General features: G+C 59.0%; 59 protein-coding genes and 1 other RNA gene (2 of these 60 running past the window's edge). 30 read left to right on the top strand and 30 right to left on the bottom strand.

The window, feature by feature from the left end:
- From ACR0J8_RS01455 to ACR0J8_RS01420, 8 genes are all read right to left on the bottom strand, one after another.
- Positions 1-653: the 5' portion of a nitroreductase gene (locus ACR0J8_RS01455; RefSeq protein ID WP_480525616.1), read on the bottom strand. The gene continues 16 nt to the left of window position 1, outside the view; the window shows 653 of its 669 coding nt (coding positions 1-653); its start codon is at positions 651-653; its stop codon lies beyond the left edge, outside the window.
- Between the two features lie 82 nt (positions 654-735).
- Positions 736-1,860, bottom strand: coding sequence for a TFIIB-type zinc finger domain-containing protein (locus ACR0J8_RS01450; RefSeq protein ID WP_480525618.1), 1,125 nt, complete (start codon positions 1,858-1,860; stop codon positions 736-738).
- Positions 1,861-1,916: 56 nt separating this feature from the next.
- Complete coding sequence (locus ACR0J8_RS01445) at positions 1,917-2,342, bottom strand: hypothetical protein (protein ID WP_480525620.1); 426 nt, start codon at positions 2,340-2,342, stop codon at positions 1,917-1,919.
- A 4-nt stretch (positions 2,343-2,346) separates the two neighbouring features.
- Positions 2,347-3,495: an SPFH domain-containing protein gene (locus ACR0J8_RS01440; RefSeq protein ID WP_480525622.1), complete on the bottom strand. Its 1,149-nt coding sequence runs from the start codon at positions 3,493-3,495 to the stop codon at positions 2,347-2,349.
- A 22-nt stretch (positions 3,496-3,517) separates the two neighbouring features.
- Complete coding sequence (locus ACR0J8_RS01435; RefSeq protein WP_480525623.1) at positions 3,518-4,513, bottom strand: DUF2927 domain-containing protein; 996 nt, start codon at positions 4,511-4,513, stop codon at positions 3,518-3,520.
- Positions 4,488-5,678, bottom strand: coding sequence for a toxic anion resistance protein (locus tag ACR0J8_RS01430; protein ID WP_480525625.1), 1,191 nt, complete (start codon positions 5,676-5,678; stop codon positions 4,488-4,490). The genes ACR0J8_RS01435 and ACR0J8_RS01430 overlap by 26 nt, the downstream gene beginning before the upstream one ends.
- Positions 5,679-5,708: 30 nt before the next feature.
- A complete protein-coding gene (locus ACR0J8_RS01425) occupies positions 5,709-6,623 on the bottom strand; it encodes a 5-bromo-4-chloroindolyl phosphate hydrolysis family protein (RefSeq protein WP_480525627.1) in 915 nt (304 codons plus the stop codon).
- Between the two features lie 177 nt (positions 6,624-6,800).
- On the bottom strand, positions 6,801-7,616 hold the full coding sequence (locus ACR0J8_RS01420; RefSeq protein ID WP_480888753.1) for a pseudouridine synthase: 816 nt from the start codon (positions 7,614-7,616) through the stop codon (positions 6,801-6,803).
- Positions 7,617-7,678: 62 nt separating this feature from the next.
- Here ACR0J8_RS01420 and ACR0J8_RS01415 point away from each other — a divergent pair, with 62 nt between their 5' ends.
- Positions 7,679-8,137 carry a nucleoside deaminase gene (locus ACR0J8_RS01415; protein ID WP_480525631.1) on the top strand — a complete coding sequence of 153 codons (459 nt, stop codon included), beginning with the start codon at positions 7,679-7,681 and terminating at the stop codon, positions 8,135-8,137.
- A 27-nt stretch (positions 8,138-8,164) separates the two neighbouring features.
- Here the strand turns inward: ACR0J8_RS01415 and ACR0J8_RS01410 are convergent, their stop codons facing one another.
- On the bottom strand, positions 8,165-9,094 hold the full coding sequence (locus ACR0J8_RS01410; protein ID WP_480888804.1) for an adenylate/guanylate cyclase domain-containing protein: 930 nt from the start codon (positions 9,092-9,094) through the stop codon (positions 8,165-8,167).
- 49 nt (positions 9,095-9,143) lie between these two features.
- Positions 9,144-9,836 carry a metal-dependent hydrolase gene (locus ACR0J8_RS01405; protein WP_480525634.1) on the bottom strand — a complete coding sequence of 231 codons (693 nt, stop codon included), beginning with the start codon at positions 9,834-9,836 and terminating at the stop codon, positions 9,144-9,146.
- Between the two features lie 57 nt (positions 9,837-9,893).
- On the opposite strand from ACR0J8_RS01405, the gene ACR0J8_RS01400 reads away from it, so the two are divergent.
- Complete coding sequence (locus tag ACR0J8_RS01400; RefSeq protein WP_480525636.1) at positions 9,894-10,547, top strand: ceramidase domain-containing protein; 654 nt, start codon at positions 9,894-9,896, stop codon at positions 10,545-10,547.
- Here ACR0J8_RS01400 and ACR0J8_RS01395 read toward each other — a convergent pair.
- Together ACR0J8_RS01395 and ACR0J8_RS01390 are read right to left on the bottom strand one after the other, a co-directional pair.
- Positions 10,538-11,110 carry a DUF4202 domain-containing protein gene (locus ACR0J8_RS01395; protein ID WP_480525638.1) on the bottom strand — a complete coding sequence of 191 codons (573 nt, stop codon included), beginning with the start codon at positions 11,108-11,110 and terminating at the stop codon, positions 10,538-10,540. The two genes, ACR0J8_RS01400 and ACR0J8_RS01395, sit on opposite strands and share 10 nt — an antisense overlap.
- Positions 11,111-11,261: 151 nt before the next feature.
- The gene (locus tag ACR0J8_RS01390; RefSeq protein ID WP_480525640.1) at positions 11,262-11,420 is read right to left on the bottom strand and encodes a hypothetical protein; all 159 of its coding nucleotides are present in this window, start codon (positions 11,418-11,420) and stop codon (positions 11,262-11,264) included.
- A gap of 233 nt (positions 11,421-11,653) precedes the next feature.
- Here ACR0J8_RS01390 and gatC point away from each other — a divergent pair, with 233 nt between their 5' ends.
- The 5 genes from gatC to rnpB all read left to right on the top strand — a co-directional run bounded on the left by gatC (position 11,654) and on the right by rnpB (position 15,355).
- The gene (gene gatC / locus ACR0J8_RS01385; protein WP_170325838.1) at positions 11,654-11,941 is read left to right on the top strand and encodes an Asp-tRNA(Asn)/Glu-tRNA(Gln) amidotransferase subunit GatC; all 288 of its coding nucleotides are present in this window, start codon (positions 11,654-11,656) and stop codon (positions 11,939-11,941) included.
- A 3-nt stretch (positions 11,942-11,944) separates the two neighbouring features.
- A complete protein-coding gene (gene gatA / locus ACR0J8_RS01380) occupies positions 11,945-13,432 on the top strand; it encodes an Asp-tRNA(Asn)/Glu-tRNA(Gln) amidotransferase subunit GatA (RefSeq protein ID WP_170609860.1) in 1,488 nt (495 codons plus the stop codon).
- A 38-nt stretch (positions 13,433-13,470) separates the two neighbouring features.
- Positions 13,471-14,172, top strand: coding sequence for a hypothetical protein (locus tag ACR0J8_RS01375; protein WP_170816665.1), 702 nt, complete (start codon positions 13,471-13,473; stop codon positions 14,170-14,172).
- Positions 14,123-14,824 carry an N-acetylmuramoyl-L-alanine amidase gene (locus ACR0J8_RS01370; protein WP_480525642.1) on the top strand — a complete coding sequence of 234 codons (702 nt, stop codon included), beginning with the start codon at positions 14,123-14,125 and terminating at the stop codon, positions 14,822-14,824. Before ACR0J8_RS01375 ends, ACR0J8_RS01370 begins: the two co-directional genes overlap by 50 nt.
- Before the next feature lie 139 nt (positions 14,825-14,963).
- An RNA gene (rnpB, locus tag ACR0J8_RS01365) (RNase P RNA component class A) lies at positions 14,964-15,355 on the top strand.
- Positions 15,356-15,361: 6 nt separating this feature from the next.
- Here the strand turns inward: rnpB and ACR0J8_RS01360 are convergent.
- From ACR0J8_RS01360 to ACR0J8_RS01350, 3 genes are all read right to left on the bottom strand, one after another.
- Positions 15,362-15,694 (bottom strand): GYD domain-containing protein, encoded by a 333-nt coding sequence (locus tag ACR0J8_RS01360; RefSeq protein ID WP_170609866.1) that lies wholly within the window; start codon positions 15,692-15,694, stop codon positions 15,362-15,364.
- 65 nt (positions 15,695-15,759) lie between these two features.
- Positions 15,760-16,602 carry a DUF2182 domain-containing protein gene (locus tag ACR0J8_RS01355; RefSeq protein WP_480525644.1) on the bottom strand — a complete coding sequence of 281 codons (843 nt, stop codon included), beginning with the start codon at positions 16,600-16,602 and terminating at the stop codon, positions 15,760-15,762.
- A gap of 12 nt (positions 16,603-16,614) precedes the next feature.
- Positions 16,615-17,250, bottom strand: coding sequence for a DUF1326 domain-containing protein (locus ACR0J8_RS01350; protein WP_170609870.1), 636 nt, complete (start codon positions 17,248-17,250; stop codon positions 16,615-16,617).
- A gap of 348 nt (positions 17,251-17,598) precedes the next feature.
- On the opposite strand from ACR0J8_RS01350, the gene ACR0J8_RS01345 reads away from it, so the two are divergent.
- The 3 genes from ACR0J8_RS01345 to ACR0J8_RS01335 all read left to right on the top strand — a co-directional run bounded on the left by ACR0J8_RS01345 (position 17,599) and on the right by ACR0J8_RS01335 (position 19,320).
- Positions 17,599-18,303: a DUF533 domain-containing protein gene (locus tag ACR0J8_RS01345; RefSeq protein WP_321252040.1), complete on the top strand. Its 705-nt coding sequence runs from the start codon at positions 17,599-17,601 to the stop codon at positions 18,301-18,303.
- A 128-nt stretch (positions 18,304-18,431) separates the two neighbouring features.
- Complete coding sequence (gene rpmG, locus ACR0J8_RS01340) at positions 18,432-18,599, top strand: 50S ribosomal protein L33 (protein ID WP_010441901.1); 168 nt, start codon at positions 18,432-18,434, stop codon at positions 18,597-18,599.
- Positions 18,600-18,813: 214 nt separating this feature from the next.
- Entirely contained in the window at positions 18,814-19,320 is a 507-nt protein-coding gene (locus ACR0J8_RS01335) for a hypothetical protein (protein ID WP_480525646.1), read from the top strand.
- Positions 19,321-19,373: 53 nt separating this feature from the next.
- Here ACR0J8_RS01335 and ACR0J8_RS01330 read toward each other — a convergent pair whose 3' ends face one another.
- From ACR0J8_RS01330 to ACR0J8_RS01320, 3 genes are all read right to left on the bottom strand, one after another.
- Positions 19,374-19,856: an N-acetyltransferase family protein gene (locus ACR0J8_RS01330; protein WP_480525648.1), complete on the bottom strand. Its 483-nt coding sequence runs from the start codon at positions 19,854-19,856 to the stop codon at positions 19,374-19,376.
- A 69-nt stretch (positions 19,857-19,925) separates the two neighbouring features.
- Complete coding sequence (locus ACR0J8_RS01325) at positions 19,926-20,702, bottom strand: Bax inhibitor-1/YccA family protein (RefSeq protein WP_480525650.1); 777 nt, start codon at positions 20,700-20,702, stop codon at positions 19,926-19,928.
- Positions 20,703-20,874: 172 nt separating this feature from the next.
- Entirely contained in the window at positions 20,875-21,093 is a 219-nt protein-coding gene (locus ACR0J8_RS01320; RefSeq protein ID WP_480525652.1) for a DUF1127 domain-containing protein, read from the bottom strand.
- A gap of 126 nt (positions 21,094-21,219) precedes the next feature.
- Between ACR0J8_RS01320 and ACR0J8_RS01315 the strand changes: the two genes are divergently transcribed.
- Positions 21,220-22,101: a LysR family transcriptional regulator gene (locus ACR0J8_RS01315; protein WP_170609881.1), complete on the top strand. Its 882-nt coding sequence runs from the start codon at positions 21,220-21,222 to the stop codon at positions 22,099-22,101.
- Positions 22,102-22,107: 6 nt separating this feature from the next.
- Here ACR0J8_RS01315 and ACR0J8_RS01310 read toward each other — a convergent pair whose 3' ends face one another.
- Entirely contained in the window at positions 22,108-23,064 is a 957-nt protein-coding gene (locus ACR0J8_RS01310; protein WP_480525654.1) for an NADPH:quinone oxidoreductase family protein, read from the bottom strand.
- 345 nt (positions 23,065-23,409) lie between these two features.
- Here ACR0J8_RS01310 and ACR0J8_RS01305 point away from each other — a divergent pair, with 345 nt between their 5' ends.
- From ACR0J8_RS01305 to ACR0J8_RS01295, 3 genes are all read left to right on the top strand, one after another.
- Positions 23,410-23,781, top strand: a complete 372-nt coding sequence (locus tag ACR0J8_RS01305) for a helix-turn-helix domain-containing protein (RefSeq protein WP_170609884.1) — start codon at positions 23,410-23,412, stop codon at positions 23,779-23,781.
- Between the two features lie 44 nt (positions 23,782-23,825).
- Positions 23,826-24,617: a histidinol-phosphatase gene (hisN, locus tag ACR0J8_RS01300; RefSeq protein WP_480525656.1), complete on the top strand. Its 792-nt coding sequence runs from the start codon at positions 23,826-23,828 to the stop codon at positions 24,615-24,617.
- Positions 24,618-24,733: 116 nt separating this feature from the next.
- Positions 24,734-26,068 (top strand): 8-oxoguanine deaminase, encoded by a 1,335-nt coding sequence (locus ACR0J8_RS01295; protein ID WP_480888748.1) that lies wholly within the window; start codon positions 24,734-24,736, stop codon positions 26,066-26,068.
- Positions 26,069-26,133: 65 nt separating this feature from the next.
- Here ACR0J8_RS01295 and guaD read toward each other — a convergent pair whose 3' ends face one another.
- On the bottom strand, positions 26,134-27,423 hold the full coding sequence (gene guaD / locus ACR0J8_RS01290; RefSeq protein ID WP_480888747.1) for a guanine deaminase: 1,290 nt from the start codon (positions 27,421-27,423) through the stop codon (positions 26,134-26,136).
- A gap of 138 nt (positions 27,424-27,561) precedes the next feature.
- Here guaD and mgtE point away from each other — a divergent pair, with 138 nt between their 5' ends.
- Together mgtE and ACR0J8_RS01280 are read left to right on the top strand one after the other, a co-directional pair.
- Positions 27,562-28,956, top strand: coding sequence for a magnesium transporter (gene mgtE / locus ACR0J8_RS01285; RefSeq protein WP_480525663.1), 1,395 nt, complete (start codon positions 27,562-27,564; stop codon positions 28,954-28,956).
- Positions 28,953-29,525, top strand: a complete 573-nt coding sequence (locus ACR0J8_RS01280) for a 5-formyltetrahydrofolate cyclo-ligase (protein ID WP_480525665.1) — start codon at positions 28,953-28,955, stop codon at positions 29,523-29,525. The genes mgtE and ACR0J8_RS01280 overlap by 4 nt, the downstream gene beginning before the upstream one ends.
- Positions 29,526-29,528: 3 nt before the next feature.
- Here ACR0J8_RS01280 and ACR0J8_RS01275 read toward each other — a convergent pair whose 3' ends face one another.
- Positions 29,529-29,762, bottom strand: coding sequence for a putative hemolysin (locus tag ACR0J8_RS01275; RefSeq protein WP_480525667.1), 234 nt, complete (start codon positions 29,760-29,762; stop codon positions 29,529-29,531).
- A gap of 88 nt (positions 29,763-29,850) precedes the next feature.
- On the opposite strand from ACR0J8_RS01275, the gene ACR0J8_RS01270 reads away from it, so the two are divergent.
- The 3 genes from ACR0J8_RS01270 (at position 29,851) to ACR0J8_RS01260 (ending at position 33,377) form a co-directional block, all read left to right on the top strand.
- Positions 29,851-30,672: a TIGR00282 family metallophosphoesterase gene (locus ACR0J8_RS01270; RefSeq protein ID WP_480525669.1), complete on the top strand. Its 822-nt coding sequence runs from the start codon at positions 29,851-29,853 to the stop codon at positions 30,670-30,672.
- A gap of 82 nt (positions 30,673-30,754) precedes the next feature.
- Positions 30,755-32,533, top strand: coding sequence for an SLC13 family permease (locus tag ACR0J8_RS01265; protein ID WP_170609899.1), 1,779 nt, complete (start codon positions 30,755-30,757; stop codon positions 32,531-32,533).
- 97 nt (positions 32,534-32,630) lie between these two features.
- A complete protein-coding gene (locus ACR0J8_RS01260) occupies positions 32,631-33,377 on the top strand; it encodes a YbaY family lipoprotein (protein WP_480888745.1) in 747 nt (248 codons plus the stop codon).
- Positions 33,378-33,381: 4 nt separating this feature from the next.
- On the opposite strand, the gene ACR0J8_RS01255 is transcribed toward ACR0J8_RS01260, so the two are convergent.
- The 4 genes from ACR0J8_RS01255 to ACR0J8_RS01240 form a co-directional block, all read right to left on the bottom strand.
- A complete protein-coding gene (locus ACR0J8_RS01255) occupies positions 33,382-35,043 on the bottom strand; it encodes an FAD-binding dehydrogenase (RefSeq protein WP_480525671.1) in 1,662 nt (553 codons plus the stop codon).
- Between the two features lie 11 nt (positions 35,044-35,054).
- Positions 35,055-35,912 (bottom strand): bile acid:sodium symporter family protein, encoded by an 858-nt coding sequence (locus tag ACR0J8_RS01250; RefSeq protein ID WP_480888743.1) that lies wholly within the window; start codon positions 35,910-35,912, stop codon positions 35,055-35,057.
- Positions 35,913-35,984: 72 nt separating this feature from the next.
- Positions 35,985-36,719, bottom strand: a complete 735-nt coding sequence (locus tag ACR0J8_RS01245) for a glutamine amidotransferase (RefSeq protein WP_480525675.1) — start codon at positions 36,717-36,719, stop codon at positions 35,985-35,987.
- Between the two features lie 16 nt (positions 36,720-36,735).
- Positions 36,736-38,508 carry an SLC13 family permease gene (locus ACR0J8_RS01240; protein WP_480525677.1) on the bottom strand — a complete coding sequence of 591 codons (1,773 nt, stop codon included), beginning with the start codon at positions 38,506-38,508 and terminating at the stop codon, positions 36,736-36,738.
- Positions 38,509-38,618: 110 nt separating this feature from the next.
- On the opposite strand from ACR0J8_RS01240, the gene ACR0J8_RS01235 reads away from it, so the two are divergent.
- Positions 38,619-39,359 (top strand): YebC/PmpR family DNA-binding transcriptional regulator, encoded by a 741-nt coding sequence (locus ACR0J8_RS01235; RefSeq protein WP_170609910.1) that lies wholly within the window; start codon positions 38,619-38,621, stop codon positions 39,357-39,359.
- Between the two features lie 72 nt (positions 39,360-39,431).
- On the opposite strand, the gene ACR0J8_RS01230 is transcribed toward ACR0J8_RS01235, so the two are convergent.
- Together ACR0J8_RS01230 and ACR0J8_RS01225 are read right to left on the bottom strand one after the other, a co-directional pair.
- The gene (locus ACR0J8_RS01230) at positions 39,432-40,121 is read right to left on the bottom strand and encodes a nitroreductase family protein (RefSeq protein ID WP_480525679.1); all 690 of its coding nucleotides are present in this window, start codon (positions 40,119-40,121) and stop codon (positions 39,432-39,434) included.
- Between the two features lie 37 nt (positions 40,122-40,158).
- Positions 40,159-41,043: a LysR family transcriptional regulator ArgP gene (locus ACR0J8_RS01225; RefSeq protein WP_480525681.1), complete on the bottom strand. Its 885-nt coding sequence runs from the start codon at positions 41,041-41,043 to the stop codon at positions 40,159-40,161.
- Between the two features lie 85 nt (positions 41,044-41,128).
- Between ACR0J8_RS01225 and ACR0J8_RS01220 the strand changes: the two genes are divergently transcribed.
- From ACR0J8_RS01220 to ACR0J8_RS01190, 7 genes are all read left to right on the top strand, one after another.
- Complete coding sequence (locus ACR0J8_RS01220; RefSeq protein WP_480525683.1) at positions 41,129-41,728, top strand: LysE/ArgO family amino acid transporter; 600 nt, start codon at positions 41,129-41,131, stop codon at positions 41,726-41,728.
- Between the two features lie 40 nt (positions 41,729-41,768).
- Complete coding sequence (locus ACR0J8_RS01215) at positions 41,769-42,677, top strand: DMT family transporter (RefSeq protein ID WP_170682002.1); 909 nt, start codon at positions 41,769-41,771, stop codon at positions 42,675-42,677.
- Between the two features lie 86 nt (positions 42,678-42,763).
- Positions 42,764-43,336 (top strand): choline-binding transcriptional repressor BetI, encoded by a 573-nt coding sequence (gene betI, locus ACR0J8_RS01210; protein ID WP_480888740.1) that lies wholly within the window; start codon positions 42,764-42,766, stop codon positions 43,334-43,336.
- A complete protein-coding gene (gene betC, locus ACR0J8_RS01205; RefSeq protein ID WP_480525687.1) occupies positions 43,333-44,841 on the top strand; it encodes a choline-sulfatase in 1,509 nt (502 codons plus the stop codon). The genes betI and betC overlap by 4 nt, the downstream gene beginning before the upstream one ends.
- Before the next feature lie 89 nt (positions 44,842-44,930).
- Positions 44,931-46,589, top strand: a complete 1,659-nt coding sequence (gene betA, locus ACR0J8_RS01200) for a choline dehydrogenase (RefSeq protein ID WP_480888738.1) — start codon at positions 44,931-44,933, stop codon at positions 46,587-46,589.
- Between the two features lie 84 nt (positions 46,590-46,673).
- The gene (locus ACR0J8_RS01195; protein ID WP_480888737.1) at positions 46,674-47,294 is read left to right on the top strand and encodes a thermonuclease family protein; all 621 of its coding nucleotides are present in this window, start codon (positions 46,674-46,676) and stop codon (positions 47,292-47,294) included.
- A gap of 99 nt (positions 47,295-47,393) precedes the next feature.
- Positions 47,394-47,633 carry a YdcH family protein gene (locus tag ACR0J8_RS01190; RefSeq protein WP_321252104.1) on the top strand — a complete coding sequence of 80 codons (240 nt, stop codon included), beginning with the start codon at positions 47,394-47,396 and terminating at the stop codon, positions 47,631-47,633.
- A gap of 85 nt (positions 47,634-47,718) precedes the next feature.
- Here the strand turns inward: ACR0J8_RS01190 and ACR0J8_RS01185 are convergent, their stop codons facing one another.
- Positions 47,719-49,119, bottom strand: coding sequence for a helix-turn-helix domain-containing protein (locus ACR0J8_RS01185; RefSeq protein WP_480888735.1), 1,401 nt, complete (start codon positions 49,117-49,119; stop codon positions 47,719-47,721).
- Positions 49,120-49,184: 65 nt separating this feature from the next.
- On the bottom strand, positions 49,185-50,390 hold the full coding sequence (locus ACR0J8_RS01180; protein WP_480525695.1) for a multidrug effflux MFS transporter: 1,206 nt from the start codon (positions 50,388-50,390) through the stop codon (positions 49,185-49,187).
- Between the two features lie 182 nt (positions 50,391-50,572).
- Here ACR0J8_RS01180 and ACR0J8_RS01175 point away from each other — a divergent pair, with 182 nt between their 5' ends.
- The 3 genes from ACR0J8_RS01175 to ACR0J8_RS01165 all read left to right on the top strand — a co-directional run bounded on the left by ACR0J8_RS01175 (position 50,573) and on the right by ACR0J8_RS01165 (position 53,185).
- Positions 50,573-52,105, top strand: a complete 1,533-nt coding sequence (locus tag ACR0J8_RS01175) for an acyl-CoA carboxylase subunit beta (RefSeq protein ID WP_170609933.1) — start codon at positions 50,573-50,575, stop codon at positions 52,103-52,105.
- A 221-nt stretch (positions 52,106-52,326) separates the two neighbouring features.
- Positions 52,327-52,695, top strand: a complete 369-nt coding sequence (locus ACR0J8_RS01170; RefSeq protein WP_480525696.1) for a DUF6497 family protein — start codon at positions 52,327-52,329, stop codon at positions 52,693-52,695.
- A 136-nt stretch (positions 52,696-52,831) separates the two neighbouring features.
- On the top strand, positions 52,832-53,185 hold the full coding sequence (locus ACR0J8_RS01165) for a hypothetical protein (RefSeq protein ID WP_170609935.1): 354 nt from the start codon (positions 52,832-52,834) through the stop codon (positions 53,183-53,185).
- Between the two features lie 74 nt (positions 53,186-53,259).
- On the opposite strand, the gene ACR0J8_RS01160 is transcribed toward ACR0J8_RS01165, so the two are convergent.
- Positions 53,260-54,190, bottom strand: partial view of a DcaP family trimeric outer membrane transporter gene (locus tag ACR0J8_RS01160; protein ID WP_480888732.1) — the 3' portion only. Its footprint extends 221 nt past the window's final position; the window shows 931 of its 1,152 coding nt (coding positions 222-1,152); its start codon lies beyond the right edge, outside the window — the gene reads right to left on this strand; it ends in the stop codon at positions 53,260-53,262.

Genomic DNA, 54,190 nt, shown 5'->3' with positions numbered 1-54,190 from the left:
ACGATTTCATCCACGCCTGCGCGGTTTGTTCGGAAACCGTTTGCAGGGTGGTCCCTGTCCGGGTACCCGAAAGATATCGCACACAGGATCAGGCGATCATCCGGGATCTGAAAAAACCGGTGCAGAAACGGGCTGTAAGCGGCCAGCGCCGCCTGCGGAATAGTGGCCACGCCCAGAGCCTGCGCCGCCAGCGTAAACGCCGTGACAAATCCACCACAATCCATCGCACCGTAAGGGCCTAGCTCGGCCGGGCTGGAAATAATGGCGCAATGGGGCGCACCGAAAAGGGCAAAATTCTCGCTCATTTGCCGCGCCGACGCCGCGCGGTCGCCGCGCTCGATACCGACCGATTCGTACAATGCCCATCCACAGGCACGGCGGCGTTCCTGATAGGTACCTGAATATAAGCTGGGAAAGGGCAGATCCGGGGCAGGGGTGCCGGTCGCGGCTTCATGCATCATGGCCTGCCGGAAGCGCTCGGTTTCCGCGCCGCTGGTGATAACGACCTGCCAGGGCTGTGCATTACACCAACTTGGCACACGGGACGCGCTGGTCAGGATTTTCCGGATATCACCCCGCGGTACCGGATCTGACAAAAAGGCGCGGCAGGAGTGTCGATCCTCCAGCAAGCCGTTCAATGCCGATAGCGTCACCCGATATCTCCTTCGCCCCAACGCCGCGCAGGATGGCTGCGGGTTGGGCGAAGATCAAGGGTCCGGACGACGGATTGTAAGTCTATTGCTGGCCCGTCGCCGCCAGGTAGCCAACCCCGGCCGCGACCAGAAGTCCAAGCACCACCGCGATCGTGATCTTGATGGCCGACCAGGGCCGTTCCCCCTGAACCCGGCCGGTTCGCCCGTTCACTACGAATCGATAGGTCTGACCGCGGTATTTGTAGGCCGCCATCCAGACCGGCAGCAGGATATGTTTGAAGGTAACATCCCGCACATCGGTTTCAACCGCATGCACGCGCTGACGGTCGCCCCCGATGTCAAAGCGTACATCCCGTTCTATGACGCGTGCCATATGCGCCCGTGCCTCGGCATACCCGTCCTTCAACTCGACAGTGTAGGCTTCGGCCCGAAAGCCTGCCAGGTACTCGGGCTGATAAGGCTCCAGCGCCGGCAGGTCCCAGGGCTCCAGTGCGTCGGTGTAACGTTTCGGCAATGAGCGAGAGGCGAGCACAAGAACATCATCGAAAAACCGCGCCACGCGGCCCGATTTGGGAGACCAGCGCACCTTTGCGACCTGTTGCTGAACCCGCTTCCCATCGCGCATGACCGTTATGGTTTCATAATAGATCACACCCCGCTCACCGCGATATCGGGATTTGGTATCGGCATCGAACGTCCAGTAGGGCACGTAGATACCCTGCATCTTCCGCCCCTTGCGGGCGTATTTTTTCAGGCCATTCGGGGCGAACCACAGCCGGCCGAGCCAATCACCCATGGCCTTGTGGGCCGAACGTTCATCCAGCGCAAACGGCAATACCCCTTTGGGTTTGATGTGACGGTTCACGCCCGAATCCGTGACTACTGGCGTGGCGCAGAACGGGCATTCCGCCGCGTGCGTGGCGGGGTCGAATTCGACCTGTGCGGCACAGTTCGGGCAGGACAGAACTCGGGTTTCCTCAATCTCGCTGTCTGGCAGGCGATCTGCAATTGCCGCGTCAAAATCCAGCTCACGCAGGCTTGCGCCGCCCCACGGACCCGCACCAATCGACACCGAGTGCCCACAGTGATCGCAGGTCAACGTGCCGTCGCCGGGGTTGAACCGGTAATCAGCGCCACACTGATTGCATGGAAAGCGGTGTTCGTCTGTTTGTGTAACAGTGAGTTGCTCAGGATCGGTCATTGCCATTTCACCAGGGTTTACTGTCTCTTACAGGCGCGTGTTCAGTTGCTTTCCAAATGGTCTTAGAAATCAGATGCCGGAACGACCTGCGTTTGGTAGCTGCGTCTGGTGCCATTGCCGAACTCGACCTGCACCACAATTGTGCCTTCAGGATTGCCGAAAAGGTCAAGGCACGCGCCTGACCAATGATCAGCCGCAGCCAGACATATCCGGTTGCCTGACATCTCCGACACATAGGTCGACGTGCGAAGATCGGATAGCGCCCCAAATGACCGGTATTCAGCCCGGCCATTCTGGAATATCCGGAAACCGTCGCCTTTGGCATCGAACAAATCGGCGGCAGCCCCCGGATGAGCCTTGAAAAAACTCTGCCGCGCGGCGTCCACCATGAGCGGAGGAAGAGAGGGCGTGGCCGGTTCGCGGCCCGGTCCCGCACATCCGCTCAGCAAAGCGACGGCGATGAAGACTGGCGCAACACACCTGCCCATCGGGTTACGCACCCGGCGGCGGCGGCGGGAGAATGGTGAAAAGTTGCGCCAGTTCCTGCACATCACCGGCCTTTTTCCAGCCGTCCTGTCCGGCCGTCCAGACATGCGTGTCGCGGGTGATTTCGCCATCCGTGGCCATGCGGCCCATTTTGGCTTTGGAAAACGGTCCACTGACCTGTCCGTCCACCGCGATGTGCCAGACATGTTCCACGGGCGGCGGGGGCGGCGGTGCCACACGCGCCGTCGGTTGCGGAGCAGCGGGGGCGGACGCGCCCCAGGGGCCGCTCGGCTGACCCGCTGCCATGTTCGACATCTGCTGCGCCATCGCCATGCCGATTCCCATACCAAGACCTGCGCCCATACCGCCACCCTGACCGGGGTTGCTGGCCGCGGCGGTCATTGCCTCTGCCGCAGAATAATGGGTGAACTTGCCGAGATCTCCCGCCAGCCCCATCGATGTCCGCTTGTCCAGCGCAGCCTCGACCGCCGGAGGCAGCGAGATGTTTTCGATATAGAACTCGGGCATTTCCAGCCCGTAGCCATCCAGCACCGGCGACACCTCTGCTGCGATCAGCTTGCCCAGATCGGCGGTATTGGCCGCCATGTCTAGAACCGGAATGCCCGACCCGGCGATCACCCGGCTGAATTCCTGCACGATGATGTTGCGGATCTGAAAACTGATCTCGTCCATGGTGAATTCGCCATCAGTGCCGACGATTTCGACCAGGAATTTAGCGGGGTCCTTCACGCGGATCGTGTAGGTTCCATAGGCCCTGATCCGGGTCGGGCCAAATTCGGGATCGCGTAACATGATCGGGTTCTTGGTGCCCCATTTCAGGTCATTGAACCGGGTCGTGTTGACAAAATAGATCTCGGATTTGAACGGAGACTGAAAGCCATGGTCCCAATGCTGTAGCGTCGTCAGGATCGGCATGTTGTTGGTCTCAAGCATGTAAAGGCCCGGCGTGAACACATCCGCCAGTTGCCCCTCGTGGACAAAAACCGCTGCCTGACCTTCGCGCACCGTCAGCTTGGCGCCATACTTGATCTCGTGTCCTTCGCGCTCGAACCGCCAGACCATCGTATCCCGGGTGTCATCCACCCAATGAATGACGTCAATGAATTCGCCGGTCAGAAAATCGAAAATTCCCATCTGGGTTCTCCTGTCCTTGAGGTCAGAGCGACTGACCCATCAACTCACGTGAAATGATACGCACCACGGGCCTAGCATCTTCAACAGACACGCCAGGCTGCAGACGCGGATCGTATAGAATAGTCAGCAATTTCTCGTCATGGCTGGTCAGAAGCGCAAATTCGTCATCGTCGTTGAAAATCGACGGTCGCGCTGTGGGGCTGTCGTTGGACAGACCCAGGCCTTGGGCGATTTCCTCGTGAATGCAACTGCGCCGCACCAGATCAGGCAATTCGGACCGGATAAGCGTGACAGCACGTACGTATTTGTACGGTGATGTTCTTGTGGCCGAGGCCAGCACGAAACAGTCGAAGCTCGCGCGGGGATTGGCGATCAGATCCAGCGAGGCCTGACTGATATTCGGTATCAGCTGTTTCACGCGGGCGACGACGTATGCGCTGTCGTCCTTGCCGGCAAAGAAGACGTGAAAATTGGCCTTGCGACTGACGACCGACACAGGGTGCCCCGTCAGTTTCGCCAGACGTTCGGTGTAGCCTTGGACAAGTTCCGAATCCCGCTTGCGTGTTTCGGGCAGAACCGACGGCCCGAACTCGGTCTGGATGCGCACCGGCCCCGACCAGCGACTGAGCTGCCCATCGGTCTGTCCTGAACCAATCGCCACGGCGTGATCAGGGTATTCACTGTAAAACGCGATGGCTTCGAAATTGCGAGTCAGATCGTCGGCATCATAGGGAGTATCCGGGCCGCCACCGTCCACACGAAGCAATCCGCGTGTCAGCAGATCGCGCTCGACCCGCTGATAGAAACGGGCCAGATCCTGACTGGCCGCAGACGGGGGAACATAGGCATTGGGCTGCGGCGCCGGTTCGGCCGGGCGAGCCTCGGGAACAAGTGAGGTCGTCAGCGATTCGTCGCAATTGGCCAGAGCCAACAGCGAAACAAGTCCCAGCAGGACCTTGAGACATTTCAACGGACGCACGCCCCGACCCGCCTCAGCCCGATACAGCGGTTCCGGCATTGTCGCCGATGCCATCCTTTCGGGCCTTGGCCGCCGCCAGAGTGTCACGCAGTTCAGCCTCCATCTTTTTCAGCTCTTCTTCGGCGGCAGCGCGTTTGGCTTTGCCCTCATCGGCGATGGCAAGGCTTTCGTTGATCGTGCCGATCAGGTCTGCATTGGCCTTTTTGACGGCCTCAATGTCAAAGACACCGCGTTCCATTTCCTCGCGGATCATCTTGTTGGACTGGCGCAGATTGGCCGCGTTCGAGGTCAGCAATTCGTTGGTCAGGTCGTTGGCTTCGCGCACGGCCGAGGCAGCCTCGGCGCTGCGCTGGATCGTGACGGCCTGCGCAAGCTGCGTCTCCCACAGCGGGACTGTGTTGACCAAGGTCGAGTTGATCTTGGTCACCAGCGACTTGTCATTTTCCTGAACCAGACGGATCGACGGCAGCGACTGCATTGTCACCTGCCGGGTCAGCTTCAGGTCGTGAACGCGGCGTTCCAGATCATCGCGCGCGGCGCGCAGATCGCGCAGCTCCTGCGCTTCCATTACCTGTTCGCCCTCAGCGGCGGCCTGAACCTCGGCCTCTTTTTCCGGGATGTCGTGGCTGTCCAGTTCGGTCAGCTTTTCCTCGCCCGCCGCGATGTAAAGCGCCAGTTCGTCATAAAAGCCCAGCGTCTTTTCGTATAGCAAATCCAGCGACTTGATGTCCTTGAGCAGGGTGTGTTCATGCCCCAGAAGATCGTCGGTGATCTTGTCGATCTGGCCTTGCACATCTTCGAACTGCGCTGTGAATTTGGCAAAGGGCGCGGCCTTACCCAGCAATTTCTCCCACCAGCTACGTTCGCGGCGTACGTCCAGCTCATTGACCGAGAACCCGCGGATCGTGGTCACGATATCGCGCAGGCTGTCGCCAGCGGGGCCAACATCCTTGTTGCGTACGTCCGCAAGCATGGCTTGGCTGATCTCCTGCAACTCGGCCTGTGCCGACGAACCAAAGGACACGATCGAATTGGTATTGCCCATGTCGATCTCTTCCATCCGTTTGCGAATTTCCGCGCCGACAGGTTCATCGGCCTCTTCCAGCGGGACAATATCGGCCTTGGGTTCGGGCAGGGCCACGGCAGTCACTTCCTGAACAATCGTTTCAGCTTCAACGGCCTTTTTCTTGATCTCATCGGACATGGGGATATTCCTCGCTCAAATAATGGCCGGTCAGTCCAACCGGACGCCTTCGCGCTGCAGCCTTTCGCGCAGCACTTCAATTTCAACCGTCAGATCACTTCGGTCATCCAATAGCATCTTGCGGGTGCGCGCGGCGAAATTCTGTTCCAGATCATCCAGCAACGATGAATAATCTGACAAGGCTTGCGCATCGCGGGTGCGCGCGTAGACATCTGCAAACTTGATCGTCGCATCGCGGGCACCTTGCAGATAAACCGTCAGGTATTTGCGGGCACCGGCCAGATCGCGCGGGTCTTCCTCGACTGTGCGGAAAAGATCGCGGGCGGTGTCCTGAAAGCGTTCAACCCGGGCTTCGACAGTACGGTCCCTGGCACGTTTGATTGCGTCGGTCATCTCGGACAGGTGGGCTTCGGCGTCTTCCACCACACGTGCGACGCGATCCTGTTGAAAGGTGTCTATACCTTCCATGCCCTTGTCTTTCATCGGATCAAGGCCAAACGAGACCGAGTGCAGAACTGCCGCCGCTGCGCCAAACAGAACAGGCGCCAGCAGACTGACCTGCGACACCGCCTCGGCATCCAGATACTCGGTCCGGTACGAGGCAAGCGCCACACCCAACCCGGTCAGAATGCTGGCGAAAATCTTGCGTGGAAAGGCGGGGCGGCGGGCTGTGCGACGGGCGTTGTAGGCCCCTTCGGCGCGCAGGCCTTCGCGCAGCAGAAACGCAGCTGCTGTCAGCAGACCGGCAGCTACAAGACCCATCGTCATGCCAATGGCGCCGTCGTTCAGAGACAGGAACACCAGTGGAATTGCCGGAATGAAAAGAACATTCGCCCGTGCGCCCGCAGGTTCGACCCGCGCGCTGTCAAATTGTCCGCGCTTAGGCTGATCCGAAGGTGTCGTATCACCCTGGGGGCTGTATTTTCCGCCGTACTTTTTGGCCATGCGCCTATAGCCCTCCCAGCAGGCCGGTGCATACTCCAAACAACAGCACCAGCAGTGCCGCGTAGGCCAGTTTTTGCACTCCGCTTCCGGACATGGCACCCCCAAGGACTTCCGCGTTCACAGAAAATTTAGTGTATGCGCGGGCTTGGCGCTAGGGGGAAGGTTGTGTGACTGGCGTCACTTGCGAGTTTTCTTGCCGACCGGGGGACGTTTTCGCTGTGGGCGTGTGGTCCGTTTAGCGGTGCCATCGGGTTTTTCGCCGCCTTTCAGCCCCAGCTGATCCCGCATCACGCGGCGGCGCACTTCTTCGACCTCGCCGGGCTTCAGGTCGCCCAACTGGAATGGTCCATACGAGACCCGGAGCAGGCGGTTCACCGCATACCCGATATCCTCGATTGCGCGGCGAATCTCGCGGTTCTTGCCTTCGCGCAGGCCGATCGTCAGCCAGGCGTTCGCCCCTTGTTGTCGGTCCAGGGAAACGGTCATCGGCTGAAACCGTTCCCCGTCGATCACCAGCCCCTTGCGCAGCGGCTCGAAGTCTTCATCTTTCGGCCGGCCGTTTACCCGGACGCGGTATTTGCGCAGCCAACCGGTCGAAGGCAGCTCCAGCTTGCGCTTGATGCCACCGTCATTGGTCAGCAGCAGCAACCCCTCGGAATTGAGGTCAAGCCGCCCGACGCTCATGACCCGGGGCATGTCCTCGGGCAGTTTGTCAAAAATCGTCGCGCGGCCCTTTTCGTCGCGTGTGGTTGTCACCAGCCCAGAAGGTTTGTGATACAGCCAAAGGCGCGAGGGTTCGGGTTCGGACACCGGCTTGCCATCGACCACAATTCTGTCTTTCGAGGTGACATTCAGCGCCGGGCTGTCGATCACTTTGCCATTCACGGCCACGCGACCTGCTTCGATCATGCGTTCAGCCTCGCGGCGCGAGGCGACGCCCGCGCGCGCAAGGACCTTGGCGATCCGGTCGCCGGGAGGAGGGGTGTTGCTCATGGATCCGGCCATAACCTATCCCGCCCGCTTGCGAAAGGCAGGTTTCTGATGCAGTTAGAGATATGGAATTCAGATCGCATATGAGCACGGCGCTGGAACAGGCCAGATTGGCAGGCGAACGCGGAGAGGTTCCGGTCGGTGCGGTTATCATCGCGCCCGACGGTCGGATTGTTGCGACCGCAGGCAACCGGACGCGCGAGTTGAATGATCCGACCGCCCATGCCGAGATTCTGGCCCTACGCGCTGCCTGCGCCGATGCTGGGTCCGAGCGACTACCGGATCATGACCTTTATGTCACGCTGGAGCCGTGTGCGATGTGCGCTGCCGCTTTGGCCGCCGCGCGCATCCGGCGTGTTTATTACGGGGCTGCCGATCCGAAATCGGGCGGTGTGGCACATGGCGCACGGGTCTTTACCCACCCGCAGACGCATCACAAGCCGGATGTTTATGATGGTATCGCAGCCAAAGAATGCGAAACCCTGCTGCTTGAGTTCTTTGCCGATAAGCGGGCCGGCAAGTGACCTTATCCTGACGTGGTTTGAAAGGGTCTAGGTCCAGTCCAAACGGTAGACTGTCTGTTGCCCGCCGAACCCTTTTAGCTGAACTGGTTTTGGGGCACTGAACTTCAATCCGGCGGTGTTCCCCACCAGCAGCCTTGTCACGTCAGTCACGTGAATTTCGTATGGCCCGCTGACATTCGTAACCCGCGCCGCCTTGTTTACGACGGACCCAAAGAAATCTTCGTCTTTGTGGATGACGTCGCCGGTATGGATCCCAATCCGAAGGCCAAGCGCCGTGTCGACGTTGGCCGACCTGTTTTCCCGTTGGAAATTGACGGCCGCCTGAACCGCGTCATGGACGGACGAAAAAATCGACATGGTTCCGTCTCCGAGCGATTTGACCAGACGCCCCTGATGCGCATGGATCACTTTCTCTGCCAGATCAAAGTGATCCGATATGACTTTGATCCACTCCTGATCGCCCAGTCGCCGTGTGATTTCGGATGATCCGGCAATGTCTGTGAACATGACCGAGGCGGTGCCCTCGCTCTGTTCCTGCGTGAACTCGCGCCGTGCCGCTTCGATCAACGCATTCAGGGCCTCATGTTCGATCCCGATCTTTTCCATGTTAGAGGTCGGATTGGAGACATGCATCTGCACCATTTTCCAGACGCCGTTTTCCAGATGGAGAACAAAGGTAAATCGATGCAACGCGGCCTTGCCGTTCGTGGCAAAGGTCATCGTCGCTTCACAATGCGCCCAACCGGCGTTTCCACACTCGAAGGCTTCCAGCGAATGTTCCTGCCAGGCATAGTCGGGAATTTCATTCGTATGATCGGCGAAACCCTGTCGGAACACCTGCCCGGACCAGGATTCTTCATCCGCCGATCCCTGATATCTCAGGTGTTCCGAAGTTGAGAGCATGTTCTCCAAAACCGCGCGGTCCCTGTCTTGCACGGCCTTGTTCCATCGCCGCACAACCGCGATCAATTCTGGTGAAGGAGAAACCTCGCCGCTCACATCGGACCTATAGTGTGATCGCCTGCATCACTTCAGGCTCGATCACATCGACGCCGGGCAGGCCGTCTTTCAGATCCTGCGCAGATTGCTCAAGGATCGGGAAGGTTTTGTAGTGGCAGGGTATCACGGTCCGAAAATTGAAATAGCGCTTGGACGCATAAGCCGCGCCTTTCATGTCCATGGTGAAATGGCCGCCCGCGGACAGAATGCCGATATCCGGTTTGTAATAGTCGCCCATCCAGTCCATGTCGGCCATGATATCAGTGTCACCAGAGACATACAGCGTTTTGCCCTCGGTGACGATCATGAACCCGACCTCGGTGCCGCCGGTGCGCAGCCCCTCCGGCGTCGAAAAGGTTGAACTGTGCGACGCAGGTACCATCGAAACCTTGACGCCGTTCAGGTCGACCGTGCCGCCTTTGTTGAACCCGACCGTTTCGATGCCTTCAGTTTCGCCCCAAAAACCCATCAGATCGTATTGGCCGACAACCGGCACGCCCAGGCGCTTCGCCAAGGGAAGGATATCGACCACATGGTCGAAATGGGTATGTGTCAGCAGGATATGCGTGGCCCCTTCGATCGCCGCGTCATGCTGAGTTTCGGGCAGGACGGGGTTACCGCTCAGCCAGGGATCGATCAGCAAGACCTGACCGCCGGTTTCGATGCGGAAACTGCCGTGACCCAACCAGATGATATTCATGAAAATCCTCCCATTCAGACTGTTGGCCTCAGCCTAGCATCGGCTATGTAAAAATCCATGGACTGGATGCAGGAAATCGATGGCTATTGCGAACGACTGTCGCCCGCGTATTGGGCTGAACCGGTCAATGCGCTGACCAATGCGGCCTTCCTGGTTGCTGCATGGGTAATGTGGCGCCGGGTACGAGGGCAGGGTATGCCCTTGGCGATGGTGCTGGTCGCAGTGCTTGCCCTGATCGGAGTGGGCAGTTTTCTGTTTCACACTCATGCACAGGTTTGGGCGGCTATTGCCGATACAACGCCCATCCTGCTGTTCATTCTGGTCTACATCTATGCGGTAAACCGCGACATCTGGCGGATGTCTCCGGTATGGGCGCTGGTCGGCACCGTGCTTTTCATCCCTTATGCGGCTGCGACAATCCCGCTGTTTCGGTTTGTGCCGGGTCTTGGCGGGTCCGCTGCCTACGCGCCGGTCCCGTTGCTGATCCTGATCTATGCTGCATTGTTGCGGTTAAAAAAACCTGTTCTGGCGCGCGGCATGGCCGCCGGGGCAGTACTGCTGATCCTGTCCATCACGTTCCGCGCGCTTGATCCGGCCCTGTGTGCCCAATTCCCGATGGGCACACACTTTATGTGGCATCTGTTGAACGCAACGATGCTGGGTTGGATGATCGAAGTCTACAGAAAGGACCTGGCCGAAAATCAGGTCTGATCGGCGCGAAAAGCATCTGCCAGATGATCGGGCAGGTCGAATTCCCGCAACACCCGCGCGCGCCCTTCGCCAGACATCTTTCGGGCCGTTTTCTCGACAATGCTTTGAATCTTCTCGGCCGAGTGTTTTGCAGCAAAGGGCTGGAAGTACCATTTGAGAAAGACGAAACAGATCACGTCTTCCAGGGCCTGCACTTCGGCATCGCGTTTGATGCCTTGCTTGCGCAGCATCCGGCCCGCGGCATCGATCTGATCGGTGCCATAGCCTTCCATTTCCATCAGGCCCATGACGACTTCGGCATGGTGAACGCCCTGCGCCTTGCGCCAAGCCAGATAACCGGCCCGCCCTTCGGGGTATTCGCTGCGCGCCAGTTTCCAGCGTTCCACGTGCTGACCGCGTGCCGCAATCTGCAGCGCGTCAGAGGCGTCGGGGAACAGCCGCGCAAGCTCCTCGCTCATCCGCTTGCCATAAAGCAGGGCCTCCGGCTCTCCGCCATCCTGGTTGGGGTCTTGTATGTTGACTGCGTCGATTGCGTCCAGGACGGCTTGTTTTTGTGCGCTCATGTATGGCTCCATAGTCTGGCAAGTCTGCACCTGCCGGATCTCCCGGCGGGTCCTTTCGCCCTATGGTAGCGGCTTGTCGCAGGGTCCGCAGCATGCAATTGCAGCAACGCCGGATCAGTCGCGGCATATCTGATCCGGCGCTTCCTTCTATTTAGTTCCCGCGAATTGTGGTGTCCTTGGTGACCGGCTGGGCAACCGGTTCGGGGAAGGTCAGGGTGCGGGTCAACGGGTTGAAATCAAAGCCCGAAGCCATTGCTGGTGCAATGGCGGCAGTTGCGGACAAAACGAAGGCGGTGATGAAGGTTTTCATGATCTTTCTCCGGGTTTTGTGCTGTTGCACATGTTAGAAAGTGAACAGCGCAGTTCAGTATTTCAAGATGCAAAGTGAACCGTGTAGTTCACTTTTTTGCATATGAGATATTCAGAATTGAATGGGGTGCTTCGGACCTGCCATGATCACCTTCGATCATCCGCCGAGTCTGTTGGTCTTGCGACCGGTGCGGCAGACGGGTAAATGCCCCCTAACGCATATGAGGTTTTCCGATGTCGATTGACCAAAGCACCGCCGCCAAGGTGGCCAAACTGGCCCGGATCAAGGTCGAGGATGATGCGCTGCCCGCGCTGGCGTCCGAGTTCAACACCATTCTTGGGTTCATCGAGCAACTCAACGAAGTGGATGTCGAAGGCGTCGAGCCGATGGTCTCGGTCGAGCCGATGCGCCTGAAACGTCGCGAGGATGTGGTCACTGACGGAAACCAGCAGGACAAGGTTCTAGCCAATGCCCCCGACGCCCGCGAAGGCTTTTTCGCAGTCCCCAAAGTGGTGGAGTAAGACATGAGCGATCTGAACAAACTGGGCCTGGCCGAAGCCCGAGACGCGCTGCGCAAGGGTGACGTGACCTCAGTCGAGCTGACCGAAGCCTGCCTGAAAGCAATCGATCAGGCAGATGCTTTGAATGCTTTTGTCCACAAGACGCCCGAGATTGCACTGGAGCGCGCCAAGGCGGCAGATGAGCGGATCAAGGGCGGCGACGCACCGTCGATGTGTGGCCTGCCGATTGGCATCAAGGATCTGTTCTGCACCAAGGGTGTGCCCTCGCAGGCGGCCTCGAAGATTCTGGAAGGTTTCAAGCCGGAATACGAATCCACCGTTTCGCAGCAACTGGCCGATGCGGGCGCGGTTATGCTGGGCAAGCTGAACATGGACGAGTTCGCCATGGGCAGCAGTAACGAAACCTCTGTATATGGCAACGCGGTCAGCCCCTGGCGCCGTGGCAATGACGACGCGCAACTGACACCAGGCGGTTCATCCGGTGGGTCGGCTTCGGCCGTGTCTGCCGACCTTTGCCTAGCGGCAACCGGTACCGATACCGGCGGTTCGATCCGTCAGCCTGCCGCCTTCACCGGCATCACCGGCATCAAGCCGACCTATGGTCGTTGCTCGCGCTGGGGTATCGTCGCCTTTGCCTCTTCGTTGGATCAGGCTGGTCCGATGACCAAGAACGTGCGCGATGCTGCGATCATGCTCGAGGCGATGTGCGGTCACGATCCCAAGGACTCGACCAGTGCCGAACTGGCGGTGCCGAACTTTGAGGCGATGCTGACCGGCGACATCAAGGGCAAAAAAATCGGTATCCCCAAAGAATACCGCATGGATGGAATGCCTGCTGAGATTGAAAAGCTTTGGGCCGAAGGGGCCGAGATGCTGAAAGCAGCGGGTGCCGAGATTGTCGATATTTCGCTGCCGCATACTAAATACGCGTTGCCCGCGTATTACGTGATCGCACCGGCCGAGGCGTCCTCGAACCTTGCGCGTTATGACGGTGTGCGTTATGGCCGCCGCGCGCAACTGGCGCAGGGTGACGGCATCACCGAGATGTACGAAAAGACCCGCGCCGAGGGTTTCGGACATGAGGTGCAGCGCCGTGTCATGATTGGTACTTATGTGCTGTCAGCCGGTTTCTATGACGCCTACTACAACCGCGCTCGCCGCGTTCGGACCCTGATCAAGAAAGATTTCGAGGACGCGTTTGCCGCCGGAATCGATGCGATTCTGACACCTGCGACACCGTCGGCCTCCTTTGGTCTGGGCGAGATGACCGAAGCCGACCCTGTTCAAATGTATTTGAACGACGTGTTCACAGTGACGGTGAATCTGGCCGGTCTGCCCGGTATTTCGGTGCCTGCGGGTCTGGATTCACAAGGTCTGCCCCTTGGCCTGCAACTGATCGGACGTCCGTGGGACGAAGGCGATCTGCTCAACACCGCCTATGCGCTGGAAAACGCGGCCGGTTTCGTGGCCAAGCCGGGGAAATGGTGGTAAGCCTCTGGCAACCAGAGCAGCAGACACGGAGCAGTCACATGCGCTTTTTGCTTCTGATCCCCGCCATCGGCGTGGTGGCGGCTTGCACCGACGTGGCACCAGTGGCCAACACGGGATTCAACACGCCTGATTACCAGGCGCAACGCGAGGCTGAACTGGCCGGGCAGGGACTGGGCGGTAATCCGTTGCTTGGCCCGGTGGACGTGTCCGCACAACCGCTTGGCGCTCCGGGTGCGGTGACACCCGTGGCGACCGGGGCCAATGCGGACATCGCTTCTCAGACAGCCGCCGCCTTGGCCAGCACTTCTCCGCAGGGCGCATCCACTCCGATCCCGGTGTCCAATGCACAGGGAATTTCCGACGAACAGGATTTTGCGGCCGTATCCAACCGCCGCAGCATCGAATCCGACGCCGCCCTGATCGAACAGAACCGCCAGACATACGAGGTGGTCGCACCAACCGCCGTACCGCAGCGCGGGTCGGACGGACAGCCCAACATCGTTCAATATGCTCTGAACACGTCGAACCCCGTGGGGACCCAGCTTTACAGCCGCGCCGGGTTCAACCTGCAGGCTAAGGCGCAGCGCAACTGCGCGAAATATCCTTCCCCGGATCAGGCACAGATCGATTTTCTGTCAAATGGCGGCCCGCAGCGGGATCGTCAGGGGCTTGACCCGGACGGTGACGGCTATGCTTGCAACTGGGACCCAAGCCCGTTCCGCAGTGCCGTCAGCAACTGATCCCCTGACGCCGATCTGGCACCGGTCCCCCAATTTCGGACCGCGCCGCGACGGGTTGAAGCCGTCTTTGGTTTTACTCCACTACACAGCGATGGACAGCGCGCAGGCGGCCTTGGAACGTCTGTGCGATCCGCAGGCCGAAGTCTCCGCACATTACCTGATCGGAAATGATGGCACCCTCTGGCAAATGGTGCCCGAGGAAGACCGCGCATGGCATGCCGGGGCAGGGGAGTGGCTCGGTCAAAGCGATATCAACTCGCGCTCGATCGGGGTCGAGCTGGACAATACAGGCTTTCATCCCTTTTCGCACCTTCAGATGAATGTGCTGGAACACCTGTTACCCCAAATCATGACGCGCTGGTCGATCCCGCCGCAAGGCGTGATCGGGCATTCCGACATGGCACCGGGCCGCAAATCAGACCCCGGCCCCCGCTTTGACTGGCCTCGGCTTGAACGTCAGGGGCTTGCGGCGCGGCGAGGGCAGGGAAGATGCCCTCTGAACGCGTTGACACAAGAGTTCCGCACCAAGGCCCGCCTGGCAGGCTATACCGCTGACACGGATGACGAAACACTCCTCACCGCCGTTCGGCTCAGATACCGCCCCTGGGCTAAAGGTCCGCTCACACCCGCTGACCTTGCGCCGATCAGCTGAGCAACCCTCAAACAAATCCGGGCTTCATCTGGCCAAAAATATCACGGGGTTGAATTGGCCGCAGGCCAAGAAGGGGCTGGCCCCTTCGCACCCTGTCCACTCTTGACGTCACCGCCCCCAAGGCATACCCAACGCCAGCGCGGAGGGCCGGATGGCCGCTGGGGTGCAAGCCCGAGAGGAAAGTCCGGACTCCACAAGGCAACGGTGCCGGGTAACGCCCGGGCGGGGCAACCCGACGGAAAGCGCCACAGAAAACAAACCGCCTTGCTTGCAGGGTAAGGATGAAACGGTGGGGTAAGAGCCCACCGCGCCGCTGGCAACAGCGGCGGCACGGCAAGCCCCACCGGGAGCAATGCCAAATAGGGTCCCCGCGCGGGCCGGTCGGCGCAAGCCGATACCGCCGCTAAGCGCGTCTTGGCCGAGAGGGACCGGGTTGGCAGCTTGAGCCGCTCAGCAATGTGCGGCCTAGAGGAATGGTCATCGAAGGGGGCAACCCCGGAACAAGATCCGGCTTACAGGCCCTCCGCGCGTATCCTCTTACCCTCCGGGCGGTGTGTAGGCACCGGTCAGGGCCGCCGCTTTTTCCGTGATGGCAACAAAATCCTCTGCCGTCCACGCGCGGACCGTCTCTATCTTGTCGACGGCGCCCGATGCGCCGACGGCCATTCCGACCGCAACTGCGTCGGTGCCGTCAGGTGCCTCACTGATCACAACCACATCATTCGATCCGGTGGTCATATAGAATGCCAGCAGCTTGCCGCCCACCTTGTCAAGCAGGGCTTTGACCGGCGCGGTGCGGTCTGATGGCTTTTGCAGCATTCCCTTGATGCCGGATTGGGAATAGGTGGCGTAAGTTATGAATAAAGGCATTTTCTCCTCCTGGGATCAATGTGACGGAACCCTGAATTCGGCCGGTTCCCTGGCCGTTTGAGAGCCTAGGTGCCGGAAGTTATCGCGCTTGCCAGCACCCAGGCACCTGTTGCAATCAACCCGATGCCCGTCGCCGGGATCAGCCAGCGGGCTCGGGGCAGAAGTTTTTCCAGCGCAACGTAAATTGCGATGGCGACAATCCAGTAGAGGTTCATGATGCCGCCGACGAACAGCAAGAGCATCAATGCCCAGCAGCAGCCCAGACAAAATGTCCCGTGAATGACGCCCATGCTGAACGCACCCGATGCGCCGGGCCGATTGTGTTCGGCTAGAAACCGGGCGGGGCTTTGGCAATGTCGCAAACAAGCGGATTTGAGCGATGAAAGCTGATAGAGGCCAGCCGCAATCAGGACACAGCCTGCAAATGCCTTTGACCGGACGGTCATCATGGGGCCATCAGACAGGCCGACATGCTCAAGACCCCATTGCGCCAGTGTCGCAAGCAGGCTGAAGCCCCCCCAGGCGATCAGGTATCCTGCGAGGAACAGCAAGCTGAGGCGGGCCGCATTGGCCTTGTCAGCGCCGACACGTTTGAGGGCCAGAAACAACAGGACAACAGGGGCCGCGCTGGGGGTCATCATGGCGATCATCATGACCCACCACATCAAAAAGATGAGCAGCGCGTAGGGCAGGCTCCATGGCCGGTCGACCGGCATCTGCATGGGCTCGCCGATTGGCCGGGCCATCCTTGTCATTTCGACGGCAGACATGTTCATGCCGATCCCGGTAATCGTGTACCATGAGGCCCCGAGAACGATCACCAAGACACTGACCAGAACGATCAGCCTGTCCTGCCTCAGCAACCGCTCAGCGACAGCCACGGGCGGTGCGTCAGAGTTTCGTGTCATGCGACGCCCCTGTTAAGCGCCCAAAACACCGTGGCCGGAAATGTTGAGATGCGCCAAGTGCGCGTGGGTGGCATCAAATGTCAGGCTTATGGCACCCCCGGATGTTCTCGTCGTACCTGCGGCGGATTCCGCGTGGCGGTACTCGAACCCGTTCGGCAGCTGGATGGATGCGCGGTGCGGCGCTCCAGATACGATATGCGGGATCGGGTTGACCTCGACGTCGAAGATACCGTGGACCTTCGCGAACCCCTTGCGTTCCTCGCGATCCCAGTCCAGCTCGATCGGAAGGTACAGAGTTTCGTGTTTCTGCGGGGCCATGGCGCTGTAGACGTACCACATGGTGGCCATTTCATCGGTGTCCTCGCCGGTCATGATCGCTTGCAGGGCCGCCCGCTGATCGGGACTGGCGCTTTCGTCGATGATAAGCTGCATCTGACCGCCGCCTTCGTGGATCGGTCCGGGCCAGTAATAGACGCCGGCAGCGCGCAAGCCCGCCAGATCGGTATCGCCATATTTGCCAGCTTCAATGTCAAAGACGACAACCGCTTCGCAGTTCCCATGTGTCGGAAGTACGCTGAACTGGCAAGGACAACCGAAATTGCAGTTACAATTGGCCAGCTCTTCCCCCTGAATAGTCCATTCTGTCATGATAGCCCCCCAGAAAAACATGCCTTAAAACTCTGCTGACAGAGGTTTCGCCTGTTTTCAGTGCCTCAAGCGTTAAGCGCTTAGATGGCTTCTTGGGTCAGTGAAGTGGCGGCACGGTATCACGAATTCGTGATCCGGGCAATTGAAGCTCCGCATGTGCGGGAAAGCGCCAGTTTAATGATGGAAATGCACGAGCGCGTACATGGTTTTTCGTTTTCGTATAGTCTTGTGTTTGCTGAGTTTTCAGTCCGCAACAGTCCAGCCGTTGTCCGGCGAATTCCGAAAGCCGGGTTAAAGGACGTCTGAGTAGGTGCGGTGAGGAGTAATTTTTGAATCGGGAGGACGATTATGAGTTTCATGAAAGCACTTGCCTCGGTGGCCGTAGGGTTTGCTGCCGCGAAAGGACTGGAGAAATACAAGCAGATGGGCGGCATGGCTGGCCTGCAGGATGCAATGCAGGGTGCGGGGGGCGGATTTGGCATGGACCAGCTTGGCAAGATGGCCGAGCAGTTCGGCATGCCCGGTGGGGCCGCCGGACTTCAGGAGATGATCGGCAAGCTGGGTATGGTCAACCCGGCAGGTGCCGCCGGGCTGGGCGGTCTGATGAACGCCATGCAAGGCGCGGCAAGGTCGGGCAGCCAGCAAACGGCGGACATGATGGATACCGTGTTCCGGGGAACACCCGGTGGCGCCGTCATGGAGGAGCAGGCCAAGCTGATGCTGCGGGCGATGATCCAGGCGGCCAAGGCGGATGGTGAACTGGACACCCATGAAAAAGAAACAATTCTGGGAGAGTTGGGGGACGACATCAGCGATGAGGAGCGAGCCTTCGTTCAAGAACAACTGAACGCGCCGATTGATGTCATGGGCTTGGCGGCCGCTGCGGGCGGACCTTTGAAAACACAGATATACGCCACGTCTCTGGCTGCGATTCGCCTGGATAACGCGCGTGAGGCGTCATACCTGCGTCAGCTGGCAACCGCATTGGGGCTGTCGGACGCGGAATGTAATCAGATTCATACCTATATGGGGGCACCGACACTTCCTGCATAAGGCCATCCCACCTTCTGCTGCCTCGATGCGCGCGATAGCCCTTGACATGGGCTGTGCAGCGCGTAAAAGCGCACGCTCATAGGAATTCAACCGAAAGGCCCCTGCCTTTTCGGACGCAGGAGATAACCATGGCGAAGCCGACGACAATCAAGATCCGTCTGAACTCGACCGCGGGCACGGGCCACTTCTACGTGACCAAGAAAAACGCTCGCACCATGACCGAGAAGATGACCATTCGTAAATACGACCCGGTCGCTCGCAAGCATGTCGAGTACAAGGAAGGCAAGATCAAGTAATCTGCCTGTCCATCCGGACACAGTTAAAGGGTTCTGCGAAGCAGGACCCTTTTTTGTTTTTCAACGTTTCACAAGCGCGTTTGTGCTTTCCCATGCACGTCCATGGCCGTTGCAGCAGAGCATCAGCATATGGCCCAATCGCATCCCCGGCGTCTTGCTTTTCGTGGCGACCTGCCGCTACGGTTGAGCAAACCGCCACAAAACGTTGAGCGCCATGAAAAAAATCTTGTTATCTTCGACCCTCGTTCTGAGCCTGTCGGCCTGTGAGGACCCGTTCAACCGCCAGGGCGTTGGTTTTACCGGCATTGATGGTGAACCGCGCACGGTCTCGGAAGTCGAAGGCGCAGTTGCATTTGCACCGCCAGCGACCAATGTACCTGCGGAACTCGCGAAAATTCCGACCGTTTCGGTCGTCTCGGATGAGACTGAATTGTCAAAAATCGCCGGTGTGGCGATTGCCAATGGCGGACAATCCGATGTCAGCGCCGTTCAATTGTCCAATCAGGGCAACAACCTGTACCTGAGCACTGTCAGCGTAAACGGCACGCTTTTCGGGGTTCTGCGCACCGCCAGCAACGGTGGAAAAGTGGACAGTTCCACCGGAGCGGCGTTTGGCGCCAACACGGAACGGTTCACCGGGTGCCTGCCAGCTGGCGAAGTGTACCGGAAAGGGTCTGACAGTCGCAGCTCCGGTTTTGCGGTGCCTCTGAACTGTAGCTGATACTCGGGCTGACAGCGAATTTGATTGGGCCCCACCTTTTCGGTGGGGCTTTTTCATTGAGGGCTAGGGTCACGCCATTCCATTATGGTCAGAGAATGGTTCGGCCCGGAATGGGCCATAAGGGCCTGGGACGGGGCGTTGAAACTGGCGACCGAGGCCGTGAGAACGCTTCCGCCAACCAGCCTCAGCCGCGATTTGACGGTTTCCAGCAGCGCGGTGCCGATGCCACGGCGGCGCGCGGCCCTGTCGACGCTGATCTGGTGGAGCACAGCGCGGGTATCAACCGGGTGAAAGGGTGACGCGGGGCGCCGGGAAATCTCAAAAATGGCATAACCCAGCAGCTTGTCGCGTTCGAAAAAACCGACAGTGAACAGGTTGGGCTGCATGAGCCGGGATTGGATGTAGTCGGTCAGCTCGGCATCCGGCGGCAGCGCTGCGTATCTTTCAGGCTGATGTTCCAGATGCAGGTCATGAACCTGGTGTAGCAAGGGTAAAATCAGATGGGCCTGATCTGGCCGGATATCCTGGATCGTCATTGGTTTTCTTTCCGCAAAAAAAGGGCGGGTCTTTCGGACCCGCCCTTTCGATTTGGATTGTGCGTCGCGTTATTCGCGGTTGCCAAACAGCTGCAGCAGGAACATGAACATGTTGATGAAGTCCAGATAGAGGCTCAGCGCGCCCATGATGGCGGCTTTGCCCAGCCATTCCTGATCATCCGAGTGGGCCATCTGCAGGTATGTGGCCTTGATGTTCTGCGTGTCATACGCGGTCAGACCGGCAAAGATCAGAACGCCGATGACCGAAATGGCGAAAGCCATGGCAGACGAGGCGATGAAGATGTTGACGATCGACGCCACGATCAGGCCGATCACGCCCATGATCAGGAACGTACCCATCGCCGAAAGATCTTTTTTGGTGGTGTAACCATACAGCGACAGGCCCGCGAAGGCGATCGCGGTGATCAGGAACACCTGAATGATCGACTGGCCGGTGAAGACCAGGAAAATCCAGCTGATCGATACACCCATGACAGCGGCAAACAGGTAGAACACCGTCTGTGCGCCGGCTGCGGACAGGCGATTGATCCCGGCGCTGAAGCCAAAGATGAAGGCCAGCGGGGCGAACATGATCACCCATTTGAGCGGCGAAGCGAACAGTGCGTATCCGAGCGACGTCAGATACTTGGTCTCGCTCAGCTGAGCTGCCGCGGCAGACGGATCAGTTGTGGTCGCAAGGCCGGCGATGGCCCATGCAGCCAGGAAAGTGATCAGCATGCCCACGGACATGGTGCCGTAGACTTTGTTCATGTGGGCGCGCAGGCCCTCGTCAATCTGGGCGGCGCGCGCACCGGTCGCCGTCCGGATCGTGTCAAATTGTGCCATTAAGGGTCTCCCTTTGCGATTCTGGTTCAGCCCGCAGTTGCAGACCGATTTCCCTGCAAATATCGGAGAGTGAGGCACATGTTTCAAGAGTTTTACGCCCAAAACCTGCTAAAACACTCGACAAATCTGACGGCATTGTTTCAGTTGCCGCCAGATCGCGATGCTTGGCCGGTCAATACAGGCGTTTGTGCCAGTTTTCGGGAGCATCCCAGAACGGGCGGGCTGCTTCGCGACTGGCCTCGGTGTGTGTCACGCCGATGTCTTTCAGTGCGTTGCCATCCAGCTTGGCAAGGTCACGACGCTGCCGGGCAAGGCCAAGAAGATCCCGCAATCTGTAGCCTTTCGATGGCTGTTTGCATACGTGCTCGTGTGATGCTGCAATTTGGGTCATAACGGTTGTCCTTTCCTTGCTCTGTGATGATTAATGCAGTTTGCATCAACTTCCTTGATTTATATGTATCACTGTGGCACATTTTAAAAATGAATGTTTTTGACGTGAACCATCAGGATTCGTGAAATGAGAAATTTGGACATCACCACTTTGCGGTCCTTCGTTGCCGTGGCCGATCAGGGCGGCGTCACACGCGCCGCCGGTTTTCTGCACCTGACGCAATCTGCGGTTTCGATGCAGCTCAAGCGGTTGGAGGAGCTTCTGGGCCTTGAGCTACTGGATCGCAGCGGCAGAACCATCGCTTTGACGGCGTCGGGCGAACAATTGCTGGCCTACGCGCGCCGCATGATCGCCCTGAACGACGAAGTGATCTCGAAACTCACCGATCAGGCTTTCGAAGGCGAAGTCGTGCTGGGCGTGCCGCATGACATTGTTTATCCGGCCATCCCGCGCGTGCTACAGCGTTTCAACGCAGATTTTCCGCGTGTCCGCGTCCAGCTGGTTTCGTCCTATTCGTTGCAACTCAAGGACATGTACAAGCGCGGCGAATGTGATCTGATACTGACGACCGAGGCCTCGGCGGCCGAAGGTGCAGAAACCGTGGCCGAGTTGCCGTTGCGCTGGATTGGAGCTTCTGGCGGGTCAGCGTGGCGCAAACGCCCGTTGCCTTTGGCGCTTGGGCGGCGCTGTTTGTTCCGGCCCCAGGTCATCGCGGCGCTGGACGCGGCGGGTATCCCCTGGGAATTGTCTGTCGAAACAGAAAACGACCGTACAATCGAAGCGACCGTCAGCGCCGATCTTGCCGTTCACGCAATGCTGGATGGAACGGAGGCCGCGCATCTGCAGCAGATCGACTCGGGTGGGGCATTGCCAGAGCTGCCTGCCCACATGATCAACCTTTACGGAGGAGATCCCGGTCGCGGCGCGGTGATCGAGGAGCTGGCGTCGCTGGTTCGTCAGAATTTTCGCATGGTGGGCGGCACCCCTTTGAAGGCGGTGGTCGGGTGACAGGCCTCAGATCGTGATGACGATCTTGCCGGTTGATTTCCGTTTTTTCAGCAAGCGCATGCCCTGTTCCACGTCCTTGAGGGGCAGGGTGTGGCTGATATGCGGCTTGATCCGGCCTTCGGCGTGCCAACGGAACAGCGTGTCAAAGCTGTCGCGCACGATCTGCGGCCTGAATTTCAGATACCCACCGATATAAAGCCCGATTACGGTCAGGTTCTTGACCAGAAGATGGTTGGCCGGAATTTGCGGAACCTCTCCACCCGCAAAGCCGATCGGTAGCAGTCGGCCTTCGGGGTTTGTGGCACGAAAGGCGGCTTTGAACACGTCGCCGCCAATCGCATCATAAACCACGTCCGCCCCACCCAGTTCCCTGACGCGGGCGCGCAGGTCTTCGGAGGCATCCACGAGATGATCCGCACCTGCCGCGCGGGCCACCGCAAGCTTTTCAGAACCACGGGCCTGCGCAATCACTGTCGCGCCCATCAGTTTGCCGATTTCGACGGCAGTCAGGCCGACGCCGCCCGCCGCGCCGGTGACCAAAAGGGTTTCGCCGGGTTGCAGGCGCGCACGATGATCCAACGCGATATGGCTGGTGCCGTATGCAATCTGAATGGCGGCAGCGTCCTCGAAGTTGATCTGATCGGGCAGGAGAATCGCCCTTTCGGCATCGAATACGCCAAACTCGGCCAATCCACCCTGACCTGAATAGACCGCAACACGGTCCCCGGGCTTCAGATGAGAGACATTGTTTCCAATTTCATCAACAATACCCGCGATCTCCATGCCCAACGTGAACGGAGTATCCGGCGTGTCCTGATACGTGCCGTTCTGCATAAGCAGATCCGCAAAATTCAATCCGCACGCTTTAATAGCGACCCGAACCTGGTCCTGCCCCGGCTTTGGGACGTTGATGTTGCAGAGCCGGGCTGTTGATTCTCCGGATTGAAGGCGAAAGGCCAGCATCGTCGCGCTCCTTGTTTTTCGCATAGGCCAGCGATGCGGGGGGAATGTCAATCAATTACCAGAGAGCGCGTGAATGATGTATGATAGGGCTTCGTTGATTGTGTCTGTTCGGGAAACAGAGCGCTCAAAACCGGCGGTTGTACAACCACAAACCATTATACGATGTTACTGATTCAACCTTCTTGAAAAAAAAGACAAAAGAGGTGATATTGAAATCTGGTGCTGTTTCGGGGGGAGCACATTCCTGAATTAGGGAATAGTTAACAGCGGCTCGCTAGGTTGGCGAACACGTTTGTTTTTTTGCGTAACCCCCGGCAGTTGTGTGTGTAGTAGAGGAGAATACCAATGACTCATCACGTCGATGTCCATGTGGGCAAACGCGTAAGGCATCGCCGCTGGCTGATTGGCATGACCCAGCAGCAGCTGGCCGAGCAGGTTGGTATCAAGTTTCAGCAAATCCAGAAATACGAAACCGGGGCCAACCGGATCAGCGCATCGCGCCTTTGGGACATCGCCGAAGCATTGGATGTGCCGGTCAGCTTTTTCTTTGAGGGTCTGGAAGAAACCCAGAAAGAAGATGCCGGGAAGAAATCGGTGCCTGCCGATCTGATGGGGGATAAGGAAGCTTTGGATCTGGTTCGCTCGTACTACGCGATCCCGGAAAACCAGCGCCGTCGTCTGTTCGAACTGGCGCGTGTTCTCAGTGACGTCGCCTGATCAGCAGGCTTGACTTCGGAACGCGCTGACCGCACGGGTTGCGCATGTATCAAAGTTCAGCAACCGATCTGGAAATCGCCGGGGAAATGGCCGATGCGGCGCGCGCGGCCATACTTCCTTACTTCCGGCAGTCCGATCTTGAAACGTCCAACAAACTGGCTGATGGGTTTGACCCCGTAACAATCGCTGACCGCGAGGCGGAAAAGGCGATGCGGGCAGTTCTGGCGCGGCGCTGCCCTCAGGATGGTATTTTCGGCGAGGAATTCGGCCATGTCGATGGCACCAGCGGGCGGACCTGGGTTCTTGATCCGATCGATGGTACGCGAGGGTTCATCAGCGGTACCCCGACATGGGGCGTTCTGATTGCTTTGAGCACGCAGGACGGGCCGATCCTGGGTGTGATTGACCAGCCTTACATTGGTGAGCGGTTCGTGGGGTCCGCACATTCGGCACAGGTCACAGGCCCGACAGGCACCCGGAAGCTCAGGACCCGGTCCACGCAATCGCTGGATCAGGCGATGGTGTTCACAACCTTTCCCGAAGTTGGAACGCCTGAAGACCGGGCCGGGTTTGAGGCGGTGTCTCAGCAAGCCAGACTGACCCGTTATGGAATGGACTGTTACGCCTACGCCCTTCTGGCGGCAGGGCAGGTTGATCTGGTGATCGAGGCCGGACTGAACGCTTATGACATTCAGGCGCCGATCGCCGTCATTCAGGCGGCGGGTGGTATCGTGACAGATTGGCAGGGCAGACCGGCCCACAATGGAGGCCGCGCACTGGCGGCTGCCAACCCGGACATCCACGCCTCTGCGCTAGAGATTCTTCGCAATTTCTGAAACCTGTTGATGGCACCCGCAGCCGCCGGTACAGTGCCGATGGCTGGTTCTTGTGTCCGTTTTCCGCCAGCCCATGCACTTCTTGCACGAGACGGACTGATGCAGGAGGGCACAAATTGACTGATACTCTAATAAAGAATGCCGATTTCATTCTGACGATGAATGACGATCGGCAGGAACTGAATGGCGCGGACATCCTGATCCGGGACGGCGTTATTGCTGAATTGGGGCAGGGGCTTACCACAACCGGTGACGTGCACGACGCTATGGGCTGCGTCGTGACCCCCGGCCTGGTGAATACGCACCACCACCTTTACCAAACTCTGACCCGGGCGGTTCCCGGAGGTCAGGATGCGCTGTTGTTTGGCTGGCTGCAAACACTCTACCCGATATGGTCCCGCTTTGGCCCGGAAGAGATGTTCGTTTCTGCTCAGATCGGATTGGCCGAACTGGCGCTTTCGGGATGCACGCTCAGTTCCGATCATCTGTATCTTTATCCCAATGGCGCGCGACTGGACGACACCATCGCCGCCGCCGCCGAACTGGGCCTGCGCTTTCATCCGACACGCGGTGCGATGAGTATCGGTGAGAGCGATGGTGGCCTGCCGCCGGACATGTTGGTCGAGGCAGAGCAGGATATTCTGTCTGACATGATCCGGGTTGTGGACAAATCCCACGATCCATCCGAAGGGTCGATGTGCCGCGTCGGTCTGGCCCCGTGCTCACCATTCTCGGTCAGTCGTGAACTGATGCGCGACACGGCGGTGCTGGCACGGGACAAGCGCGTGATGCTGCACACGCATCTGGCCGAAAATGACGAAGACATTGCATATTCCCAGTCACAATTCGGATGCCGCCCGGGCCAGTATGCGCAGGAGTTGGGGTGGACTGGTTCGGACGTCTGGCACGCCCATTGCGTCAAACTGGACCGAGCCGAAATTGACCTGTTTGCCCGAACCCGCACCGGTGTTGCGCATTGCCCATGCTCAAACTGCCGGTTGGGGTCAGGCATCGCGCCGGTCCGCGCAATGCGCGACGCGGGCGTTCCGGTTGCGTTGGGCGTTGACGGGTCGGCCAGCAATGACGGCGGCAATCTGGTGGCCGAGGCCCGGCAGGCGATGCTGTTGCAGCGGGTCGCGAATGGCGCGGATGCCATGTCGGCCCGCGAAGCGCTCGAGATTGCCACCCGTGGCGGTGCAGACGTGCTCAATCGCGCCGATTGCGGGCGGCTTATGCCCGGCAAACGCGCCGATATTGCGATCTGGGATGTATCCGGCATCGAAAGCGCGGGAAGCTGGGATCCGGCCGCCTTGCTGCTTGCGGGGCCGGTTCGGGTCAAACATCTGTTCGTCGAAGGCAGACAAATCGTGCGGGATGGGCATATAGTTACGCTGGACATGCCCCGCGTGATCGAACGCCAGAATGAACTTGCGCGGGCTCTTGCCGGATAAGCGTCGATCTCGTCGTCTGTTCAGAAATTCCGTTGCCGGAGGAATGCGCCGTCAGGCGTATTCCTTCAAACCGTGACTGGTTTGCCGGCAATCCGGACCTCGGCAATGGCCCGGTCATCCCCCATCATGATGGTTGGGAAAACGGCTTCCCAAAGGTCTTCTGCGCAGGCTTCGCGCTGGGCAATGGCCGGGGTCGAGGCCAGGTCGAGAACCACCAGATCCGCCTCCATCCTCGGGGCAATATTGCCGATGCAATTGTCCATTCGCAGCGACCGGGCCGATCCGACGGTGGCCAGCCACAACAATTGTGCCGCATGCAACGGCGATCCGCGCAACTGGCCGATCTCGTAAGCTGCGGCCATTGTCCGCAACATCGAGAAACTCGATCCTCCGCCGGTATCTGTCGCCAGCCCGACCCGGTGACCGTCCTTCATCAGCCCGGCCATGTCGAACAGGCCCGAGCCTATGAAAGTGTTCGAGGTCGGGCAGTGAATCAGGGCCGCATCCAGTTCGCGCAACCGGTCGCGTTCCCGTGGCTCAAGATGAATGGCGTGACCGTACAGGCCATGGCTGGCCAGCAGACCAAACTTTTCGTAGGTGTCCAGGTAATCGCGCGCGTCGGGAAACAGCGACCGGACCCATTCGATCTCATCTGTCTGTTCGCTCAGGTGCGTCTGCATCAGGCAATGTGGGTGCTCGGCCCACAATGCCCCCATGGCTTCAAGCTGTTCCGGGGTCGAAGTTGGTGAAAAACGGGGCGTAATGGCATAGGACAGCCGGTCGATGCCGTGCCACTTCTCCAGCAGTGCTTCGGACTGATCATAGGCCGTCTGTGCCGTGTCGCGCAGACCCTCGGGTGCATTGCGGTCCATACAGGTCTTGCCGGCCACGACCCGCTGTCCACGCTGCTGCGCTGCAGTGAAAAAGGCGTCGACGCTTTCCGGGTGGATGGTGCAGAAACTGCACATCGTTGTTGTCCCATGCGCAGCCGTCAGGTCCAGATACCGGTTGGCGATCTCGCTGGCATAGGTGATTTCACCAAACTTCATCTCTTCGGGGAATGTATAGGAGTTCAGCCAATCGATCAGCCGCTTGCCCCAGCTGGCAATCATGGCTGTCTGCGGATAGTGCACATGCGCGTCAACGAACCCTGCCATGATCAGGTGCTGTCCGTGATCGACGATTGCGGCATCCGGATGCGCTTCTGTCAGGCTCCGGGTGTCACCTACGGCCGCGATATGGCCGTCATCGATGACGACCGCCTCGCTGATGGTGACGGCATCTGTCGGTTCACCTTCGAAAGGTGAGCCCGAAAAGCTCAGGACACGTCCCTTCAACAGTGTTTTTTGCGCCATTTCCGCTTTCCTCCGCCCGGCTGAGACCGCGAAACACCATAAGCGCGCGGAAGATGCCGGTAAATTGGCGCATTGTCATTGTTTTCCGGTAGCTGCTTCTTCTAATTAGGGGCAAATGGAAATTCGCGGGGGCAGCATATGACAACAGGCTTTGATGAACCCGTAACCGAGTCCGCCGAGGACGAAGATGTCTACGCGCTGGACCGCCGGACTGTGGCAGCCATCCTTTATGCTGTCGATGTAGAAGATCGCGACAAACTCGTCGAATTAATGGAGCCGCTGCACGCGGCTGACATCGCCGACCTTCTGGAGCAGGTCAATCCGTTCGATCGTGCCCGGCTGATCCGTTTGTATGACAAGGAGTTTGACGGCGACATTCTTTCCGAACTGGATGAAGTGGTTCGGGAAGAGGTGATTGGCGTTCTGCGCCCGGATGTTCTGGCCGATGCTGTCCGCGATATGGAAAGCGACGATGTCGTCGACCTGCTGGAAGACCTTGAGGAACCTCAGCAGGAAGCCATTCTGGGCGCGCTGGAGCATGCCGAGCGGATCGCGGCCCTGCAGGCGCTGTCTTACCCGGAAAATTCCGCCGGTCGCCTCATGCAGCGCGAAGTGGTCATGGCGCCCGAGCATTGGACAGTGGGTCAGGCCATTGATTTCATGCGCGCCAATGACGACCTGCCCGAGCAATTCTATCACGTCATTCTTATCGATCCCCGCCTGAAACCGGTGGCGCAGGTCGCCCTGGGAAAACTGATGGCAACCCGGCGCGAAGTTCCGCTGCGCGACATCGCAGAAGAGGAATTCTATACCATCCCCGTCGATCAGGACGAAGAGGATGTGGCCTATGCCTTCAACCAGTACCACCTGATCTCGGCTCCGGTCATGGATGACGATGGGCGGCTGGTGGGTGTAATCACCATCGACGATGCGATGGTTGTTCTGGACGAAGAACACGAGGAAGACATCCTGCGTCTGGCCGGGGTCAGCGACGAAAGCTCACTGTCCGACAGCGTGGCTGCGACCAGCAGGCGCCGACTGCCGTGGCTGGCGGTGAACCTGTGTACCGCCATCTGTGCCTCGCTGGTGATTTCGCAGTTCGAAGCGGCCATCGACCAACTGGTAGCGCTGGCGATTCTGATGCCGATCGTTGCATCGATGGGCGGCAATGCGGGCACTCAGTCGCTGACGGTTGCCGTGCGTGCACTGGCAACGCGCGACCTGACGGGTTCGAACGTAAGGCGCGTGATCCGGCGGGAGTTGCTGGTTGGGATGCTCAACGGTCTGTGTTTTGCCGTCGTTCTGGGCACGGTTGGCATGTTGTGGTTCGATTCGCCGCTATTGGGTGTCGTGATCGGGTCCGCGCTGGTCGTGAACATGATCATCGCGGGCTTTGCAGGTACGGTAGTACCGGTCTTGCTGGACCGTATGGGTGTTGACCCGGCGCTGGCATCTGGAACCTTTGTGACGACAACCACGGATGTCATGGGGTTCTTCATCTTTCTGGGGCTTGCCAGCGTGGTGCTATTGTGACCGAAACGACCGATCTGACAGAAATCAAGGCCGCCGCCCGAAAGGCCGCTTTCGCCCGCCGCAAGGCGGCGTTTGACACGCGCATGCCCGGCGCGGCAGGGCGATTGTCAGAGGTTCTGGCCGGGTATCGCGGGGTGCCGCTGTCGGGCTACATGCCGATCCGCACCGAGATCGACCCGCTGGCGGCAATGGCCGAGGCGTCGGCCTACGGGCCAGTCGGCGTTCCGTTGATTCAGGCCGCGGGGCAACCACTGAGGTTTTCCCGTTGGACCCCCGATGGTGTTTTGAAAGATGGGCCGTTTGGCGCCAAAGTGCCCGAGGTCGACGATTATTTCGACCCCGAGATCCTGATCGTGCCATTGGTTGCCTTTGACGCGCAGGGCGGCAGGCTGGGCTATGGCGGCGGGTTCTATGATCGCACGCTGGAGGGGCTGCGCGCCAAACGCCCGACGTTGGCCATCGGGTTTGCATTTGATGCGCAGCAGGCCGAGGGGTTGCCTCTGGAACCGACAGATCAGCCGCTGGATATGGTGATCACTGAAAGCCGTGTTCTGACCTTTTCCGATTGATCGTCAGGCCGGGTTGTTTTCGCGGAAATATTCCCAGGCGTCGACTTCGCGCCCGTCTTCCAGAATGCAGAAGCCGGACTGGCCGTCGGCACCGTCCCGGATCTCATACCGTGCGCCGCTTTCCACGCAAAAGGTCGCGGCCGGGTTGGCCAGCTGAGTGGAAGACTCGCCGGAAGAAGGCTGATCACATGCTGCCAGCGAGGCCAGACCAACAATCGCCACAAAGATGCGGAACATACAAATTCTCCTGTGTTGGGTATATTGACGGATTGTGCAGACAGTTTAACCGCTTGTGCTTGCCTGATGCCACACTTAGGACGGTTGAATGAGGATACTTTTTCTGGGTGACGTCATGGGCCGTACGGGACGCGCGGCCATACAACAGCATCTGCCGCGTCTGCGCGACGAATGGCGGCTGGATTTTGTTGTGGTCAACGGTGAAAACGCCTCGAACGGGATGGGGCTTACGGGTGATCACGCAAAGCTGTTGCTGGATGCGGGGGCCGATTGCCTGACACTGGGCGATCATGCGTTCGACCAGAAAGACATGCTGCAATTCATCGAGAAAGAATCGCGCATCGTGCGACCGGTGAATTTCGCCAAGGGTGCGCCCGGTCGGGGGCATCGTCTGTTCAACGCGCAGGGTGGACGCAAGGTGCTGGTTGTGCAGGTGTTGGGGCAGGTGTTCATGAAGCGGCCCTTTGACGATCCGTTCTCGGCTATCGAGCCGATCCTCAAGTCGCATCCCCGTGGCGGGCAGGCGCAGGCCATCATTGTCGACATGCATTGCGAGGCAACGTCCGAGAAAATGGCCATGGGTCACTATTGCGACAGGCGCGCCAGCCTTGTGGTCGGCACGCACACGCATGTGCCGACGGCAGATGCGCAGATATTGCCGGGCGGCACGGCTTATCTGACGGATGCCGGGATGTGCGGAGACTACGATTCGGTCATCGGCATGGACAAGCAGGAGCCGATGAGGCGGTTTATCACCGGAATGCCCAAGGCCCGGTTCACACCTGCGAATGGCGAAGCCACTCTAAGCGGAGTTTTTGTCGAAACCGATGATCGCGACGGTCAGGCCAAGTCGATTCACATGGTGCGGGTGGGCGGCCGGCTGCAACAAGCAGGCCCGCCGGGTGCATGACAGGCTTGCTCAACCCCGAGCAATGCGTGAAACTGCATGTCAGGCGCTCAGGCCGGGTTAGGGTTCGGACAGAATACCACGAATGCAATTCCTTCAATTGACAGACACCGGCAGCGCGATACTGGCGCTTGCGATTGTCGCGGGCATGTTCGTCATGTTTCTGCGCGAAATCTATCCGACCGAGGTCGTTGCCATCGGTGGGGTCGCACTGATGCTGGTAACCGGCATTCTGCCCTACCAAAGCGCGCTTGCGGTCTTGTCCAACCCGGCCCCGTGGACCATCGCCGCGATGTTTATCATCATGGGCGCTCTGGTCCGGACAGGGGCGTTGGACGCCTTTACATCGACGGCGCAGAAACAGGCGCAGGTCAATCCACGAATAGCAATTGGCCTGTTGATGGGGTTCGTCATTCTGGCCTCGGCCGTCGTGTCCAACACACCGGTGGTTGTTGTGATGATCCCGGTGTTCGTACAGATCGCACGAACGCTAAACATGCCCGCCTCGAAGTTGCTGATTCCGCTCAGCTATGCTGCCATTCTGGGCGGAACCTTGACGCTGATCGGCACCTCGACCAATCTTTTGGTCGACGGCGTTGCCCGGGCGCAGGGAATGACCCCCTTTACCATCTTCGAAGTGACCCCGTTGGGGATCGCTCTGGTGATTTACGGCATGATCTACCTGCGCTTCATCGCGCCGCGCCTGCTGCCTGCACGCGACAGTATGGCCACGATGCTGAGCGACCGTTCGAAGATGAAGTTCTTCACCGAAGCGGTGGTGCCGCCTGACAGCAACCTGATCGACCGCGAAGTGATGGGCGTGCAACTGTTCAAACGCCCCGGAGTGCGCCTGATCGACGTGATCCGGGGGGACGAGTCGCTGCGGCGAAATCTGAAGGACGTTAACCTGAAAGTCGGGGATCGCGTTGTTCTGCGGACCGAGATGACCGAGTTGCTCAGCCTTCAGCGCAACAAGGAACTCAAGCGGGTCGATCAGGTTTCCGCTGTCGAAACCAAGACGGTCGAGGTTCTGATCACACCGGGCTGCCGCATGGTTGGCCGAACCCTTGGTGCGCTGCGCCTGCGCCGCCGTTATGGCGTTTACGTGCTGGCCGTGCACCGCCGGAACCAGAATATCGGACGTCAGCTGGATGATCTGATCGTGCGCGTGGGCGACACTCTGCTGCTGGAGGGCGCGCCCGCGGACATTCAGAGATTGGCGGCGGATATGGACATGGTCGATGTTTCCCAACCTTCGGCGCGGGCGTTCCGGCGCAGTCACGCACCAATTGCCATCGGCGCTCTGGTGGGCATCGTCGCTCTGGCGGCCCTTGGTGTGGCACCGATATTGCTGTTGTCGATCCTTGCGGTTGCCGTCGTTCTGATCACCCGATGCATCGACGCGGATGAGGCGTTTTCCTTTATCGAAGGCCGGCTGCTGGCCCTGATCTTTTCGATGCTGGCAATCGGAGCGGCCCTGGACAAATCCGGCGCCGTGTCCCTGATTGTCGAGGCGATCGCGCCGGGCCTGAGTGCCCTTCCGCCGTTCCTGATTATCTGGGCAGTCTATCTGCTGACATCCGTTCTGACCGAGCTGGTCTCGAACAATGCGGTGGCAGTTGTGGTGACGCCTATCGCCATTGGACTGGCGCAGGCGGTCGGCATCGATCCGCGCCCGTTGGTGGTGGCGGTCATGGTGGCGGCATCTGCGTCTTTTGCGACCCCGATCGGGTATCAGACCAATATGATGGTCTATGGCCCCGGCGGGTATCGGTTTACCGACTTCCTGAAGGTAGGCGTTCCGCTGAACCTGACAGTTGGTTTGCTGGCTTCGCTTCTGATCCCGCTGATCTGGCCATTGTAGGACCGGCGTGGAACCGCCGAATTTGGCGGGCTGCTCTTGTAAATGCCGATCCGGGCACAATCTTTTCTGCTTAGAGTATCAAAGCAAGGACAGAACAATGCCTTTTCCCAGGATCGGGCAGGCCATCGTCGCCTGCGCAGTATTTTTGACCCTGCTTGGCAGCCAGAGTTCCGCCGGAACTCTGACCGGAACCGCCACATATCGCGAACGGATAGCGGTTCCGCCCGATGCGACCTTCTATGTGCAATTGCAGGATGTTTCGCGTGCGGATGCCCCGGCGCTTACGCTCGCCTCTCAGCGTTTTGCCCTTGATGGTGTACCGGCGACATATGAACTGGCTTACGATGACGCGCTGATCCGTGATGAAATGCGCTATGTCGTCCGGGGATCGATTTTTCTGGGCGACAAGTTGTTGTTCACCACCGATACCGCATATCCAGTGTTGACCGGAGACGCTGGTAACACCGCAGACCTTTTGCTGGTGCAGGCCCGCCCACAGGGCGCGGAAGCTTTGCAAGGGTCGACCTGGGTGGCGATGGGTCTGAACGGTGCGGTGCTGGAAACGGACAAATTCCCCGAAATAACATTTGCTGAAGATGGCAGTTTTTCTGGCAGCGGCGGATGCAATCGCTTTTCCGGTCAGGCAGAGATAGCCGGCACCGATATCGCTTTTCCTGACAACATGGCGGCCACACTGCGGGCTTGCCCACCGCCACAGGATGAGGTCGAGCGGGAGTTCTTCCAGGCACTGCAGGACGTGACCACCTATGCGTTCAAAGGCGACACGCTGAATTTTCTGAACAGTGCCGGCGAACCGGTCGTGCAGCTAAACCGCGCAAAGTAAATCGTCAGGCCACGGCCCGGGACCGTCCTGCGTTGCGGCCTGAGAAAATGCAGCCACCCAGAAACGTGCCTTCCAGCGCATTGTATCCGTGATAGCCGCCGCCGCCAAATCCCGCGACCTCGCCGGCGGCGAAAAGGCCGGGCACGGTCTGCCCGTCTGCGCCGATCATCTGGCTGTCCAGATTGGTTTGCAGACCGCCCAGCGTCTTGCGTGTCAGAACATGCAGTTTGACGGCGATCAGTGGCCCGTTTGAAGGATCAAGGAACTTGTGCGGCTTGGCCGTGCGGATCAGCCGGTCGCCGCGATAGTTGCGCGCCGCCAGGATGGCCATCATCTGTGCATCTTTCGAGAACGGGTTGTCGACCTGCGAATCCCGCGCTTCGATCTGGGCTCGCAAGTGGGCTTCGTCAATCAGGTCATCGCCCAGATGGTTCATGCCCCGCACCAGTTCGGTCAGGGTGTTAGCAACGACGAAATCCTCGCCCTTTTCCTTGAACGCCTCGACCGGCCCGGTGGCTTTTGAGCCGGATAGGACACGTTGACGGATCACCTCTTTCCAACTGCCCAAGGTGAAGTCCGGGTTCTGCTCGGACCCCGACAGGGCGAATTCCTTCTTGATCACTTTCTGTGTCAGGACAAACCAGCTGTATTCGTATCCCGTTTTCAGGATTTCGCGCAGCGTGCCCAGCGTGTCGAAACCCGGCAGGCAGGGCGGTTTCATCCGGTTGCCCTTGGCATCGAACCACATCGAGCTGGGGCCGGGCAGAATGCGGATTCCGTGGGCTGGCCAGATCGGATCCCAGTTCCGCACGCCCTCGGTGTAGTGCCACATCCGGTCGCCGTTGATGACATGCCCGCCTGCCTTTTCGCTGATCGGGATCATCCGGCCATCGACGTGAAAGGGAACGCCCGCAACCATGTCCTGCGGCGGAGCGCCCAGACGCTCGCGCGGCCAGCTTTTGTGCACCATTTCGAAGTTGCCGCCAATGCCGCCGGACGTGACGATGATTGATGGCGCATAGAACTCGAACTCGCCAACCTCGTCGCGGTTGGTCTTACCACCGCGCTGGGCGTCGTCGTCGGCCAGAACTTCGCCCGAAACGCCTTTGGCCGCGCCGTTTTGCATGATGATGTGGCTGACCTGATGGCGGAATTCCAACCGGATCAACCCGGCGCTGACATGTTCATGCACCCGGCGGATGAAGTGTTCCAGCACGCCCGGTCCGGTGCCCCATGTAATGTGAAAGCGCGGGACCGAATTTCCATGTCCATCCGCGAAAGATCCGCCGCGTTCGGCCCAGCCCACCACCGGAAACCAGCGCAGGCCCATCTGATGCAACCACGGGCGCATCTCGCCAGCGGCAAACTCGACATAGGCTTCGGCCCATTTGCGGGGCCAGAGGTCATCGTCGCGGTCGAACTGCGCACTGCCCATCCAATCCCGCAGGGCAAGATCCTGACTGTCGCGGATGCCCATGCGGCGTTGCTCGGGCGTGTCGACCATGAACAATCCGCCAAGGCTCCAGAACGCCTGGCCGCCCAGAAAGTGTTCAGGTTCCTGATCAACGATGATCACTTTCTTGCCGCGGTCGCCAAGTTCCGCCGCCGCTGCCAGACCGGCAAGACCGCCGCCAACGACAATTGCATCTGCAGTATTGTTGGTCATGAAATGTCCTTTCAGCGGTTGCGGAACCAAACGAGAAACGGAAGAGCCACGAAATACATTGTGATGCCATAAACGGCCGAGGGAAGGGCCAGCGGGCTGAACCCGCTTTCTGTTCCAGTGATCAAGGCCGCCAGCGTGATACCCAGTGTCGAGTTCTGAATGCCGGTTTCGATGGAAATCGTCTTGCTTTCATTCCACGACAGATTGGCTGCGCGCGCCAGTCCCAGTCCGATCAGCAGCATCGCCAGGTTCAGTGTGACCAGCCCCGCACCCATGATGCCGAGGTTGTCGATGAACAACTGCCAGTTTCCGGCCAGGGCGGCGATGACGATCAGGATGAATAGGATAGTAGCGGTTTTGGCCAGCGCAGGTTCGACCCGATCGGCAAACCCGGTTGCAAAATGGCGCAGGCCGACACCAATGGCCACGGGCAGCGTGGTGATCAGAAACATGGCGATGGCCAGTCCGCTGATCGACACCTCGGGCGCATCCTCGGCCATGAAATGGCTGATTGACCATGCGGCCAGTACGGGCACGGTCACGATGGACAGCAGGCTGATTACGGCGGTCAGACTGACGGACAGCGCGACATCGCCCCTGGCAAGCCGGGACAGGATGTTGCTGGTCACGCCGCCGGGACAAAAGCTCAGCAACATGAACCCGACTGCGATTGCGGGCGGCAAGGCGAACAGCTTGACGACGGCAAAAGCGGTGACAGGCAGCAAAACAATCTGAGACAAGGCACCGATCGCGATCGGATACCGTCGGCTTAGCACGCGACGGAAATCGGCCGCCTCCAGTCCGATACCAAGAGATAGCATGATGATGGCCAACGAAACGGGCAGGCCGACATTGATGAGCAGATCCAAGAACAACTCCTCCCAAAGCTGTTCGGATCAACCTATGCGAGGGGCGACGGATCAGGCAACCACGTCGTTGGGTCAGCCATAGCGCTGAGCGAACCGCCGCAGGATTTCGCCGGGTTGGGTAACGTCGGCGGCGTGGCACAGATCGATCAGAGTTTGCGCGTCTTCTGGCGGGAAATAACCGTGGTCTTTGTAGATGTTGATGCGCTGTTCAAAGTCCCCTGCATCCGCCTCGGGGTGGAACTGCGTGGCATAAACGTTCTTCCCCCATCGGATCATCTGGAACGGGCAGGGGTCCGAAGCCACCAGATGCACGCAACCATCCGGCAGGTTCTGGACGGCTTCCTTGTGGCCAACAAAGGCTTCGAATTCTGATTGCAGACCCGCGGTCAGCGGGTCGGCCGCGCCGGCCTCGGTCAGGCGGCAGATCGAAGGGCCGACCGGCTCGCCAAAGCGGTTCTTGCTGACGTAGCCCCCCAGATGTGCGGCCAGAATGCCCAACCCGTAACAGCAGCCCATAAAGGGATGATCCAACGCGGTGATCTGCGGCATCAATCCCATGATGGTGTTTTCGATACGAGCATCCAGCGGCGATTTCGAAGCCGGATCGTCACTGACGCAGCCAGGACCTCCCCCCACGATAATGCCCGCGTAGTCCGAAACACTAAGCCCCTCGGGCAAAGTCTCGCAATCCAGCCGGATGCGATGGGTCTGGTCTGCGTGAAGCCCGGTTTTGTCGAGAATCGAGGCGTACTCGGCGTCCGATGCATCAGTTTCAGGGCGCAGTTGCAGGATCAAAAAGCGTTTCATGTGCTGCCCTTACCCGTCAAAGCGGCCAGAACACAAGTATGGCCGGAACCGAAACCGCGATAATCAGGATCTCCAGCGGCAGGCCCATGCGCCAATAGTCGCCGAAACGATATCCGCCCGGCCCAAGAACCAGTGTGTTGTTCTTGTGCCCGATGGGCGTCAGGAACGCAGCCGAGGCGGCAACTGCGACTGTCATCAGGAATGGATCGGGCGACACTTCAAGCGTTCGGGCCATCTGGATGCCGACAGGGGCCGCAACGATGGCAGTTGCCGTGTTGTTCAGAACATCCGAAAGGGTCATCGTGACGATCATCAGCACGGTCAGAATGGCCCAGGCGGGCAGACCGTCCGTCAGTTGTATCAGCGCGTTTGCGATCAATTCGGTGCCGCCTGAAGATTCCAACGCACTGCCCAACGGGATCATGGAACCCAGCAGGACAACGACCGGCCATTCAATATGGTTGTAGATATCGGCAATCGGCATGATCTTGGTCAAAACATAGGCGACGACGACCAGTCCCAGAGCAATCGGCAGGTAGATCAGACCGACGCTGGCAGCCAGTACGGCGGCGGCGAAAAGTCCGATGGCAAGCCACGCTTTGTCGTTTGCCGTGACATTCAGCCCGCGCGTGGCCAGCGGTAGACAGCCGAGCCATTCAGTAACGTCCGCCCCCCGATCCCGAGGGCAAAGCAGCAGCAGGATGTCACCCGCTTCAACCTGGGTCTTCCGGACCTGTTCGGTGATGTTGCGGCCCTGACGCGAAATGCCCATCAGTACGGTGCTCTGCCGCCAGGCAAGGCCCAGCCCTTGCGCCGTGCGGCCCGTGATGCGGGCGCTTTCGGGGGCGACGACTTCGATCACTTCCAACCCGTCGCCTTCGGCGGTCAGCAACTCCTGTCGCCGCGTGTCCGAGAAATCCAGGTTGAGCGCCGTGCGGAACTCATCCAACGCCTCGGGTCGCGCCTCAAGGACCAGCGCGTCGCCCTCGTGCAGCGTGGCATGGGTGGATCGGCCATAACGGCGTTTGCCATCCCGGATCAGCCCGATGATGGCGACGTCCGATTTTTCCGCCACCTCGTAAAGCTCACTGACCCGTTTGCCAATATGAGGGGACTCGGGCGGAACAGTGAGTTCGGCGATGTACTCGGCCAACGCTTCGGAGGTTTCCGTTTGCGGCCCCCGGTCCGGGATCAGCCTCCATCCGATCAGCGCAACAAAGGCCAGCCCGGCAATCGCGGCCAACCCGCCAACGGGGGCGAAATCGAACATGTGGAACGGCTCGCCCAGTGTTTCAGCCCGGATCGATGCAATGATGATGTTGGGCGGGGTGCCGATCAGCGTGGCCATGCCGCCCAGAATGGTTGCAAAACTTAGCGGCATCAGGCTCAGACCGACCGATCGGCCCGCCTTGCGGGCGGTCTGAATGTCCACCGGCATCAGCAGCGCCAGCGCCGCGACGTTGTTCATAAAGGCCGACAGCACGGCCCCGATTCCGCCCATCAGCGCGATATGGGCGCCAAGTCCGCGCGAAGCATCGACCAGGGTGCGGGTGATCAGGAACACCGCGCCAGACCGCACCAAACCGGCAGAGACCACCAGGACCAGCGCAACGATGATCGTGGCCGGATGGCCGAAGCCTGAAAAGGCATTGTCAACGGGCACAACGCCCAGCACAACACCGATCAGAAGCGCCGAGAACGCGACCAGATCGTATCGGAACCTGCCCCACAGAAGCAGTGCAAATACGGTTATGAAAAGTGCGAATAGAATGATCTGGTCAGTCGTCATGGGGCCACCATACCCACGCTGACGGGTTGGACAAGCCGCTCTCTTGATCCCACACCCTGCAACCGTCTATATGAGCGCCGAATACGCAATCACTATCACGAGGACGCAACATGGCAGGCCATTCCAAATGGGCCAACATCCAGCACCGCAAGGGGCGTCAGGACGCCGCGCGGTCCAAACTGTTTTCCAAGCTGTCGAAAGAAATCACCGTTGCCGCCAAGATGGGCGATCCCGACCCCGACAAGAACCCGCGCCTGCGTCTGGCGGTGAAAGAGGCCAAGTCGAACTCGGTTCCCAAGGATGTGATCGACCGCGCCATCAAGAAATCGCAGGCGGGCGAGGGCGACGATTACGAAGAAATCCGGTACGAGGGCTACGGCCCGAATGGCGTGGCCGTCATCGTTGAAACGATGACCGACAACCGCAACCGGACCGCATCGACCGTCCGGTCGACCTTTTCGAAGAACGGTGGAAATCTGGGAGAGACCGGGTCGGTCGGCTTCATGTTCGACCGCAAGGGCGAAGTGGTCTACCCGGCCTCGGCAGGCGACGCGGACACCATCTTTGAAGCGGCCATCGAGGCGGGTGCCGAAGACGTCGAAAGCTCGGACGACGGGCACATCATCTGGTGCGCGGATACCGATCTGAACGACGTGTCCAACGCGCTTGAGGCCGCGCTGGGTGAGACCGAGTCGACCAAGCTGGTCTGGAAGCCCACAACAACGACCGAGTTGGGCCTTGAGGACATGCAAAAGCTGATGAAACTGGTTGATGCGCTGGAAGATGACGATGACGTGCAACGCGTCACCACCAATTTCGAGGCCTCGGACGAGGTTATGGCGCAACTGTAAGGCGTCGTATGACTGATTGAAAAACCCGGCCTGTCAGGCCGGGTTTTTTTGTGCCCTCGGTCTGACGAGTTGTCAGAAGAATGACGAGATGTCTTCCAGCGGTTTCTTTAGTTTTGCAACGGACGGGACAGTCGCGTCTGCAGCGGGATGGCCCACTGCGATGATCATTGTTGGTTTTTCGGAAGCAGGTCGGTTCAGTGCATCATTGAGAAAACGCATGGGGTTAGGGGTGTGTGTTAAAGTGCTGAGCCCGGCGTGGTGTAGCGCCGCCAGCAGAAACCCGGTGGCGATGTTGACGCTTTCTGGGACGTAGTAATTCTTGTACCGTGTACCGTCATCGAACTGCCCCCAACGCTGGGCGAAGACGACAATCAGCCAGGGGGCGACGGTCAGGTGTTCCTTGACATCGTTTGTCCCGATCGGCTCCAGCGCCTTGATCCACTCATCACCAGCACCACCTGCATAAAACCGGCGTTCCTCCTCCTCGGCCTCCTCCCGGATGCGCTGTTTGAGCCCCGGATCAGATACGGCCACGAAATGCCATGGCTGATGGTTGGCGCCGGACGGGGCCGTTCCCGCAGTGCGGATGCAACTTTCAATCACCGCGCGCGGAACCGTTCGGTCGCAATAGTCGCGGACCGTGTGACGCTTGCGCATGACGTCATAAAAGCTTTCGGCTGCCGTTGCCATCTCAGCGTCTGTCATATCGCTGCGGTCCGGCAGCGGTAATGGAGTGTAGTTGAGTTTATCACGTGAAAACATAGTATTCCTCGGGGTATTTAATCTTTGTTCGACGTGGTTATTCCGGGATCAACCACTGGGCGGCGGCTTGTCTGACCGCTTTGGTTAAGGGTTTCAAGGCTGGCGCCAGTACACGGCCCACCTGCCAGCTGAGCGGGATGTCCAAAGGCGTGTCTGGAATGACTTCCTGCAAGCGCCCTGCGGCAATCGCCGGACGGACCAGCGTCTCAGGGTTCATGCCCCAACCCAATCCGGCCAGGGCTGCGTCGACAAACCCGTGCGAGGACGGCAGATAATGCGACGGCGGTGAAATCCGACCGCTGAATTGGTGGGCAATCCACATCTTCTGCAAATTGTCCTTTCTGTTGAACGTCAGACACGTGGCCCGCGCCAGTGACGTCGCGTCGACACCATTCGGAAACCACTTCGCCATGAAAGCGGGACTGGCTGTCGGCAGATAGCGCAGGACGCCTAGCGGTGTGGTATCGCATCCGGTCACGGGCTGTCCGCCCACGGTGATCGCCGCACTGACCTCGCCGCGCCTGAGCCATTCTGCCGAATGGTCCTGATCATCCACGACCAGATCAAACAAAATACCCCGCGTCTGCGCCATCGCATCAATGAACCATGTCGCAAGAGTGTCCGCCGGTATGGCGATGCGTACTCTTGCTGGTTCCGGACCCTGTTGAAGGGTCAGTTCGCGGGACAACTGCGCCTCAAGAAGGCTGATGTCCTCGGCGTGCCGGGCGATGCGAATACCTGCAGGCGTACCCGAGCAGGGCGTGCCGCGGTTGATCAAAGCGGCACCGACGCGGTCTTCCAGCGCTTTGATCCGTTGTGAAATGGCCGAGGGCGTAACGGCCAGCTCGGAAGCAGCCGCTTCGAAACTGCCGTGACGCAGAATTGCCGACAAGGCGGACAGGTGGTTGGGGTCCAGCAGCATTAGCTGCGCTTAATCTGGCTCAACATCTTTAATTTGATAGATCGCCTTGTTGGTTTTAGTCAACGGTCGGAACGCAGGAGGTTTCATGTCCACATCTCTGATCGCCGGTTTTGCCTTGGGCTTTAGCCTGATCCTGGCCATTGGCGCCCAAAACGCCTTTGTCCTGCGGCAGGGTTTGCGTCGCGAACATGTCTTCACCCTTTGTCTGACCTGCGCCGTCTCGGACGCCCTACTGATCGCCGCCGGTGTCGCCGGGTTTGGCTCGCTGGCGCAGGCCGCGCCCTGGTTCGAGCCGGTAATGCGGTATGGTGGAGCCACCTTCCTGACATGGTACGGCCTGCGCAGCCTGCTGTCGGCCTGGCGTGGCGGCGCGGTGATGGAGGTGGGAAATGGACACCGTACCAGCCTGCGGGCGGCTTTGCTGGCCGTTCTGGCCTTCACATGGCTCAACCCGCATGTCTATCTGGATACGGTTGTTCTGATCGGGTCGATATCGGCGCAGTATGACGACCGACTGGGATTTGCGGTCGGAGCCATGCTTTCCAGCTTTGTTTTCTTCTTTTCACTGGGATATGGCGCGCGGATCTTGTCGCCCATTTTCACCCGCCCCCGGGCATGGCAAATTCTTGATGTGGTGATCGGGATCATCATGTTGGCCATTGCGCTGAAACTTGTTGCGATGTGAAGGGTTGTCCCGCCGCCGGTTTCGGTGTTCAACCACTGACATGACAACAGCAGCAGTATCCATCCGCCCGATCGCAGGTATGTTCTGGATGTTCTCCGCCGGGCTGTCCTTTGTCATGATGACGGCCCTGGTGAAGACCCTTGGCTCGTCCATGGATCCAATACAGGCGGCCTTTCTGAGGTATGCGCTTGGTTTGGTGTTTCTGCTGCCTGCCTTGCGAACGATCATGGCAACGCATCTGACCAAAAGAGACCTGACGTTGTTCGGGCTGCGGGGGATTATCCACGCCGTGGCGGTCATGCTGTGGTTTTTTGCCATGACCCAGATCCCCTTGGCCGAAGTGACGGCAATGAACTACATGACACCGATTTACGTCACGCTGGGCGCCGCGCTGTTTCTGGGGGAAAAGCTGGCCTTTCGCAGGATTGCCGCAATTTTGGTTGCCCTGATCGGGGTTCTGATCATTCTGCGCCCCGGGTTTCGAGAGGTTTCGCCAGGCCATGTCGCCATGTTGGGAACGGCGCTGACCCTTGGCGGGTCTTACCTGTTGGCCAAGCTTCTGGTCCGGGATATTCCGCCTTCGGTCGTGGTCGCGCACCTGTCAATCTGGGTTACAATCGCCCTGATCCCGTTTGCCTATGCCGTCTGGACCCCGCCCAGCCTCCACGATTTGGGTGTATTGTTTCTGATCGCCTGTTTTGCGACAGCCGGTCATTACTTCATGACGCTGGCCCTGCAGGCGGCACCTGTTGCGGTAACCCAGCCGGTCACGTTCCTGCAACTGATCTGGGCAACTTTGATGGGCGCACTGGTATTTCATGAACGGGTTGATGTCTGGGTGGTTGCTGGCGGAACGCTGATCCTCGCCGCCGTCAGTTTCATCTCATGGCGCGAAGCGGTCCTGAACCGCAGTGCCGTAACGCCGCCGGGAGTCGGCCCGAAATACTGAAGTGGTCGCTCGGCCTGAACGTTATTGATTGACGAGTCAATAAAACCCCCTTAGCGTTTGGTAAACCCAGCTGCTGAGAGGTAGGCATGCCAAAACTCGGAATGGAACCGATCCGTCGGGATGCAATCGTACGCGCGACGATTGCCGAGCTTGGTCTGAAAAAATCCCTCGACGTGACCGTCAGCCAGATCGCCAAACGGGCGGGCATGTCCAGCGCGTTGGCGCATCACTATTTCGGCGGCAAGGATCAGATCTTTCTGGCTGCCATGCGCCGCATTCTTTCCGATTTTGGTGCCGAAGCCCGCGAGCAACTGAACGGCGCGGAAGCAGGGGGAAGACCGCAGGCCATTATCCGGGCATGCTTTGCACCCTCGTGTTTCACACCTGATGTGATCGCTGCCTGGATGACCTTTTACGTTCTGGCGCAAACCAATGACGATGCGTTGCGTCTTTGGCAAATCTACCAGTCGCGGATCAGATCCAACCTGATCGACAGTTTGCGACCGCTGATGAGTGACCCGGTTGAAGCTGCCGAGAACATGATTGCCCTGATCGATGGGCTGTATATCCGCGCGGCGCTGAGCGCACCGGAAGAGCCGCAACTGGCCGTTAAACACGCAATGCGTGTCCTCAACACTTTGCTCGAGGCTGAAAAATGACAAAGCCGAACATTCTGATCCTGATGGTGGATCAGCTGAACGGAACCCTCTTTCCCGATGGTCCCGCAGACTGGCTGCATGCGCCCAACCTGAAGAAACTGGCCGCGCGTTCTACCCGTTTTGCAAATGCCTATACCGCGTCGCCCCTTTGTGCGCCCGGTCGGGCCAGTTTCATGTCCGGCCAGTTGCCTTCGCGCACCGGTGTTTACGATAACGCGGCCGAGTTCCGTAGCGATATTCCCACCTATGCGCATCACCTTCGACGCGCGGGCTATTACACCTGCCTGTCCGGCAAGATGCACTTCGTTGGTCCCGACCAGATGCATGGGTTCGAGGATCGCCTGACCACTGACATTTACCCGGCCGATTTCGGCTGGACACCGGACTACCGAAAACCCGGCGAGCGAATTGACTGGTGGTATCACAACATGGGTTCGGTGACAGGCGCGGGCGTGGCCGAAATATCGAACCAGATGGAATATGATGATGAGGTTGCCTACAACGCCAAGGCCAAGCTTTACGATCTGGCGCGCGGCAAAGACGACCGCCCCTGGTGCGTGACCGTCAGCTTCACCCACCCGCACGACCCCTATGTTGCCCGGCGCAAGTATTGGGATCTCTACGAGGATTGCGAGCATCTTCTGCCCGAGATCGCCGATATCGGTTACGACAATCAGGATCCGCACGCAAAACGGATCTTCGATGCCAATGACTGGCGCAGTTTCGACATCACCGAAGAAGACATCCGCAAATCCCGGCGCGCCTATTTCGCCAACATCACCTATCTTGACGACAAGATCGGCGAGATCATCGAGGTGCTGGAAACGACGCGGCAGGAGGCGATCATCATGTTCGTCTCAGACCACGGCGACATGCTGGGCGAGCGGGGCCTGTGGTTCAAAATGAACTTCTACGAAGGCTCGGCACGGGTGCCGCTGATGATCTCGGCCTCTGATCTTCCAACAGCGCGTATCGACGCCGCGGTATCGACCATCGACGTGACACCGACGCTGGGCGCTCTGGCTGGCGTCGACATGGACGAGATCGCGCCATGGACCGACGGCGAGAACCTTGTTCCCTTGGCTCAGGGCGGCGAGCGCACCGCGCCCGTGGCCATGGAATACGCGGCCGAAGCGTCTTATGCGCCGCTTGTCTCATTGCGCTACGGCAAGTGGAAATACAACCGCTGCACACTGGACCCGGATCAACTGTTCGACCTTGAGGCCGATCCGCACGAACTGACCAACCTTGCCTTGAACCCCGAACACGCTGGCACACTGCAAACCCTGCGCGCGAAATCCGAGGCGCGCTGGGATCTGGATCGTTTCGACGCAGACGTGCGGGCCAGTCAGGCGCGCCGCTGGGTCGTGTACGAGGCGTTGCGGCAGGGGGGATATTATCCGTGGGATTACCAGCCGCTGCAAAAAGCATCGGAGCGTTACATGCGCAATCACATGGATCTGAATATCGTCGAGGAAAACGCCCGCTTCCCGCGCGGCGAATAACCTCTTCATCTTTTTGAAAATACTCCCGCCGGAGGCAATTAGGTTTTTCAACGAAAGACCTTGGCCCGGCGGGAACAGGAGACCTGAAAATGGAAGCAGATTTTGTCATTGTGGGTGCAGGATCCGCAGGGTGCGCGATGGCCTATCGCCTCAGCGAGGCCGGGGCTTCGGTCCTGGTGATCGAGCATGGTGGCACCGATGCGGGACCGTTCATCCAGATGCCCGCCGCACTCAGCTATCCGATGAACATGTCGCGCTATGACTGGGGCTACAGTTCCGAACCCGAGCCGCATCTGAACAACCGCCGGCTGGCCTGTCCGCGCGGCAAGGTGATCGGCGGATCGTCGTCGATCAACGGTATGGTCTATGTACGCGGTCATGCCCATGACTACGACACCTGGTCGGAAATGGGCGCTGATGGGTGGTCCTATGCGGATGTCCTGCCGTATTTCAAACGAATGGAATCCTGGCACGATGGCGGGCATGGGGGCGATCCGACGTGGCGCGGCACTGACGGGCCGCTGCACGTGTCGCGTGGCCCGCGCGAAAACCCACTGTTCCAGGCCTTTGTCGATGCTGGGCAACAGGCGGGATACCAGGTTACCGGCGACTATAACGGTGAAAAGCAGGAAGGGTTCGGCCCGATGGAGCAGACCGTCTGGAAAGGACGGCGCTGGTCTGCTGCGAATGCCTATCTGAAGCCAGCTCTCAAACGGGATAACTGCGACATCCTGCGTGGCCTTGCGACACGTGTCGTAATGGAAAACGGCCGCGCCATGGGCGTCGAATTGGTCCGACGCGGCAAGAAGGAGATTATTCGCGCCCGGCGTGAGGTGGTTCTGGCCGCTTCTTCGATAAACTCGCCCAAGCTGCTGATGTTGTCCGGTATCGGGCCCGCGGCACATCTGGCTGAACATGGGATCGGCGTTGTCGCGGATCGCCCCGGGGTTGGGGCTAACCTGCAGGATCATCTGGAACTGTATATCCAGCAGGCATCGCTGCAGCCGATCACGCTGTACAAGCACTGGAACCTGTTCAGCAAAGGGCTGATCGGTGCCCAGTGGCTGTTCACTAAAACCGGTCTGGGTGCCTCGAACCAGTTTGAAAGTGCTGCGTTCATTCGCTCGAAACCCGGTGTGCCGTATCCGGATATCCAGTATCATTTCCTGCCGATCGCCGTGCGCTACGACGGGCAGACCGCGGCCGAGGGGCATGGTTTCCAGGCGCATGTCGGTCCCATGCGCTCACCTTCGCGCGGGGCGATAACGCTGCGCTCGGCCCGTGCCGAGGACGCGCCGGTCATTCGCTTCAATTACATGAGCCACGAAGAGGATTGGGCGGACTTCCGCACCTGCATCCGCCTGACCCGCGAGATCTTCGGTCAGGACGCTTTCAAACCCTATGCGGGCAAAGAGATCCAGCCCGGAGCCAGCGTTCAGTCCGACGAGGAATTGAACGAATTCATCGCCGAACATGCCGAAAGCGCGTATCACCCTTGCGGGACATGTCGTATGGGGCGGAAAGACGACAAGAACGCTGTCGTCGACCCGCAGGGGCGTGTGATCGGTGTAGATGGTCTGCGGGTCGCGGACAGTTCGATTTTCCCGCAAATCACCAACGGGAATCTGAACGCACCATCGATCATGGTGGGCGAAAAAATGTCGGATCACCTGCTGGGCAAGGATGCGTTGCCCAGTTCGAATGACCGGCCATGGGTCCATCCAGAGTGGGAGACTGCTCAGCGTTAACGTTTCTTAACATCCCCCGTTGAATGCGCCGCTGGTCAGGGGCATATCGGGGGTATGTTAAGACTTTGTTTTTATTTTGTTCTGATGCTGCCGCAGATGGTTCTGGCCGCTGACCGGCCAACCGGGACTGTGCGGGTGGTGGACGCGGATACGTGGGATGTCGGTGGGGTCAGGATTCGCCTGTTTGGAATTGACGCCCCCGAATTGGATCAGACATGTCGTGACGCGCAAGGTGTCGAATGGCGCTGTGGTGCGTGGGTAACGCAGGTTGCACGACAAAGGTTCGATGGGCGAGCGGCCTTCTGTGAACCGATAGATCGGGACAGGTATGGCCGCGTGGTTGCTCGTTGTGATGTAGCGGGGAGCGATGCAGCTCTTACGCTGGTTGAGGATGGGCTGGCCTTTGCGTATCGCAAATACTCCCGCGAATTTGTGCCGTTTGAACAGAGGGCTGCGGCGGAAAAGAAGGGTCTGCACGCAACAGTGATTCAGGTGCCCTGGGTGCACCGCGCCGGGACTGCAGGTTTGCCCCGGCAGGAAACGTGCCAGATCAAGGGAAATATCTCAGCTCGTGGAGAAAAGATTTACCACATGCCCGGGCAGGCTTTCTGTACGGCGACAAAGATCAACAAGGCAAAGGGCGAGCGTTGGTTCTGTGACGCCAGGACGGCACGTTTGGCGGGCTGGCGACCTGCAAAGCGGTGAATCCAGCCTTTAGATGTCGCCAATTTGATCCGGGTCAAAGCGGTATCGCCGGAACATGTTTATCCGTGGGGACAACAACATTTCGAGGAGCTTACACGAATGTCCCACACCCCACATGAACTGGCCGAAGAGTTTCCGGAAAAAGTCGATGCGATGAGCCAACTCAAGCAGTCCGACGCGCATTTTGCCCGGCTGTCGGACGAATATCATGAGATCAACCGGACCGTGCATCGGGCCGAGACCAATGTCGAGCCGATGGAGGAACTGGCTGAAGTTGAGTTGCGCAAGAAGCGCGCGGCCTTGAAGGATGAAATCTGGGCGATCCTGTCGAAAAACTGACCCAATTGGGGGCTCTGCCCCCGTCGCGGCAGGCCGCGACTCCCCCGGGATATTTTTTGCCAGATGAAGATCCCGGGGAAAAGTTTCAGGTGACTTCGTAGGGCAGCGTTCCTCGGGTATGGGCGTCGATTGTCAGCCTGCGTTCCAGCGGGGGAACGGACCTTTGGTGACAGGTTTGACGTTCGCAAATCCGGCAGGAAATCCCGATCGGTTCATAGGCGCTGGCATTTCTGATATCCAGGTTTTCGGCATAGACCAGAGCCTGCGCGTGACGCACTTCGCACCCCAGTGCAATGGCGTAGCGGCGCACCGGGGCTCCGAATGAACCGCCGGATTTCGATACGTCGCGTGCCAGGGAGATATAACGCACTCCGTCCGGCGTTTCGGCAAGTTGAAGAAGGAAATGACCTGGCGTTTCGAATGCGCGGTGGACATTCCACAGCGGGCAGGCGCCGCCGAAGCGCGCAAATTGTAGTCGTGTGGCTGAATGGCGTTTGGTGATCGTTCCGGCCTGATCCACGCGAACAAAAAAGAAGGGGATGCCTTTGGCTCCGGGCCGTTGCAAAGTGGACAGGCGGTGGGCAACCTGTTCGATCGATGCGCCGAATCTGATGCTGAGCAATTCCAGATCGTGGCGATCCTCTTGCGCGGCGGCCAAGAAGGCACCGTAGGGCATCAGGGAAGCCCCGGCAAAGTAGTTCGCAAGCCCGATTTTGGCGATGGCGCGGGCTTCGTCACTTTGGAAGCGGGCGAAATCCAGGGTTGCTTCAAGCAGTTTGTCCTGAGAAATCAGCGCAACCTGCAGCAGCAACTGAAAGACCTGCGTTTGCGGCGCGGCGCGTGAAGACAGAGAAAGCGTTTTGCTTGCTATGTCATATTTGCGCGTTTCCGAGATGTCCGTGAACTCAACACGGATGCCCCGCTCGGACAGGCTGTTGAGGGCTGCGGCGCGTATGCCTCCGGCTTCTTCCGCGCGTGTTGAAAACCGTTCGGCGGCCCGGTCGACAGCGTCGATATAGTTGTCGCAATAGTGGAAGAAATCGCGCACTTCTTCCCAGGGGCTGGCCTGAATTCGGGAATCCTCGCGCCCCAGGGCCTCGTCCAGCGAGGCCAGCCGTTCGTGCGTCTGGCGATACGTGCGGTGCAACGCGATGAAGGCGCGTGCTAGCGCCGGCGCGTTCGATGCAGTCAGTCGCAAGTCGGCAAGAGGGGGCATTGCGTCGTCGAAGACCGGGTCGGCGAGCGCTTCGCGCATATCCGACACCAGCCGTTCGCTGTCACCGGTGCTGAGCTCGGTGACATCCATCCCGAATTCTTGCGCCAGAGCCAGAACAACCGTTGTCGAGATCGGTCGGTTGTTGTTCTCCATCTGGTTTAGATAGGGCAGGGAAACGCCAAGCTTGGTTGCGAATTCCTTTTGCGTCAGGGTCAGGCGCGTGCGCATTTCGCGCAGCTTTGCGCCGGCATAGAGCTTTTGAGTGGCCATGGCGTGTCTTTGCAACTTTTCTTTCAGCGCAGGCTAACTTTGCAAACCGCTGCGTGCAAGAAAGTTCAAAGACCCAGCTGTCGTTCCCGCCAAATGACAAGGCTGATGGCTGCGATGGCCAGAACCGCGGTTGTGAGCATTAGCCAAAGTAACGGCATTGCGCCGGTTTCCTGTGTCAGAAGCGCGCCCGCAAGTGCGCTCAGCGCTGCGCCGCCGCCAAGCATGATCGCTCCGCTCAGACCGGATGCTGTTGCGGCCAGATGGGGGCGAACGGACAGCGAGCCGGATGTTGCATTGGGGATCGCCATGCCGTTGCCGACGCCAACAAATGTCATAAACCCGAAGAAACTGATGGCGGTTCCCAACCCGGCCAGGAACAGTAGAGCAGACAGGAATACACCAAGCGCGTTCAGCCAGCTTCCCCACAGAACCATCTTGTTGATGCCAAAGCGCACCGAGTAGCGCCCGCTCAGGAAGTTGCCGAAGAAATAGCCAAGTGCTGGCGCGCCGAAATAGATGCCGATTTCTGCCGCGGTCATGCCAAAGACCTCGGTTCCGATGAAGGGGGCGCCGCCGAGATAGGCAAAAAACGCACCAGACGAAAACGCGGAAGACAGAGAGTATCCCCAGAACCGCGGAGACGTGAGGAGTTCCGGGTATTCCCGAAACTGCTGCAACAGTGTCTTGCCGCTTTTGATGCTGGTTTCACCGAAATCCGAATAAGTCAGCCAAATCGCAAGAGCGCCGACCAGAAAAGGAAACCAGAAGTTGGCTTTCCAGCCAAAGACCTCTTCCAGGATGCCGCCAATTGCTGGACCGATCATCGGAACGACCGCCATACCCATGGTGACGTATCCAATCATCGAGGCGGCTTTGTCCTGTTCGTAAAGGTCGCGAACTGCGGCCCGGCTGAGGACCATCCCGACCACGACAACGGCCTGAGACATTCGAAACGCCAGGAAAATCTCGACATTCGGGGCACAGATGCAGCCCAAAGTCGCCAGCAGAAAAAGCCCGAGCCCCCACAGCATAACGGGCCTGCGCCCGGCCTTGTCCGCTATCGGGCCGATCAGTATCTGCAGCACCGCATTTATCAGCAGGTAAAGGGCAATCGACAGCTGCATCACCCGGTATTCCGTCTCAAAATACTCCGCCATATTGGGCAGGCTGGGCAGAAACAGATTCATGCTCAGGGCCGAAAGCCCCGATAGGATGACCAGTGTTGTGATTGAAGGCGGCGATCTGCGCACCGAGGTCGAGCTGAATTGCATGATGTGCATGTATAGGGGGCGCAGATGAGATTACCATCGGCCTCGCAGCGTCAATCGAAAAATTAGCAAATTTACACTATTCACTGACTTGATTGCCAATAGTTTGCAAATTTGCCGAAAGTTGCTTTGGTCCTTGCATGACTCCGTATAAGGTCCGGCCAAATTTTACAGGGGTTATCGTCATGAAAGACATCCTTTCCGAGCTTGAAGATCGCCGTAACGATGCGCGGCTGGGCGGTGGGCAAAAGCGGATCGATGCGCAGCATGCGCGGGGCAAACTGACGGCACGCGAGCGGATCGAGTTGCTGCTGGACGAAGACAGCTTTGAAGAATTCGATATGTTCGTCAGCCATCGCTGTACCGACTTCGGGATGGAAAATCAGAAACCTGCGGGTGACGGTGTTGTGACCGGATGGGGCACGATCAATGGCCGCATGGTCTATGTGTTCAGTCAGGACTTCACGGTTTTTGGCGGCTCGCTGTCTGAAACCCACGCACAGAAGATCTGCAAGATCATGGATATGGCGGTGCAGAACGGAGCCCCGGTGATCGGTATCAACGACTCGGGTGGTGCGCGTATTCAGGAAGGTGTTGCATCACTGGCGGGCTACGCCGAAGTGTTTCAGCGCAACATCATGGCCTCGGGCGTTGTGCCGCAGATCAGCGTAATCATGGGGCCCTGTGCGGGCGGCGCGGTGTATAGCCCGGCGATGACCGACTTTATCTTTATGGTCAAAGACACATCCTACATGTTCGTGACCGGTCCCGATGTTGTCAAAACCGTAACGAACGAGGTCGTGACGGCGGAAGAGTTGGGTGGTGCGTCTACTCACACAAAGAAGTCTTCGGTTGCCGACGGTGCATTTGAAAACGATGTCGAGGCGCTGGCCGAAGTGCGCCGTCTGGTTGATTTCCTGCCGCTCAACAATCGCGAAAAGCCGCCCGTGCGTCCGTTTTTTGACGAACCCGATCGCATTGAATCTTCGCTGGATACATTGGTTCCGGACAACCCGAACACGCCCTACGACATGAAGGAACTGATCGCGAAGGTCGCGGATGAGGGTGATTTCTACGAAATCCAAGAGGATTTCGCGAAGAATATCATCACCGGTTTCATCCGGCTTGAGGGGCAGACCGTTGGCGTCGTGGCCAACCAGCCGATGGTTCTGGCCGGATGTCTGGACATCGACAGCTCACGCAAGGCAGCACGGTTCGTGCGCTTCTGTGACTGTTTTGAAATTCCGATCCTGACACTTGTCGACGTTCCGGGTTTCCTGCCCGGCACAAGCCAGGAATATGGCGGCGTGATCAAACACGGCGCAAAGCTTCTGTTCGCCTATGGCGAGGCAACGGTTCCGAAAGTAACCGTCATCACGCGCAAGGCTTACGGTGGAGCCTATGACGTGATGGCGTCGAAGCACTTGCGTGGCGATTTCAATTACGCCTGGCCGACAGCCGAGATCGCGGTGATGGGCGCCAAGGGCGCGACCGAAATCATTCACCGCGCCGATCTGGGCGATGCGGACAAGATCGCGCAGCATACACAGGATTACGAGGATCGCTTTGCCAATCCCTTCGTCGCGGCCGAGCGCGGATTTATTGACGAAGTGATCATGCCACACTCTACGCGTCGCCGTGTCTCGCGCGCATTTGCGAGTTTGCGGAACAAGAAGCTGAAGAACCCGTGGAAAAAGCACGACAATATCCCGCTTTGATCGCCGGGGTGGGGCGGCCCACCTCGAATTGGCGACGGTCTGCCGAATTTGATGGCGGAACGATTGCGAAGCTGAAAATCCGACTTTGAGGCCGAAACAGGTTTATGGAACAACCAGCCAGAAACAGATTAGCGCGGCGTGTCAACGCTGCGCCCGCGACCCCGGAGAGAGGAGCCTGCCACTGGCGGGGCTGGGGTCGCGCATTTGTCTTAGCTGGCGCGTTGCTTGCATCCCCTGCGGAAGTACTGGCCCAAAGCCTTTTGCCTGTTCCGTCAGGCCAGCCAGTCGAGCTGAGCGATGTTCTGCTGGACAATAACCCAGGTGAATTGTGGCTTAGGTTTCGCTTCATTGCCCCCAAGATCGGTTCGACAGTTGGGCGGATCGGTTATGATGTGGCGTCGGCCGATATGGCGCATCTTTGTGAAATCCTGGCGGTTCCCTATGTGGCGAAGCATGAACTTGAGCCGGTGCGCGTCGTGATTTCCTTTTCCGACCGCGCCACTGAATTCGGTAATGCCGCGCCCGATGCAACGCAGTTTTTCGAGGCCTACCGGTTGGAGGATTCCCGGTGTATCTGGGAAGGGCTCTGATCATGATCGGTGATTTTCATGACATCAGTGCGTTTCAGAAAAAACCGGCGACCGTGGAGGTGCGCGCAATGAAACCAGCTCTGGTTGGATGTAAGTCCTGTTTCTTTTTCAACATGTTGATGGCCGAGGTTCAGGTATGCTGAAACATCGTGGTTTCCCCGGCCGTCTGTCCGGTACCGATTTCCAGTTCGTCATCCGGCGCGCCAACCCCAAAGGTGTAACGCCTCTGACCCGGCGCGAGCGTTTCCGGGATCGCAAACCAGCGGACCGGCGCGCGGACGCGGCGTTCATGGAAGCGTTGTGGGAACATTTCGGTGACCAGCCGTTTGAGCGTGGCAATTTGGACGCAGGGCGGCTGAGCTGGCTGTTCGGGCGCGAAGTAATTGCGGCAGAAGACCCGTTCGACCCTGCCAGCTACGACGCGTTGCTGGTGATTGATCTGGACGTCGCGCGCCATTCTTTTCCTGAAATCTTCGACGGGGTGCGCTGATCGTGTTTGCCGCCATGTCCCATATCCGCCAAGGGAAAACCCTGCCCGAAGCCGGGCAGGGCCGGTATGGGATGTCAGAAGTTCAACTGCGCCGCCAGTTGGACCCGGTCGCCGTCAAACGTCCGGCCAGTGGGTGCATCGTTCCGCTCGCCAAAGAAGTATTCGGCGCTGAATGTCAGGTTGTCGGTTGCCTGGTAAAAGGCGTTCACATGGATCGTCTCGAGCTCGGTGAAGGACAACGTGCCAGTCGAGGTGGGCAGATCGTAATCTTCGCGACCATAGGCGATACCGACATTCCATTTCGTACCAATGTCCTGGCGGAACTCGATGGTATAGCCGTCGACGTCATTTGCCCGGCCGTTGACGATGGCATCGCCCAGGCCGATCAGGTAGGGGCCAAGCGCCTCACCGTCGACGTAGTTGACCTGAAACAGCCCGCCTTGCCACGGCCGGACCGAGCCCGAGAGGGTAAAGCCTGTCTGATCGACTTCGACCGTGCCGGATTCGGCCTTGCCATAGAGGGCGGACGCGCGGGCAATATATGTTCCGTCGTCGTACTCGATGGCACCGGTGAAAACAGGATCTCTCGAATTGGACGCGCTGACGTTCTCTTCTATCGAAGCCGAGAATGTGGTGTTGGACCCAAGGGCATTGGAGTAGCGCACCTGTGGGACACGAGCGAAAGGTATGCCGACAGGACCGTTGAATTCAACCGAGGTCGGATAGGTGTCCAGCGGCTGGAAATTGGTCCAGTACTGACCGATCAGCCAGCTGTCTCCGATCGTGATATTGGCATGGCGCAGGCGCAGTTCAGCCGCTCCGCCCGAGGCGAACAGATCCAGTTCCAGCTGACCTCCGATTTCGCCGATACCGGAAGGCGTGCTGGTACGCAGCCCGATTCGGGACTGACGAACAGTCGCGCCGAATGTGCCACTGGTCTCGTTTGCAGGCTCACCGATGTTGTTTACGAAGGCTGTGTCACCCTGGTCGTAGTCGAAGTCGTAG

This window comes from Ruegeria sp. N11 (assembly GCF_056531525.1).
Note: the sequence above shows the minus strand (reverse complement) of the source record. Positions and strands in the feature narration are given on the sequence as shown.

Excerpts from the sequence above, each read along its gene's own strand:
- ACR0J8_RS01450 (WP_480525618.1), bottom strand. The coding sequence starts at position 1,860 with ATGGCAATGACCGATCCTGAGCAACTCACTGTTACACAAACAGACGAA.
- ACR0J8_RS01445 (WP_480525620.1), bottom strand. The coding sequence starts at position 2,342 with ATGGGCAGGTGTGTTGCGCCAGTCTTCATCGCCGTCGCTTTGCTGAGC.
- ACR0J8_RS01440 (WP_480525622.1), bottom strand. The coding sequence starts at position 3,495 with ATGGGAATTTTCGATTTTCTGACCGGCGAATTCATTGACGTCATTCAT.
- ACR0J8_RS01435 (WP_480525623.1), bottom strand. The coding sequence starts at position 4,513 with ATGCCGGAACCGCTGTATCGGGCTGAGGCGGGTCGGGGCGTGCGTCCG.
- ACR0J8_RS01430 (WP_480525625.1), bottom strand. The coding sequence starts at position 5,678 with ATGTCCGATGAGATCAAGAAAAAGGCCGTTGAAGCTGAAACGATTGTT.
- ACR0J8_RS01425 (WP_480525627.1), bottom strand. The coding sequence starts at position 6,623 with ATGGCCAAAAAGTACGGCGGAAAATACAGCCCCCAGGGTGATACGACA.
- ACR0J8_RS01420 (WP_480888753.1), bottom strand. The coding sequence starts at position 7,616 with ATGAGCAACACCCCTCCTCCCGGCGACCGGATCGCCAAGGTCCTTGCG.
- ACR0J8_RS01415 (WP_480525631.1), top strand. The coding sequence starts at position 7,679 with ATGGAATTCAGATCGCATATGAGCACGGCGCTGGAACAGGCCAGATTG.
- ACR0J8_RS01405 (WP_480525634.1), bottom strand. The coding sequence starts at position 9,836 with ATGAATATCATCTGGTTGGGTCACGGCAGTTTCCGCATCGAAACCGGC.
- ACR0J8_RS01400 (WP_480525636.1), top strand. The coding sequence starts at position 9,894 with ATGGACTGGATGCAGGAAATCGATGGCTATTGCGAACGACTGTCGCCC.
- ACR0J8_RS01395 (WP_480525638.1), bottom strand. The coding sequence starts at position 11,110 with ATGAGCGCACAAAAACAAGCCGTCCTGGACGCAATCGACGCAGTCAAC.
- ACR0J8_RS01390 (WP_480525640.1), bottom strand. The coding sequence starts at position 11,420 with ATGAAAACCTTCATCACCGCCTTCGTTTTGTCCGCAACTGCCGCCATT.
- gatC (WP_170325838.1), top strand. The coding sequence starts at position 11,654 with ATGTCGATTGACCAAAGCACCGCCGCCAAGGTGGCCAAACTGGCCCGG.
- gatA (WP_170609860.1), top strand. The coding sequence starts at position 11,945 with ATGAGCGATCTGAACAAACTGGGCCTGGCCGAAGCCCGAGACGCGCTG.
- ACR0J8_RS01375 (WP_170816665.1), top strand. The coding sequence starts at position 13,471 with ATGCGCTTTTTGCTTCTGATCCCCGCCATCGGCGTGGTGGCGGCTTGC.
- ACR0J8_RS01370 (WP_480525642.1), top strand. The coding sequence starts at position 14,123 with ATGCTTGCAACTGGGACCCAAGCCCGTTCCGCAGTGCCGTCAGCAACT.
- ACR0J8_RS01360 (WP_170609866.1), bottom strand. The coding sequence starts at position 15,694 with ATGCCTTTATTCATAACTTACGCCACCTATTCCCAATCCGGCATCAAG.
- ACR0J8_RS01355 (WP_480525644.1), bottom strand. The coding sequence starts at position 16,602 with ATGACACGAAACTCTGACGCACCGCCCGTGGCTGTCGCTGAGCGGTTG.
- ACR0J8_RS01350 (WP_170609870.1), bottom strand. The coding sequence starts at position 17,250 with ATGACAGAATGGACTATTCAGGGGGAAGAGCTGGCCAATTGTAACTGC.
- ACR0J8_RS01345 (WP_321252040.1), top strand. The coding sequence starts at position 17,599 with ATGAGTTTCATGAAAGCACTTGCCTCGGTGGCCGTAGGGTTTGCTGCC.
- rpmG (WP_010441901.1), top strand. The coding sequence starts at position 18,432 with ATGGCGAAGCCGACGACAATCAAGATCCGTCTGAACTCGACCGCGGGC.
- ACR0J8_RS01335 (WP_480525646.1), top strand. The coding sequence starts at position 18,814 with ATGAAAAAAATCTTGTTATCTTCGACCCTCGTTCTGAGCCTGTCGGCC.
- ACR0J8_RS01330 (WP_480525648.1), bottom strand. The coding sequence starts at position 19,856 with ATGACGATCCAGGATATCCGGCCAGATCAGGCCCATCTGATTTTACCC.
- ACR0J8_RS01325 (WP_480525650.1), bottom strand. The coding sequence starts at position 20,702 with ATGGCACAATTTGACACGATCCGGACGGCGACCGGTGCGCGCGCCGCC.
- ACR0J8_RS01320 (WP_480525652.1), bottom strand. The coding sequence starts at position 21,093 with ATGACCCAAATTGCAGCATCACACGAGCACGTATGCAAACAGCCATCG.
- ACR0J8_RS01315 (WP_170609881.1), top strand. The coding sequence starts at position 21,220 with ATGAGAAATTTGGACATCACCACTTTGCGGTCCTTCGTTGCCGTGGCC.
- ACR0J8_RS01310 (WP_480525654.1), bottom strand. The coding sequence starts at position 23,064 with ATGCTGGCCTTTCGCCTTCAATCCGGAGAATCAACAGCCCGGCTCTGC.
- ACR0J8_RS01305 (WP_170609884.1), top strand. The coding sequence starts at position 23,410 with ATGACTCATCACGTCGATGTCCATGTGGGCAAACGCGTAAGGCATCGC.
- hisN (WP_480525656.1), top strand. The coding sequence starts at position 23,826 with ATGTATCAAAGTTCAGCAACCGATCTGGAAATCGCCGGGGAAATGGCC.
- guaD (WP_480888747.1), bottom strand. The coding sequence starts at position 27,423 with ATGGCGCAAAAAACACTGTTGAAGGGACGTGTCCTGAGCTTTTCGGGC.
- mgtE (WP_480525663.1), top strand. The coding sequence starts at position 27,562 with ATGACAACAGGCTTTGATGAACCCGTAACCGAGTCCGCCGAGGACGAA.
- ACR0J8_RS01275 (WP_480525667.1), bottom strand. The coding sequence starts at position 29,762 with ATGTTCCGCATCTTTGTGGCGATTGTTGGTCTGGCCTCGCTGGCAGCA.
- ACR0J8_RS01270 (WP_480525669.1), top strand. The coding sequence starts at position 29,851 with ATGAGGATACTTTTTCTGGGTGACGTCATGGGCCGTACGGGACGCGCG.
- ACR0J8_RS01265 (WP_170609899.1), top strand. The coding sequence starts at position 30,755 with ATGCAATTCCTTCAATTGACAGACACCGGCAGCGCGATACTGGCGCTT.
- ACR0J8_RS01260 (WP_480888745.1), top strand. The coding sequence starts at position 32,631 with ATGCCTTTTCCCAGGATCGGGCAGGCCATCGTCGCCTGCGCAGTATTT.
- ACR0J8_RS01255 (WP_480525671.1), bottom strand. The coding sequence starts at position 35,043 with ATGACCAACAATACTGCAGATGCAATTGTCGTTGGCGGCGGTCTTGCC.
- ACR0J8_RS01245 (WP_480525675.1), bottom strand. The coding sequence starts at position 36,719 with ATGAAACGCTTTTTGATCCTGCAACTGCGCCCTGAAACTGATGCATCG.
- ACR0J8_RS01240 (WP_480525677.1), bottom strand. The coding sequence starts at position 38,508 with ATGACGACTGACCAGATCATTCTATTCGCACTTTTCATAACCGTATTT.
- ACR0J8_RS01235 (WP_170609910.1), top strand. The coding sequence starts at position 38,619 with ATGGCAGGCCATTCCAAATGGGCCAACATCCAGCACCGCAAGGGGCGT.
- ACR0J8_RS01230 (WP_480525679.1), bottom strand. The coding sequence starts at position 40,121 with ATGTTTTCACGTGATAAACTCAACTACACTCCATTACCGCTGCCGGAC.
- ACR0J8_RS01225 (WP_480525681.1), bottom strand. The coding sequence starts at position 41,043 with ATGCTGCTGGACCCCAACCACCTGTCCGCCTTGTCGGCAATTCTGCGT.
- ACR0J8_RS01220 (WP_480525683.1), top strand. The coding sequence starts at position 41,129 with ATGTCCACATCTCTGATCGCCGGTTTTGCCTTGGGCTTTAGCCTGATC.
- ACR0J8_RS01215 (WP_170682002.1), top strand. The coding sequence starts at position 41,769 with ATGACAACAGCAGCAGTATCCATCCGCCCGATCGCAGGTATGTTCTGG.
- betI (WP_480888740.1), top strand. The coding sequence starts at position 42,764 with ATGCCAAAACTCGGAATGGAACCGATCCGTCGGGATGCAATCGTACGC.
- betC (WP_480525687.1), top strand. The coding sequence starts at position 43,333 with ATGACAAAGCCGAACATTCTGATCCTGATGGTGGATCAGCTGAACGGA.
- betA (WP_480888738.1), top strand. The coding sequence starts at position 44,931 with ATGGAAGCAGATTTTGTCATTGTGGGTGCAGGATCCGCAGGGTGCGCG.
- ACR0J8_RS01195 (WP_480888737.1), top strand. The coding sequence starts at position 46,674 with ATGCTGCCGCAGATGGTTCTGGCCGCTGACCGGCCAACCGGGACTGTG.
- ACR0J8_RS01190 (WP_321252104.1), top strand. The coding sequence starts at position 47,394 with ATGTCCCACACCCCACATGAACTGGCCGAAGAGTTTCCGGAAAAAGTC.
- ACR0J8_RS01185 (WP_480888735.1), bottom strand. The coding sequence starts at position 49,119 with ATGGCCACTCAAAAGCTCTATGCCGGCGCAAAGCTGCGCGAAATGCGC.
- ACR0J8_RS01180 (WP_480525695.1), bottom strand. The coding sequence starts at position 50,390 with ATGCAATTCAGCTCGACCTCGGTGCGCAGATCGCCGCCTTCAATCACA.
- ACR0J8_RS01175 (WP_170609933.1), top strand. The coding sequence starts at position 50,573 with ATGAAAGACATCCTTTCCGAGCTTGAAGATCGCCGTAACGATGCGCGG.
- ACR0J8_RS01165 (WP_170609935.1), top strand. The coding sequence starts at position 52,832 with ATGCTGAAACATCGTGGTTTCCCCGGCCGTCTGTCCGGTACCGATTTC.